The sequence below is a fragment of the Marinibacterium sp. SX1 genome, from assembly GCF_050389775.1.
Taxonomy (GTDB): domain Bacteria; phylum Pseudomonadota; class Alphaproteobacteria; order Rhodobacterales; family Rhodobacteraceae; genus Marinibacterium.
In genome coordinates, this window is sequence record NZ_CP177144.1 from 168440 (window position 1) to 224683 (window position 56244).

A 56244-nucleotide genomic window follows, 5' to 3' on the forward strand; every position below is an offset into this window, starting at 1 on the left:
TGGGCAGGCCAGGGGAAGGGCCCACCCCACACGGGAAGCGGATCGGAACCGTCCAGGCGCGGGTCCGACATCTCGGCCCATGACCGGGTGTCGGCGCGCTGGCTGGCCAGGTCGTCAAAGCCGGCCGGTTCCAGGTCGAGCCGGTCCATCACCGTGCCCATGTCACAGGCAATGGCATGTTCCTGGTCGGGTCCGGGCGCGGTTTCACCGGCAAAATGCAGGCCCACGGCGTTCTGCGAACTGTCGACCCAGCAGGCCCCGGAATCGCCAGCCGCGGACAGCTCTTCGTCATGCGGGTTGCCTTCCAGCAGCGAGACCAGCTTGAAGCCGCGGATGTCGCGATGTTCGATCTCGCCGGGCCGGACCTCGTAGTTCACCCGGTACATGCCGATGCCGTCGACCACGGCCGTGGTCACCCCGGTTGTCCGCCCCGACTTGCTCAGCACCTCGCCCAGCCGGGCCGTGCGGGTGCCGGCGATCTCGGTGAAGCTGCCCAGTTGCAGCGGCACCCAGGGCAGCGCGCCGGTCAGGAAGGCCACCGCCGCATCACCGTCGGTGTCCAGCATCCAGCGGTCCAGCCGCGCGATCTCGTCCTGGGCCGGCTGGCCGCCGTCGATGCGGCCGGGATGCAGGATGGGATCGCCGGGGTTGGCCCGCGGGCCGGCCAGCACATGCCAGTTCGACAACAGCCCGGCCCGCCCGGTCCGGCGGTCCTTGACGATGACCCCCACGGTGCCCACCTCGCCGTCCAGCCGGCTGCAGGACATGCCGCCCATCAGGAAGGGGAACCGCCCGCGGCGGCGGCTGTCGGACATGCGCGCGGCCTCGGGAATGCGATAGACGCCTTCGACCACGTCGACCGGGATGCCCAGGATCTCGCGGGGGAAGACCGCCGCCGCATCAAGCTCGGTCTCGGGCTGCTTGCGTGTCACGTGCAGCCGGATCGCCGCTTCGTCCACGGGTCGACCGGCCTTCCAGACACGGCCGATGTCGATGGCCGTCAGGTTCTGGCGATCCGCGAAGCGCCGCAGCGCTTCCTGGTAGGCTTCATTCAGCTTTTCCGGTGTCGGTACAGGCCGTTTACCCATGTCGATTTCCCCGCTCTCAGGCGATTGTCCCCGGCGCCGCCGCCGTTGCCGGCGCCTTGTTTCTTTGCCCGGGCGGGCGCCCTGCCGATGTGGCCTGGCCGGTCCCCCCGAGCTCAGGTTAACAATGGTTTACGCCGCGTTATCGCTGCGTTATCGGGGCGTAACGCTTTGTTTTAAATGAATCTTAAGGAATCTCGAATCGCACCGGTGTGATTCGTCTTTCCCAAACGGAAACGGGCGGCTCGTCAAAGCCGCCCGTTTCATCGCTCTTTGGTGCCCCCGGGGGGCCGAAACGGCCCTATTCGGCCGCCGCCGCCACGCCCGCATCGGCCAGCGTCAGGGCCACGACCTCTTCGGCAGTTTTCAGATCCGCAAAGATCGCACCCATCGACAGCAGGGTGGCGTTGTGCTCCTCGTCGGTCAGCGCGGCGTTGCCATCGGTGACGAAGACGATGTTGTAGCCCATCTGCATCGCGTCGCGGGCCGTGCTTTCGCAGCAGCAATTGGTCAGCGTCCCGGTGATGATCATCGTGTCGATGCCCCGGGCCTTCAGCGCGGCATCCATCCCGCAGGTCCCGGGGATCATCCCCGAGAACCGGGTCTTGTCGAAAACCAGGTCGTCCGGCCGCACGTCCAGCCCGGGGTACAGCGCATGCATCTCGGCCCCGGCGGCAAAGGCAGCCTCTTGCTGGGCGCGCCGTTCGGGGGACATGTAATTTCGGAAAAACACGTCCCAGGCCAGCGGCTCGGCCGGGTCATAGGTGTAGCGCAGAAAGGCATTCACCCCGCCCGACCGGCGCACGGCGTCCGAGATGGCATTGACGTTGGCAATGATCTCGCGGGCGACGGGCACCTCGATCGGCGCGCCGGGGGCGACAAAGCCGTTTTGCAAGTCAACAATGACATGGGCCGTGCGGCGCATGTCCAGCCGGTCGAACAGGCGGGCGCGGCCGTGGGACAGGATGGCCCGGTCGCGGATATACTGGGGAACGTGGACGGCATGCATGGCCGGTCTCCTTTCAGGGGGATGGCCCGGGTCGGGCGCTGCCTGAAATTCGACAACACAATATTTGTATTTTCAAGTTGATTCGTGTGAGCAGCCTTGCTGCGCGGGCTGATCGGCCCTATCCGGCGTCGCCCCGGTACAGCTGAATGACGTGAATCCGCGCATCTTCGAGATGTTCGCGGAGCTCGCGGCGCAGCCGTTCGGCATCCCGCGCGCGCAGGGCCTCGATCAGCGGGTCATGGGACCGGGCGATTTCGCGCGGATCGTCATAGACCCGACCCAGCAGCGCGATCCCCGCCCGCAATTGCAGGGCAATCTGGTCGAACATCCGCACGATGCGCATGTTGCCCCCCAGCACGCAGAGCATGCGGTGAAAGGCGTAATCCTGTTCGACCTGCTCCTTCAGCTGGCCTTCGTCGACCAGCCGTTTCATCCGCTCGACCTGGGCGGCCAGCCGGTCGAAATCGGCCTCGGTCATGCGGGCCACGGCGGCGCTGGCCGCGTGCAGTTCGAGGCATTCGCGCAGGTCGTAGATGTCGTCCAGCTCGTCGGCGTCATAGGCATGCACAAAGAACCCCCGCCGCGGGTGGGTCACGATCAGGCCCTGGCTTTCCAGCAGGCGCAGGGCCTCGCGCACCGGCGCCCGGGACGTGCCCAGCTCGCGGGCCAGCCGGGCCTCGCCGACCTTTTCGCCCGGGCGCAGCCGGCCGTCGCCGATGGCCTTGAGCACCTGGTCGGCGATCCGGCTGGCCAGATCGGTCGATTCCAGCTCGGAAAACAGCGGTCCTTCGTCATTCATCATGCGCGGGCGTGCCCCCCTCGTGACGCGGCCCTGGCCCGACACCTGACCCAGCGGAAACCCGCCGATCGGGGGCCACCGGTCAAGGCCGTCAACACAGCCGCATTTTTCATCATCACGTTCCCACATCTTCGAAACTGCGGAAAGTCTACAATGAAGATTGTCGACAGATTTCGAATCTTGCGTCACTACTTGCCTCGACAATCAGCGAACGGGGCCGCCCCCGGCCCCCGAACGGAGACTTTCATGACCCTGCAAGAGCCCATCCGCACCAGCCTGCCCCCCGAACGGGTGGAACTGGCCGCCGCCTACCGGCTGATCGCGGAATTCGGGATGGATGACAGCATCTTCACCCATATCTCGGCCAAGGCCCCGGCCGACGAAGGCGAGCATGCCTTCCTGATCAATCCCTACGGCCTGCGCTTTGACGAGGTCTCGGCCGGCAAGCTGGTCACGATCGACCTGGACGGCACCATCCTCAACGACCCCTATGGCGCGGGGATCAACAAGGCCGGGTTCACGATCCATTCGGCCGTGCATGCCGCCCGGCCCGACATCGCCTGCGTGCTGCATACCCATACCGTGGCCGGCGTGGCCGTGGCCTCGATGAAGGAAGGCCTGCTGCCGCTGAACCAATGGTCGGCGCCCTTCCACAACCGGCTGGCCTATCACGATTACGAAGGCATCGCGCTGAACCATGACGAACGCACGCGCATCGTCGAGGACCTGGGCGACAAGAAGGCCATGATCCTGCGCAACCACGGGCTGCTGACCTGCGGGTCCAGCGTGGGCGAGGCCTTTCGCATGATGATGGATCTCGACCGGGCCTGCCAGGCCCAGGTGGCGATCATGAGCTCGGGCCTGACACCCAACATCCTGTCCGACGAGCTGGCCGAATTCGTCGCGGCCCAGGAAGAAGGCTGGGCGGCCAACCACGATGCGGCCGGCAAGCCCGACACCGAATGGCAGGCCTACATGCGGCTGTGCAAGGCACGGCACCCGGATTTCGATCAATGACCGAGACCACCACGCCCGGCAGGCCGGCGCCCGACAGCGGCCCGGCGCCCAGCCCCGACCTTGCCGACACGACCGCGCCGATCCTCGTCGTGGCCCTGTCCGAGCCGTTCGACCTGGTGGCGAATTTCAAGGAAGATCAGGACCCTCGGGTCACCCTGGTGCGGCCCGACGAAGTCGAGGATCCGGGCGCCGTCACCTGCGCAATAGCGTGGCGCCCGGCAGCGGATGCTTTCGACCCGTATCCGAATATCAAGATGGTGTCGTCGATTGCCGCCGGGGTGGATAGTATCATGGATTGCCCGTCATTGCCATCGGGCGTGACGGTCACCCGCATCCGCGACGAGGAACAGGCCCGCATGATGGCCGGCTTCGCGGCCTGGCACGTGCTGCACCATCACCGGCGCATGGGCGATTACCTGGACAACCAGAAAGCCGCGCGCTGGGACCGCAGCTATCGGGCGCCGATGGCCTCGGAGGTCACCGTCGGCCTCCTGGGCTTTGGCCTGATGGGCCAGCACACGGCCCGGGCGCTGGTGGCCATGGGCTATCGCGTGCTGGCGGCCAGCCGGTCGGGCAATGCCGCGCTGGACGGGGTCGAGATCCTGTCGGGCCCGGGCGCCGTGGCCGCCGTCGCCGCCCGCGCCGACTACCTGGTCAACCTGCTGCCCCTGACCGACGAAACCCGCGACATCCTGGACGCCGCGCTGTTTGCCACGATGCCCGCGGGCGCGGTGCTGATCCAGCTGGGCCGGGGCGAGCACCTGGTCGAACCGGACCTGCTCGCCGCCCTCGACCGAGGCCATCTCGCCGCGGCCTCGCTGGATGTCTTCCGCGACGAGCCGCTGCCGGCCGACAGCCCGTTCTGGGCCCATCCCCGGGTCGTCGTCACCCCGCACAAGGCCTCTGACACCACCCGGTCGGAGATCCTGCGCCAGGTGGCCGAGAACTACGCCGCGCTGATCGCCGGCGAGACACCTCCGGGCGCGGTCGACCGCGACGCCGGATATTGAACCGAAGCAGAGAAAGCACGCCCATGACTGCCCCTACCCGCATCCTCACCAACGGCAAGATCTGGTGTGGCCTGTCCGAAGGCTTTGCCGAGGCCCTGGCCATCTCCGGCGACAAGATCCTGGCCGCAGGCACCGCGGACGAGATCGGGGCCATGGCCGGCCCCGACACCGAGATCACCGACCTTGGCGGCAAGCTGGCCACGCCCGGCCTGAACGACGCCCACCTGCACCTGCATTTCTACGGCATGAACCTGCGCCAGCTCGACCTGCGGCCCCATGCCGGGGTCACGACCGTCGAGAAGATCGTCGAAATGGTCAAGGAAGTGGCCGACAGCACCCCGCCGGGCACCTGGATCCTGGGCCGGGGCTATGACCACGACAAGATCGACGGCTTTCGCCACCCGCACAAGACCGATCTGGACTCCGTGGCGCCCGACCACCCGGTCCTGCTGACCCGGGCCTGCGGCCATACCTGCGTGGCCAACACCAAGGCGCTGGAGCTGGCCGGCATCGGCCACAACACGCCCGACCCGTTCGGCGGCAAGATCGGCCGCGACCCGGGCGAGCTGAACGGCCTTTTGTGGGAAAACGCCCGTTTCCCCGTGCAACAGGCCCAACCCTCGCCCACGGCCGACGATTGGGCCGACGCGATCGAGGCGGCCTCGACCCAGCTGCTGAGCCTGGGCATCACCTCGGTCATGGACCCGGGCATCGGCCTGTCCAACGGCGAGCCCGAGCTGCGCGCCTACCAGATGGCGCACAAGGACGGCCGGCTGAAGGTGCGCGTGGCCGGCACGCTGATGGGCGACATGGAAAAGAACATCCTCGACATCGCCTATGCCGAAGGCCTGGTGACCGGCGTGGGCGACGACATGTTCCGCATCGGCCCGGTCAAGATCTTCACCGACGGATCGGCCGGGGCCGGCACGGCCTGGATGACCCAGCCCTATTACAACGACGAAACCAACTACGGCGTGCCCTGCCTGACGCCCGAACAATGTGACGAACTGGTCATGAAGGCCCACAAGATGGGCTACCAGATGGCGCCCCATGCCATCGGCGACGCGGCCATCGGCATGATGCTGGATTCCTACGAAAAGGCCTATGCCGCGATGCCCGACCCGGATCGCCGCCACCGCATCGAACATTGCGGCTGGCACACGCCGGAACAGCTGGAACGCATGAAGGCCATGAAGGTCATCCCCGCCGGCCAGCCCTCGTTCCTGTATTTCTTCGGCGAAGGCTATTTCATGTGCCTCGGGCCCGACCGGCCGCACCATTGCTATCCGTTCAAGACCTGGCTCGAAGAAGGTCTGCATCCCTCGGCCTCGACCGATTGCCCGGTCACCGATCCCGATCCGTTCCCCTGCCTCTACGCGCTGATCGCGCGCAAGACCGACAAGGGCAACGTGCTGGGCGACGGCCAGCAGCTGAGCGTGGCCCAGGCCCTGCACATGTATACCTACGAACCGGCCTACGGCGTGCATGACGAAGAGCGCAAGGGCCGCCTGATCCCCGGCCAGCTGGCCGACGTGGCGGTCTTTGACACCGATTTCTTCGAGATGGACGCGCCCGAGCGGATTCTGGACGCCCAATGCGTCCTGACGATCCGTGGCGGTGAAACCGTGTTCGAGCGGGCAGCCTGATGCTCCACGCGGTCGTCCAACGCCTGCTTCTTTCGATCCCGGTGCTCTTCGGGGTGATGCTGTTCGGCTTCCTGCTGATGCAGATCGTCCCGGGAGACCCGGCCCTTGTCGTCGCCGGCCCGTCGGCCACGCCAGACGTCGTTGCCGCCATCCGCGAGGAAATGGGGCTCGACAGGCCGGTTCTCGTGCAGTTCTGGGGCTATCTCGAACGCATGGCACAGGGCGACCTCGGGCGGTCGATGATTTCCAACAAGGCGGTGACCGAGGAACTGGCCACCGCCCTGATCCCCACGCTTGAGCTGATGATCGGCGCCATGGTGTGGTCGGTGCCCGTGGGCATCGCCATGGGCACCCTGGCGGCCGTGATGCGCGGGTCGATCGTGGACCGGACGATCATGGCCCTGTCGGTTGCGGGGGTCTCGCTGCCGATCTTCTTCATCTCGCTGGTGCTGATCCAGTGGCTGGGCGTGACCTATCCGATCTTCACCTTCATCGGCCGGCCCGGACCCTGGTACACGGCCGAAGGCTTTCGCGGGCTGTTCCTGCCGGCCTTCTCGCTGGGCCTGATCCTGATCGGCCCGGTGGCCCGCATGACCCGGTCCTCGGTGCTCGAAGTGCTCAAGCTGGACCACGTGCGCACCGCCCGGGCCAAGGGCCTGTCGGAAACCCGGGTGATCCTGGCCCATGGCCTGCGCAACGCCCTGATCCCCGTGATCACCCTGGTCGGCCTGCAGATCGGCTACCTGCTGGGCGGGGCCGTGGTGACCGAAACGATCTTTTCCTGGCCCGGCCTCGGCCGGCTGGCCGTGGGCGCCATCCTGTCGTCGGATTTCACCGTGGCCCAGGGCACGATCATGCTCTTTGCCCTGGGGTTCATCAGCGTGAACCTCATCGTCGACATCCTCTATTCCCTGCTTGATCCGAGGGTTCGCAAGTGACCATGACCACAGCCGCCGCCCCCGCCACGCCCGACGCCGACCCGGCCGACCAGGTCACCGCCCCGGCCCGGGCCCATTGGTTCCGCCGCCTGCTGCGCGACCGGGCCGCCGCCCTGGCCCTGCTGGTCCTGGCCCTGATCATCCTCGGCGCGATCTTTGCGCCGTGGCTGGCCACCCATGATCCGGCGCTCAACAGCCGGTCGATCATGACCCCGCCGATCTGGTCGGAACGGGGCGAGGCCGCCCACCTGCTGGGCACCGACGGCCAGGGCCGCGACATCTATTCCCGCCTGCTCTACGGCGCGCGGCTGACCCTGCTGATCGGCTTCCTGGCCGTCGGGCTGGGCGGTTTCCTGGGCTCGTTCGTCGGCCTGCTCTCGGCCTTCAACGAAAAGCTCGACCCGATCGTCATGCGCACGATGGACGTGCTGCTGTCCTTCCCGGCCATCCTGCTGGGCCTGGCCCTGGTCGCCGTCATGGGCCAGGGCGTCCTGCCCGTCGTCATCGCCCTGTCGGTCTCGTCGATCCCCGATTGCGCCCGCGTCGCCCGGGGCATTGCCATCGGCGTGATGAAACAGGAATTCATCGAAGCCGGCCGGGCCGTCGGCCTGTCGAACATCCAGCTGTTCCAGCGCTACCTGGTACGCAATGCCATCTCGTCGATCATGATCTTCATCTCGCTGCGCTTCGGCCAGACCATCCTGATCGGCGCCACCCTGTCGTTCCTCGGCCTGGGCGCCCGCCCGCCGGCCGCCGAGCTGGGCATGATGGCCAGCCAGGGCCGCGAGTTCCTGCTCTTTGCCCCCCATATCGCCGTCATCCCCTCGGTGCTGATCTTCGTCATCGTGCTGTCGGCCAATGTCGCCGGCGACGCCCTGCGCGACGTGCTCGATCCGCGCCTCCAGGCCTGACATTCCAACCCACCGGATAACAACAAGACCAACAACAACGACAACAAGACCACACTCATCCAACAAGGAGCTCCCACCCAGATGACGTCCCCTCTCAAGACCCGTGCCGGGATCGGCCTGGCCGCCGCGCTGACGATGGCCCTGCCCGCCGCCGCGCAGGAAATGACGATCATTCGCCTGCTCGACAGCAACCATTACGACCCGCCGCGCACGGCCGCTCTGGCCGGCTCCGAGGTCATCTTCATGCTGGCCGACACGCTGGTCGCCCTCGACGAGGACATGAAGACCATCCACCCGCTGCTGGCCACCAGCTGGGAGGTGTCGGATGATGCCCTGACCTACACGTTCCACCTGCGCGACGACGTGTCGTTCTGCGACGGCAAGAAGATGACCGCCGACGATGTCGTCTATTCGCTCAACCGCTGGAACGACCCCGAGACCAAATCGCCGGTCCGCTGGCGCATGGGCGACGTGAAATCGATCACCGCGCCCGATGCCACCACCGTGGTCTACGAGCTGAACGCGCCCCATTCGGAACTGCTCTACCAGCTGGCCCAGAGCTTTGGCTCGGTCATCGACAAGGAAACGGTCGAAGAGCTGGGCGACGATTTCGGCGTGACCGGCTTCAACGGCACCGGGCCGTTCTGCTGGGAAAGCTGGGCGCCGCGCGACAAGATGGTCATGACCCGCCACGAGGCCTATAACTGGGGCCCGCCGATGTACGAGAACACCGGCCCGGCCCAGGTCGAAAAGATGACCTTCCAGGTCGTGCCCGAAGCCGCGACCCGCACCGTGGCCATGCTGACCGGCCAGGGCGACGTGTCGCCCTACATCCCCTACATCGGCTGGGAAAAGCTGCGCCAGGCCCCGACCGTCGAGGTCATCCGCTCGGACGAGGCGTTCTTCACCAACTACATCGGGTTCAAGATCACCCGTGACCTGGTCAACGACATCAAGGTCCGCCAGGCCATCAACCTGGCCGTCAACCAGGAAGCCATGGCCGAAGACCTGTTCTTCGGCGAGGTCGAGCCGGCGTTCTCCTACCTGTCCTCCGGCGCGCTGGATTACGACGACAGCGAAGACGACAAGCTGCTGACCTATGACCCGGAAAAGGCCGCCGCCCTGCTGGACGAGGCCGGCTGGACGCTGAATTCCGACGGTGTGCGCGAGAAGGACGGCGTCGAACTGGCACCGCTGGCCATCACCTTCACCGGCGACTGGCAGCAGGTGGTCGAAGCCGTGCAGGCCGACCTTCTGAAGGTCGGCATCAAGATGCAGATCGAACCGATGGATGCCACCGTCTACTGGGGCAAGTCGGCCACCGACGATTTCGACATGTACGTCATGGGCTATCCCTACGTGTCGTCGGGTGACGGGCTCAACCTCTACTTCCGCTCGGAAAACATCCCGACCCCGAACCGGATGAACTATTCCGACCCGGAAACCGACGAGCTGCTGCTGGCCGGCTCGCAGGCGACCACCGACGCCGACCGCGCCGCGGCCTATGCCCAGGTGCTGCACAAGGTCCAGGGCGAGGCCATCTGGCTGCCGGTCTATCACCAGCCGATGCAGATCGCCCTGTCGAGCAAGGTCAAGCCCTTCGAGGCCCACAACATCTATGGCGTGGGCACCTACAAGGGCCTGCAGCTGGGCTTCAAGTAAGCCCGCCGCATCCCAGGCCAAAAGGGGGCCGGCCCGTCCGGGGCGGCCCCTCCCCTCTCCCAAGGATCCCAGCCCATGACCACCACCGTCATCCGCAACGCCGCCTACATCATTGCCTGGGACGAAGCCGCCCAGGGCCACAGCCTGCTGCGCAACGCTGACCTGGCCTTTGACGAGACCGGCATCCTGCAGGTCGGCGGCACCTGGGACGGGCCGGTGGACGACGAGATCGACGGCACCGACCGCATGGTCAGCCCCGGGCTGGTCGACATCCATTCCCATCCCTCTTCCGAAGCCATGAACAAGGGCATGCTGGACGAGCTGGGCTCGCCGGGCCTGCGCATGTCCTCGCTCTACGAGTTCATGCCGCTCTTCCGCCCCGACGGCCAGGGCACGCCCTTTGCCGTGAAGACCGCCTATTCCGAGCTGGCGCTCTCGGGCGTGACCACCCTGGTCGACCTGTCTGTCGCCTATCCCGAATGGCTGGCGCTGGCCGAGGCCTCGGGCCTGCGCGTGGTCGTCGCGCCGATGTACCGCTCGGCCCGCTGGTTCACCAGCACCGGCCATTCCGTCGAATACGACTGGGCCGAGGATGACGGCCGTGGCGCCATGCAGGTGGCCATGGACACGATCGAGGCCGCGCTGACCCATCCCTGCGGCCGGCTGTCGGCCATGGTTGCGCCGTCCCAGATCGACACCTGTTCGCCCGAGCTGATCCGCGACAGCCATGCCGAGGCCCGGGCCCGCGGGCTGAAGATGCAGATCCACGCCGCCCAGTCGATGGTCGAGTTCAACGAGATCACCACCCGCCATGGCATGACGCCCATCCAGTGGCTCGACAGCCTGGGCGTGCTGGACGACACCACGATCATCGGCCACGGCATCTTTCTCAACGACACCCATCCCTGGACAGCCTGGCCCGGATCGCGGGATTTCGAGATCCTCAAGGCCTCGGGCACGGCCGTGGCCCATTGCCCGACGGTGTTCCAGCGCCGCGGCGTGACGATGCATACCTTCGGCAAGTACATCCGCGACGGCATCCCGATGGGCATCGGCACCGATACCTATCCCCACAACATGCTCGAAGAGATCCGCCACGCCCTGATCAATTCGCGCATCACGTCCAAGGACGTCTACGACCTGCGCACCACCGATGCCTTCGACGCCGCGACCGTCGGCGGCGCGGCGATCCTGGGCCGCGACGATATCGGCAAGCTGGCCGTCGGGGCCAAGTCGGACCTCTTCATGGCCGACCTGCGCCATCCGGCCATGCGCCCGGTCCGCGACCCGCTGGCCTCGCTGATCTATGTCGCCGCCGAACGGGCGGTCACCGACACCTTTGTCGACGGCACGGCCCTGGTGCGCGACGGCAAGCTGCTGACCTTCGATCTCGACGCCGCCCTCGACGGGCTTGAAGCCGCCCAGCGGCGGGCCGAGGTCGAATTCCAGCAGCTCGATTTCCGCGACCGCACCCATGACCAGGCCGCGCCCATCAACTATGCCAAGGCAGAGACATGACCGAAGCTCCCCTCCTCGACGTCCGCGACCTGGCCATCGAATTCAAGACCGAAGGCGGCGTGTTCCGTGCCGTCGACGGCGTCAGCTTTTCGCTCGAACGGGGCAAGACCATCGGCATCGTCGGTGAATCGGGCTGCGGCAAGTCGGTCACCTCGCTGGGCATCATGGGCCTGATCCCCACGCCCCCGGGCCGCTATGCCGGCGGCCAGGTCCTGTTCGAAGGCCGCGACCTGCTGACCATGCCCGCCGGCGAGCGCCGGGCCCTGCGCGGCGGGCGGATGGGCATGGTCTTTCAGGAGCCGATGACCTCGCTCAACCCGGTCTACACGATCGGCGCCCAGATCATCGAATGCCTGCGCGCCCATGGCATGACCAACAAGCGCGAGGCCCGCGAACGGGCCATCGAACTGCTCGACCTGGTCCGCCTGCCCTCGCCGTCGAAACGGGTCGACGATTTCCCCCACCAGCTGTCCGGCGGCCAGCGCCAGAGGGTGATGATCGCCCTGGCCCTGGCCAACAATCCCGAGCTGCTGATCGCCGACGAGCCGACCACGGCCCTGGACGTCACCATCCAGGCCCAGATCCTCGATCTCATGCGCGACCTGTCCGACCGCACCGGGGCGGCCATCATGCTGATCACCCACGACCTGGGCGTCGTGGCCGAAACCTGCGACGACGTGGTTGTCATGTATGCCGGCAAGGTCGTCGAACGGGCCCCGGCCCGCGATCTCTTCGACGGGCCGATGCATCCCTATACCCTGGGCCTGATGGCCGCCGTGCCCCGGCTGGACACGGATGCCGACCGGCTCGAAACCATCCCGGGCGCCGTTCCTCCGCCCTGGGCCATGCCAGCGGGCTGCCGATTTGCCTCGCGCTGCCCGCTGGCAACGGACCATTGCCGCAATTCCCCCCCGCCCCTGCGCGAGATCGGCGAGAACCGCCTTGTCGCCTGCTGGAAAGCCCCGATCGAGGACATCGCCGCATGACCGACGCCGCCGCCACCGCACCCCGCCCCAATGTCCTCGAAGTTGCCGGGCTGACCAAGCATTTCCCCGTCGGCGGCGGGCTGTTCGGCCGCAAGAAGGGCGTGGTCCAGGCCGTGTCCGACGTCAGCTTTGCCGTGGCCGCCGGCGAGACCCTGGCCATCGTCGGCGAATCCGGCTGTGGCAAGTCGACCACCGGCCGGGCCCTGCTGCGCCTGCTGGAACCCTCGGCCGGCTCGGTCCGGCTGGACGGCGAAGAGGTCACCGACCTGCCCCCCCACCGCCTGCAGGCCCTGCGCCGCAACATGCAGATGGTGTTCCAGGATCCCTTCGGTTCGCTCAACCCGCGCATGACCGTGCGCGAAACGCTGATGGAACCGCTGCTGCTGCATGGTGTCGCCCATGGCGACCAGGCCCGCCAGGTCACCGCCCGGCTGCTGGAAACCGTCGGGCTTGCCGCCCATCACGCCGATCGCTACCCGCATGAATTCTCGGGCGGCCAGCGCCAGCGGATCTGCATCGCCCGGGCCATTGCCACCCGGCCCCGGCTGATCGTCTGCGACGAGCCGGTCTCGGCGCTGGATGTCTCGGTCCAGGCCCAGATCGTCAACCTGCTGCAGGACCTCCAGCGCGAGTTCGGCATGGCCTATGTCTTCATCTCGCATGACCTGTCGGTCGTGCGCCACATCGCCGATCGCGTGGCCGTCATGTACCTGGGCCGCATCGTCGAGGAAGCGCCCTCGGCCACGCTCTTTGCCGATCCGCGCCATCCCTATACCCGCGCCCTGATCGAGGCCGCGCCCCGGCCCGTGCCCGGCCTGCGCACCGCCACCGAACCGCCCGAGGGCGAGGCACCCTCGGCGCTTGATCCAGGGCCGGGCTGTGCCTTTGCCCCGCGCTGTCCGCTGGCCACAGATCTCTGCCGCACCACCCGGCCCGAGCTGCAGGCCACCGGGCCGCAGGCCCGCGTGGCCTGCCACCATGCCGAGACCCGGGCCGAGATGGTCTTTCCCCCGGCACCGGCGCAATCGCCCCAGCTGACCGCCCGCCTGGCCATCATGGCCCGCGCCCGGGCCGCCCAATCCGCCGCCTGAACGTGGCCGGACACCCGTAGGATGGGTCAATGACCCATCCTACCCGGGATGCGCCCGGTCAGACGGCCAGCATATCGCCGTAGTGGATCACGTCCTGGCTGCCGTCGTCATAGACCGTGGTCAGCGACACGGCCTCGCCGCTGTCGTCATAGACCGTGGTCTGCGTCGCCCAGCCGTAATCATCACCCCCGTCGATGCGCATCTGCTCGACGAGCGCGCCATCGGCATAGGTATTGACGATCTCCATGCCGCTGTCCTGGCCCGTGTGCCGTTCGACCAGCGCGCCATCCTCGTAGGTCTCGTCCTTCCAGGCCCAGGAAAACTCATCCGCCCCGTCGACCCAGAACTTGCGCTCGGCCTGGCCATCCGCGCCATAGAAAATATCCAGCGCCCGGCCGTCGTCATATTCGGTCGAGGACACGACCAGCTGGCCGTCGTCGAACTGGTTGTACCGCGTGTCCCAGTTGAAGGCATCCGCCCCGTCCTGCCAGAACTCGGTGGCCAGCACGCCCTTGTCATAGGTTGCATCCAGCAGCTTGCCGTCGTCATAGACCACGCTCGACGTCTGCAGCTTGCCTTTCTCGTAGCCCTGCACCTTTGTCTCCCAGCTGTAGATGTCGCCATCGTCGCTGAGCACCTTGTCGGTCAGCTTGCCGTTTTCATAGCTCTGCTGGAGGTGCAGCCCGGTGTCGAAGACCTTGTCGAGATATTCGATCTGGCCGGTCTCGTCGTAATACATGTCCTTCGACACCCAGTCGAAACTGTCGCCCGCATCCAGGTCGTGTTTCTCGGTGATCACCCCGTCGGTAAAGCCCACCGAGGTCAGGCGCCCGTCGTCATAGACCGTCTCGCGCCAGATCAGCTGGCCGTTGTCGTCGTAGATGCGGGTCTTCTCGTCCCAGCTGTACTGGTCCTTGGTGTCGTACTTGGTCTTGGTCGTGGTCATGGCCTGTTGGTCCCCGTCTCACGCGCCCGCCGCTTTTACGGCCGGGCCCGCCTGTCCTGCTCGTCGCTCTGAATTCCCTCAAATTGGGGCAAATTTGGGGCAATCCCTCGGCCATCGCCCGGCGTTGCTGGCCTCAGCCGCCCCGGCGTGTCCCGCCGGCCACGCCTGGCCCGCGCCGCCGGGTCCGGGACAGAGGCGATCCGGGCCGGAACCAGGGCTGCGCCGCAGTGAGTCAAACCGAACCGAACCGAACCGAACCGAACCGAACCGAACCGAACCGAACCGAACCGAACCGAACCGAACCGAACCGAACCGAACCGAACCGAACCGAACCGAACCGGCGTGCGGGCATGCCGGCGGCGGGTCAATCCCGCCACGCCACCGCTTGAGGCCCCACCATACCCCCGGCACGGGACAAAAAAGGCCCCGCCAGGCGAGGCGGGGCCAGGTGTCGTGCCTGCGTCAGGCCGCAGACACGGGCGGTGTCTCTTGCAATCGGGAAAGGCCCGGGGACGGCTGCGGCGCGGCCGCGCGCGCCCCGGGGCCGGATGGGATCAGTCGTGCATTTCCGAACGGATCTGCTGGCGCAGCACGTCGATGGGCACCGATTTGCCCTCGCGCTTGAAGCTCCAGTAGGTCCAGCCGTTGCAGCTGGGCGCGCCTTCCAGCGCGGCGCCGACCTGGTGGATCGAGCCCTTCACGTTCTCGGACACCAGCGTGCCGTCGGCCCGGATCTTGGCGATCTTGCCACGCGGGCTGGACAGCATCTCGCCGGGCGCAAGCAGACCGCGTTCGACCAGCTGGCCGAAGGGCACGCGCGGCTCCTGGCGCTTGCTGGTCGAGACCGACAGCGATTCCCGGTCGAACCGGCGCACCTTCGACAGGCGCTTTTCGGCGACCTTTCGATAGGCCTCTTCGCGCTCGATGCCGATGAAATCCCGCCCCAGCGCCTTGGCCACGGCACCCGTCGTGCCGGTGCCGAAGAACGGGTCGAGCACCACGTCGCCCGGGTTGGTCGTGCCGACCAGCACCCGGTGCAGCAGGGCCTCGGGCTTTTGCGTCGGATGGGCCTTGTCGCCCTTGTCGTCCTTCAGCCGCTCATGGCCGTTGCAGATCGGGATAACCCAGTCCGACCGCATCTGGACGCCTTCGTTCAGCGCCTTCAGCGCCTCGTAGTTGAAGGTGTATTTCGCGCCTTCGCCCCGCGACGCCCAGATCAGCGTCTCGTGGGCATTGGTGAACCGCTTGCCGCGGAAATTCGGCATCGGGTTCGACTTGCGCCAGACCACGTCGTTGAGAATCCAGAAGCCCTGGTTCTGCAGCTCGGCGCCGAGGCGGAAGACATTGTGATAGGATCCGATGACCCACAGCGCGCCGTCCGGCTTGAGCAGCCGCTTGGCCGCGGCCAGCCAGTCGCGGGTAAAGGCATCATAGGCCGCAAAGGACGAAAACTGATCCCAATGGTCATCCACGGCATCGACCCGGCTGTTGTCCGGCCGGTGCAGCTGGTTCTTCAGCTGAAGGTTGTAGGGCGGATCCGCGAAGATCAGATCAACCGAGCCTTCCGGCAGGCTGTTCATCACCTCGATGCAATCGCCCGCAAGTACGCTGTTCAACGGCAGCGCATCCATGCGCGTCGTCCTTGTCATCATCATATTGTCTGCCTCAATCACCGGCGCATTTTTGCGCTCATTGGTTGACGACAGGATGAGTCAAAGCCGAATCACGGTCAATTTATTTATTGGAGTCAAGAGGTTACAGTTTCTCTTGATACAAGATGTTGTGGACGGGCCGGAACGAACGCCTATGATGTGGGGTCACACCAAGATCTCGGAGCGCCTCGCGATGGGCCTTTGACGGGTAACCGGCGTTGGTTTCCCAGCCATAGCCCGGATGCTGTTGCGCCAAATCCACCATCACCCTGTCGCGCCAGGTCTTGGCCACGATCGACGCGGCGGCGATCGACAGGCTGCGCGCATCTCCGCCGATGACCGGCGAGGCCGGCATGCTCAACCCCTGCGGGACCCATTTGCCATCGACCAGCACGTGATCGGGCAGGATGTGCAACCCGGCCACGGCCCGTTCCATCGCCAGCAGGCTGGCCTGCAGGATGTTCATCTCGTCGATCTCGGCCACGCTGGCCTCGGCGACCGACACCTCGGCCACCTCGCGGATCTGGGCGGCCAGCCGGGCCCGGCGTTTCTTGCTCAGGGCCTTTGAATCGTTGAGCCCTTCGGGAATGGCGGCCGGGTCCAGCACCACGGCCGCGGCCACGACCGGGCCGGCCAGCGGGCCGCGGCCGACCTCGTCGGTGCCGGCCACGCGCAGGGCGCCGGCAGCATGCAGCCGGGTCTCGAAGGTGAAATCGGGGGTCGTACGGGTCTTGCGCATGGCCGCAGAACAACCCCGGCCGGGGCCGGGGCGCAAGGGCTATTGCCCGATCATCGCAAAGAACCGGGCGGCGGACCATGCGCCCGCCGGGCCGGGGCCGGGCTCAGCGCCAGCCGGCGCGGTAGCCGCGGGCCTGCAGGCAGGACGGGGCATAGCCGGTGTAAAGCCCCTGTTGCGTGGGCACCCGCACGGCACAGACATCGGGCAGCGCCTTGACCGACACCCGCGCCTGGCTGAGGCAGTTCTGCCCGTAGAGCGTCAGCGTGTCGCCCGGGCGGGAGACATCGCGCAGGCAATGGGCCGGCAGGGTGGCCCGGCCGACAGGCGCCTTGGCCCGATGATCGTGGCGGCCGTCCTTCCAGCCGTTCTTGTGCCACTGATGGGTCTGGCCGGGGTGGGTCGGATAGGCATGGCCGGGCTGGCGGGTCACGGGCTTGACCTTGTAGGCCTGCGAGGGCGCCGGCGCGTGGCTGTCCTTGCGGCTGTTGTTGGCGATGGCCGCGATCACGCCCAGGGCCACGGCACCGGCAACAACGGCGCCCGGGTCGATGGTCTGGGCCCGGGCCGGGGCGGCCATGGCGGTCAGGGTCAGCGCGGCCGAGGTGGCCAGGGCGGTAAGGATGCGGGGCATGTCAGGTCTCCTTCCTGATCTTTCGGTTGCACCGCCGGAAGACGTGCCCGGCGGCCTGGCCCCACCCTCGGCCCGGCCAGCGACATCAGGCAATAACACCCCCCTGTTATCGGATAACCGCCCCCGAAACCCCCTGTGGTTATTGAATTTCAACGCCGCTGGCCCCAGTCTGCGGCCATGACACGCATCATGCTCACATGCCTCCTGCTGGCCGCCCTGGCCCTGCCCGGCGCGGCCGCCGCGCAGGATTGCTTTGCCGATTACAAGGCCAAGCAGGACAACCCGCTCAAGCTGCATTACGGGGTCGCTCGGATCTCGGGCCAATGCAGCAAGGGCGCGGCCCAACAACAGCTGGCCCCCCGGCTGCAATCGCAGGGCTGGACCCTGCTGAACGTCGTTTCGGTCTTTGGACCCGAAGGGCTGGACAAGAGGAAGCCCAATGCCGGCGCCTATTACCTCCGCTTCTGAACCGCGGGCGGGCGGCGCCCGGATGGGCTGGCTGACGCGCATGACCGGCGGACGGATCGTGGCCAGCGGCATCGCGGCCATCGTCGCCCTGCTGGCCATCACGGCCTCGGTCCTGCTGATCACCCTGCCCGATGCCAATGCCTTCAACGCCCGGGTCGAACGGATCTTCATGGAAAACGACGGGCTGACCAGCCCGGCCGAGATCAAGCTGCTGGAAATCCTGGCCCAGTCGGGCACGGCCTTTGCCGACACGCTGACGTCCTATCGGATGGTCATCCTGGTCCTGCTGGTCTTTGCCGCCGCGATGCTGGTGGCCGCGCTGGTCTTCCTGGTGCTGCTGGTCGCGCTGAACCGGCGGATGGAACAGATCGAACGGGCCGGCATCCGGGTCAGCTCGCTGGTGGTCAGCCGCGAGGAAAATGTCGTCTATCTCAACGACATGGAATTCAAGCTGACGGCCGCAGCGATGGAAACCCTGGCCGTGCTGGCCGAGGCCCGGATGGATGACGACGTGCTGTCGGGGGCCGAGCTGGAAGCCGTGGTGTCCGGCCGCCAGGCCACCGATTGCGAAGAGGCCGCCGGGGCCACGCGGATCAAGCGATTGCGCGACGCGCTCGGCAACCAGATGGTTGCGGCGCTGCTGGTCAAGACCATCGCCCGGCGGGGCTACATGCTGGCCATCGACAAAGATGTGATCAAGATGGTGTGAACAAAGCCGAAACACGCTCTTGAAACCGGCCGGCCAGCCCCCATCTGCACCTGACCCAACAGGACAGGGGGACTGGCCCATGAACGTGCGCGCCAACATTTCCGCCACACTTTCCGACGCCCATTACGGAATCACCGTCGAGCCCCTGAAGGGCCGGGTGAGCGCGCTGCGCAATGGCAAGGTGCTGGCAACCAGCACCCGGGCCAAGGTGATGTACGAAACCCGCCTGCCTGCCGCGATCTATTTCCCGCGCGAGGATCTCGCGCTGTGCGCCTGCGCGCCGACCGACCTGCAAAGCTTCTGCCCGTTCAAGGGCACGGCCGAATATCTCGATGCGACCGTCGGCGGCGAGACCCTGAAGAACGCGGTCTGGAGCTATGCCCATGCCCTGCCCGAGGCCGCCGAGGTCGAAGGCTACGTGGCCTTCATGCCGGGCATCGCCACCGATTTCGACCTGGGCGAAAACCGCATCCACCCGCCGTCGGGCGGGGCGCTGACCGGGCCGATCGTCGATTGGCTGCTGCGCGAGGCCGCGCTGATCGACACGGCCGAGGACCTGCTGGCCAGCCTGGCCCAGCGGTTGCAGGACAACGGCATGGCCGTGTCGCGGCTGGCCGTCCTGGTCTGGTCGCTGCATCCGATGATTGCCGGCCGGCGCTACCTGTGGTCGCGCGAGACCGGCCAGGTCGATGTCATGGCCCCCAGCTACGACATCCACACCCACCCCGAATACCTGTCCAGCCCGCTGCGCCACGTGTCCAACGGGCTGGGTGGCGTGCGCCAGAAGATCGGCGCCGAACCGGGCGCCGGCAGCTTTCCGATCATCGAGGACCTGCGCGCCATGGGCGCGACCGATTACGTGGCCATGCCCCTGCGGTTCTCGGACGGGCGGATCAACGTGCTGACCCTGACCAGCGATCATCCCGACGGGTTTTCCACCGCCGATCTCGGCCTGATCTTCGAAATTTCGGCCGTGCTCAGCCGCTATCTCGAAGTCTTCACCCTGCAGGCCACGGCGCAATCGCTGCTGGAAACCTATGTCGGCAAGCGCACCGGCGCGCGGGTGCTGGGCGGCGAGATCCGGCGCGGCGACGGCGACGAGATCGACGCGGCGATCATGTTCTGCGACCTGCGGGAAAGCTCGCTACTCGAGGAACGGCTGGGCCGGGCCGATTACATCGAGCTGCTCAACGGGTTCTTCGACACGGTGTCGGCGCGGATCGTGGCCGAGGGCGGCGAAGTGCTGAAATTCATCGGGGATGCCGTGCTGGCCGTCTTTCCGGCCGGCGATGCCCCCGACCAGGCCCGCGCCCGGGCGCTGGCCGCGGCCCGGGCCATCGTGGCCGAGCTGGACGCGCCGGGGCCGCAGGCCGGGGGCCAAAGGCTGGATTGCGCCATCGGCGTGGCGTTCGGGCGGGTGACCTATGGCAATGTCGGTTCCCAGGAACGGCTGGATTTCACGGTGATCGGACAGCCGGCCAATATCGCCGCGCGCCTGGGCGATTACGGCAAGGGCGTGAACGAGCGCATCGTCGTGACCGAAGACATCGCCGGAGCCACGCCCGATGCCCGGCCGCTGGGCCCGCTACGGCTGCACAATGTCTCGCGGCCGGTGGTCAGCTTTGCCGTCGGCAGCGGCGAGGCCCTGCCCCTGCCGCCCGTCCTGGCCCTGCCCGAGATCCCCGCCGACCAGATGCGCGGCTGATCCCCCCGCCCCGGCCGTTTCCCGCCACGCCCGCCCGGCGTGGTCTTTCGCGTTTGGGCAGGCCGGTCAGTCGAGGTCGAAGAACCAGGGGATGAAGGTCCCGAAATCCTGCATGGTGACCAGACCGGGCGTCACGTCGAACACGGCCATCCGTCCGACCTTGTCGACCGGTTTCAGCAGGGTTTCGACCCGGCTGTATTTCCGCCGGGCATGGTAATCGTCGAACAGCAGCGTCAGCGGCTGCCGGGTCAGCGCCAGCGTGGCCAGGAAACAGGCCATCCGCATGCGCCCGTCCACCAGCACCGTGTCGGGCAGCCGGTCGCCATGGGTCTCCCAGACGCGTGTCGGATACAGGTAGAAATCGCGCATCCGGCTGTTGTCGCGCGGATAGCCCCATTCGGCGATCTGGCCCAGGTTGACCCACAAGACCTCTGTCAGCTCGGCCCGCTCGGGTTCGCGGGCCAGGGCATGGGCCACGCCATCGGCATAGGTCTCGTCGGTCTCGACCGACACGACGGGCCGGCCCAGCCGGGCGGCCAGCACCGTCGACCCGCCGCTGCCATATTCAAAGATCAGGTCCGAGGCCGCGTATCTTTCGCGGATAAAGGCCGCCTCGTCGCGGGGAAAGGTCAGGTGGAATTCGATGTCGCGCAGCGACCTGTCCTGGCCCTGCATGTAATCGGCCCGCGCCGCGTCAAGCAGGTCGTCCAGCCCGGCCAGCTCGGCCAGGGCCTGCATCTCGGCGCCCGTGGCCTCCTGCCAGCGCAGGATCGACCGGTCCCGGGCCTCGTTCCGGTTCCACTTGTGGTAAAATCGCGTGTTGCGCAGGGCCCTGTCGCCCATCAGCACCGACCGGCCGCGCTGGCGGGTCTTGCGCGTGAAGGTATGGGGATCGCCGACCATGTAGCGGTTGACCTGGGCCGGGGCAGCGGGATCGACATGGCCCGGCAGAAAGGCGAACTCGGCGCCGGAACCGGCCAGCCATTGCGCCACGCCCGGGGCAAAGGGGCCGGCGCTGGCCCAGTCGCGGCTGTCCAGCCCCTGGCCATCGGGCGCCAGGATCCGCGCGGCGTCGACGGGTGCCGCATCGGGGCCGCCGGGTGCCAGCTGGCACATTTGCAGTCCGGTCGACAGGCCCGGCGCATCCGCCCCCTTGCGGAATAGCATGCGGAACTTGGTTTCATGCAGGCCGGCATCGCAGCCGGTGTAATCGTCGCTGATGTACCGCCCGCGGAAATGCGGCTGGCCGGAATCGCCGAAGATCCGCCAGTTGATCAGCATGCCCAGCCGGTCGTCACCGTCCACAAGTGCCAGCAGGTCGGCCAGCCGCCCGTCGCCCGTGCGCACGTCGAGGAATTCGTCGACGCCCAGGAACAGCGCCCAATCGCCATCGGCCAGGATCGCCGGATCGCGGGAGAGCCCGGCCACGTGGGCCTGCAGGGCCCCGGCGCCCGGGGCTTCGACACGGTGATGGGCGATGATCCCCGCCGCGCTCAGCCGGTCGAGCATCTCGGGCGTCTGGTCGCGGGCATTGCCGGTGGCGATGACGATGCGCTCAAAGCCGATCGCCCGGTGATAGGCGATCCATTCCAGGAGGAACGGCGCATCGTTCTGCATTGCCGAGAACAGGACTGCTGCCATGTGATCCCCCCATGAACTCCGTCGTGCGGCCCTTTGCGGCCCCCTCCTGGCGCCGACCTGTCGGCCCGGGCCGATCCTCTCCCCTGAATCGGTCGGGCCGGTGGCCGGCCGGCCCGGCCATCTAGGCACGGATTGCCCGGCTTTACCAAACGTCAATTTGCACCGGGCCGGGGCACGGGTGGCCGATTGGGCCGGGCAGCGCGGCGTCGCGGCACTGCAAATACAGGAAGGGCCACGCCCGGCAAGCCGGGGTGGCCCTTGTGCCGGTCGCGGAGACCGGTGGATCATGTCGCCCTATGCGGCGGGCACGGCCATGCCAAGCCGGGTGCCGTCGTTGCGCCGGCCCTCGGCCCAGGCCAGGGCCAGAACGGCGATCCCGGCGGCCGACAGGGCAGCACCGACCCAGCCCGTGGCCGCCCAGCCCGCGCCGGCCGACAGGGCCAGCCCGGCCAGGAACGGCCCCAGCGCATTGGCAAAGTTGAAGGCCGCGTGGTTCAGCGCGGCGGCCAGGGTCTGGGCCTCGCCGGCCACGTCCATCAGGCGCATCTGCAACGGGATGACCAGCCCGGCGGTGGTGCCCAGCAGAAAGATCATCACGGCCATCAGGGGCCAGTTGCCGACGATCAGCGCATAGGCCGCCGAGGTCACCATCATGCCGGCCAGCAGGACCAGCGTGCCGCCCATGCGCGACCACGAGGCCAGGCGTCCGGCAAACCAGTTGCCGATCGTCGCGCCGATGCCGAAGAGCGACAGCGACAGCGGAATGGCCCAGGCCGGAGCGCCGGCGGCGTCGATCATGGCCGCCGAGAAATAGCTGTAGACGGCAAAGACCCCGCCGAAGCCCACGGCGCCGACCAGCAGGGTCAGCCAGACCGCCCGGTTCTTCAGCGCGCCCAGCTCCTTGAGCGGCGAGGCACCCTGGGCCGGGGCGGTGGCCGGGGCAAAACGGCCCATCATGGCCACCGAGGCCAGGGCCAGAACGCCGACGATGACATACATGCTGCGCCAGCCGATGGCCTGGCCCAGGGCGCCGGCGGCGGGCACGCCGATGACATTGGCAATGGTCAGGCCCATCAGCACCTTGGCCACACCCGCTGCGCGCTGGCCCTTGGGCATCATGTCGGCCGCGGCCAGCATGGCCACGCCGAGGAAGGCGCCATGGGGCAGGCCGGCCAGGAAACGGCTGCCGATCAGGGTCGTGGCATCGGGGGCCACGGCTCCGGCCAGGTTGGCCAGGGCAAAGCCCGCGATCAGCATCATCAGGAAGGCCTTGCGCGGCAGGCGCGCACCCAGCACGGCCAGCACAGGCGCGCCGATCACCACGCCGATGGCATAGGCGCTGACGGCGTGGCCGGCCTCGTGGTCGGCAATGCCCAGGTCGGCGGCGTAATAGGGCAGAAGACCCATCGAAGCGAATTCCGACACCCCGATGGCAAAGGCACCAAGGGCGAAGGACAGGATGGCCATCTGGCCCTGGCGTGCGTCGGGCGACATCGGTCGTACTCCGTGGCTGTGTGGAAGCCACGGCGCATTCTCTGCACCGCAGCAACTCCAACGCTATGCAACCTCGGGGCCGCTGCCTATGGGGCCGCGTCGCATAGTCGCTATGCGGTGAGGTCAGGGCAGGCCGCCCGGCACGTTTGCGCAAACACGTCCGCCGACCCGGGACAGGCGGCGGGCGGGGCGGACCGAGCGGCGGAAGGCCCTGTTCCAAAGGGCGAAGCGGGTGTGGCATGGCCGGGCGCTTGGCCGGGAGGGGCCATGGTGGGCGGCGGCGGCGCGGGGACGGCGCGGCGGGCCGGGGTCTTCACATTGTCGTGGGCGGCGGGCGCAAAACGGGCCTGCGCGGGGCCACGAACCGGGCGTGAGGAAATCTCACCCGGCGGCTGAGGAAAGCTGCGGCGCGGCATTTCCCCGGTCGTGGCATCGTGGCAGGATCCGGCGAAAGGAGATCCACCATGCCCGACCAGATGACCGCCGCGACCATTCGCGCCCGGGGCCTGTCCGCGACCGACACCGCGGAGACCATCATCACAGCGATCGCGGCCCGCGAGCCCGAGGTCCGGGCCTGGGCCTGGTTCGACGCCGAGGCCCTGCGCGCCCAGGCGGCGGCGCTGGATGCCCGGCCCGAGCGCGGGCCGCTGCACGGGGTGCCGGTGGGCGTGAAGGACGTGATCAACACCCGCGACATGCCGACCCAGCACAATTCGCCGCGCTATGCGGGCAGCCGCCCGGGTGTCGACGCGGCCTGTGTCGACACCCTGCGCCAGGCCGGGGCGCTGATCGTGGGCAAGACGGTGACGACCGAATTTGCCTTTACCCAGCGCGGATCGGTCACGCGCAACCCGCTGGACCCGGCGCGCACGCCCGGCGGGTCGTCATCGGGATCGGGGGCGGCGGTGGCCGCGGGCATGGCCAGCCTGGCGCTTGGCACCCAGACCGGCGGCTCGACGATCCGCCCGGCGTCCTACAACGGGGTATGGGGTTGGAAACCGACGTGGAACGCGATCAGCCGCGAGGGGCTGAAGATGTATTCGGCCACCTGCGACACGCTGGGGCTCTATTCCCGCGACGCCGGCGATTTCGAAATCCTGGCCGATGTCTTCGGGCTGTTCGGCTTGTCCGACCTTCCGGCCGGCCTCGCCGGGCTCAGGGTGGCCTTCATGAAAACCCCGACCTGGCCCCTGTGCGAACCGTCGGTCGCGGCCACGATGGATAACGCCATTGCCCTGCTGGAGGCCGCCGGTGCGCAGGTCACCGAGGTCGCCCTGCCCGCGCCCTTCGACGGGCTGGCCGAGGCCCATGCGTCGATCCTGGATTGCGAAGGCCGCGCGGCGCTGCTGAACGAGGTGCGCACGACGCCGGACATCCACGACGAGTTCCGGGCCAAGGTCGAGAACCGCCGGGGCGAGACGCCCGACAGCCTGCGGGCAGCCTATCGACTGGCCGACGCATGCCGGGGCCAGTTCGACGACATCGCGGCGGAGTTCGACATCGTCATGACCCCCAGCGCGACGGGCGAGGCGCCGCTGGGGCTGGACAGCACCGGCGATGCCTCGATGAACTCGATGTGGACGCTGTTGCAGGTGCCGGTGGTCTCGGCCCCGGGGCTGACCGGGCCGGCGGGCATGCCGATCGGCGTGTCCTTCGTGGCCCGGCGCTACGAGGATCGCCGGGCGATCGCCGTGGCCAGGCTGGCCGGGGCGGCATTCGCCGCGGCCCGGGCCGAGGGCTAAGCGCGGGGCGGGCCGAGGGCTAAGCGCGGGGCGGGCCGAGGGGGCGGCGATCAGCCGTCCTTGCGGGCCATCAGCACCGAATGATCCTGGGTGTCGGGATCCTTGGCCATGAAACCGGTCAGGCGCATGCCGTTGTCTTCCAGGCAGCGGGCATAAGCCGCAGGCGACAGCGAGGCGTGGTAGACCCGTTCGGCCCCGACCGTCCCGCTGACCGCCCCGGCGCCGGGGCCGACGGTGGTCAGGAAACTGCCGCCCGGTTCGAGGTGGCGGGCAATGCGGGCGATGCAGGCGGTCTGTTCCTCGGGGCGCAGGTGAAAGAAGCTGTCCCAGGCGATGATCCCGCCGAACCGGTCGGGCAGGTCCAGCGCGCGCATGTCGCCCTGGCGCCAGTCGCCATCGGGCCAGCGGCCCCGGGCGATGTCGAGCATGGCCTCGGCGAAATCCACGCCGGTGACGCGGAACCCTTCCATGATGAACCAGCGCGCGATGGGGTCTCCGGTGCCGCAGCCCAGGTCCAGAACCCGGGCGCCGGGCGCGAGGCTGGCGGTGAACCGCGCCAGCCACTTGGCCTCGAACAGGGCCCGCGACCGGGCGGCATCGTATTGCGCGGCCTGGCGTTCATAGACATCGCGCGTGTCGTCGGGATCGGGGATCATCGGTGTGCCACCCTGTGCTGACCTGGCTTCGGGCGCTCCTATAGCCCGGCGGGGTCGGGTGGCGCCAGCCCCGCCGGGCTGGGCCGGGGCGGAGTGGGGGCAGACACCGGGCAGGGTCGCACAGTCAAACGGCGGATAAGACGGGGGGCGCGGGCCGGACAGGACTGGGGCGTACCGGGGGGCAGGAAGGGGCCGCAGGCCGGACAGGACCGGGGCTGAAAGTCGGGCGAGATGGGGAGATCGGTCAGGCAAAGGCCCGACAGGACCGGGCAATCGCGAGCCTGGGGCCGGAAAGGACCCGGGGGCTAGACGCAGGACAGGACCTGGCCAAATCGGGGGGCGGCAGGCGCCCCCCGGGGGATCAGCCCTGCAGCGCGGCCATGAACCGGCGCAGGTAGGGATCGAAGGTCTCGGGCACTTCCCAGAACGGCGCATGGCCGATCCCGGGCAGGCGGTGCACGGTGTCTTCCCAGAGGTTCTTGTAAGGCAGCCCGGCAATGAAATCGTTGTTGATGAACACGTCTTCCTCGCCGTTGACGATGGCCAGGGGCACCGGGCTGGCCAGGGCGATGGCCTGCTGGTCGGCCGCCTCGGGCGCCAGGATGCGTTCGAACATCAACCGCCGCGCCCGGCCGTCGGTGCGGGCCACGGCCTCCAGCAGGAAGGGCTCGAACGGGGCATTCTCGCCACAGGTCGAATGGGCATAGTCGGACACGTCCTGTTCGGTAAAGACCTCCTGCCCGGCCAGCCCCATGTGCTCGCTGGGCTTGAACCCGGCGTCCAGCGACTCGGACGTGGCGGCGAAGGGCGGCGTGCCCGAGATCATCAGCCCGGTCAGCGCCGGGCTGCGGGACATCATCTCAAGCCCGATATGGCCGCCCAGCGACCAGCCCAGGACGGCATAGGCCGGGATGTCGAGCGCCTGCATGACCTCGATCGCCGTCTCGGCATAGCCGGGCATCCAGTAGGTGCGCTCGGGGTCGGTGGCATCACCGCTCTCGCCATGGCCCGGCAGGTCGAAGGCGATGCAGCGGAAGGCCTGGCCGATGTCCCCGTCCAGCTGGTTGCGAAAGACCTGGCGGCAGGAGGAATTGCCGTGGATCATCAGCAGGACCGGGCCGTCGCCCCCGGTGTCGCTGACGGCAATGCTGGCGTGTGACGTGTCGATCCGGTGGGTGTTCATGGTGATGTCCTCATGTCTTGTGTCGCGTGGCCAGGAGACGGCCGAAAATGTCGATTGCCCCGCCGGGCGCGATGCGCAGCACCAGGATCATGGCCACGGCCACGACGATGAACCGCGCCTCTTCCAGCCCGCGAATGCCGGCCATCGCCTCGGTGGCAAAGGTCAGGGCCAGGGCGGCCAGCACCGGGCCCAGGATCGACCCGGCCCCGCCGATCAGCACCATGGACAGGATCAGCGTGGCCACGGAAAAGCCGAAGACCTCGGGCGAGGCCACGCGCAGGTAGATGGCATAGAACCCGCCGGCGATGCCCGTGAAGACGGCCGAGGCCACGAGCACCAGCATCCGTTGCCGGGCGACCGAGATGCCGCGGGCGGCGGCATAGTCGGGATTGTCGCGCACCGCCCGCAGCGACTTGCCGAAGGGCGAGCGCACCAGGGCCAGCAGGGCGATGACCGACACGGTCAGCAGGCCCAGGGCGACATAGTAATAGGCAAAGCGGAAATCGCGGATGAAGGCGTAATCTCCGATCCGCAGGTAGGGCAGCCGCACCAGCCCCTCGGCCCCGCCGGTCAAATCGCCCTGGCTCAGCACGATCTGCATGCAGAGCTGGCCGAAGGCAAAGGTGACAAGCACGACGTAGATGCCCTGCAGCCGGGCGACCGGCAGGGCGATCAGCAGGGCGGCCAGGGCGGCGGTGATGCCCCCCGCCGGGATGGCCAGCCAGGGCGACAGGTCGGTCGCGGTGGTCAGGATGGCCGCCGTGTAGACACCGATGCCGAAAAAGGCGAGATGGCCGAAGTTGAACAGCCCGCCCAGGCCCAGGCTGAGGTCCCAGTTGACCGCCACGGTGCCGTAGATGAAGGCGATGATGAAGATGTGGCGGGTGTAGCTGTCGGTCACGACGGCCGGCACCAGCGCCAGCACGACCAGCGCGGCCAGCGCGACATATCCCTGTTTGCGGGTCATGCGGTTCTCCCGAACAAGCCGTTGGGTCTGAAGACGAGGACGAGGATCAGCGCGACGAACAGCACCGAAGGCGTCCAGTAGAGCCCGAGCCAGAGCACCAGCAGGGCTTCGAGCAGGCCGATGACATAGGCCGCGCCGGCGGTGGCGCCCAGGCTGCCCAGCCCGCCAAAGATCACGACGATCATGGCATTGACCAGCGGATCGGCCCCCAGCCCGGGGGTGACGAAGCGGATCGAGCCCAGCAGAACGCCGGTCAGCCCGGCCAGGGCGGCCGACAGGCCGAAGGCCAGCGAGAAGGTGCGCGGCACGTCGATGCCGATCAGCGCGGCCGACGACCGGTTCTGGCCCACCGCGCGCAGCGACCGGCCGCTGCGGGTCTTGCCGGTGTACCACCACAGGGCCAGCAGGACGGCCGGGGCCAGCACGATGATCAGCGCCTCATGGGCCGAGACCGGCGCGCCCAGGATGCTGACCTGGCCTTCGACAACCCGGGGCAGCTGTTTCAGGCGCGGACCCCAGATGATCGAGATCCCGCGTTCCAGGATGGTCGAGGCCGCCAGCGTGGTCATCACGGTGATCAGCATCATGTTGCGATTGCCATAGAACGGGCGGACCAGCAGCAGCTCGATCAGCACGCCGGCCACGACCGCCGCACCGATGCCCCCGACGAAACCGGCCAGCAGGCCCAGCTGCAGCTGCTCGGACAGGGTCCAGGCCACGTAGGCGGCCAGGGTCATCAGCGCGCCATGGGCAAAGTTGAAGACGCCCAGCGTCGTCCAGATCAGGCTGAGCCCCGAGGCCATCAGCGCGTAGAGCGATCCGAGCAGCAGCCCGGACACCAGCGTGGGAATGAGTACGCCGTCCATCAATGCGCCTGCTCGCCGAAGTACATGTCCATGATTTCCTTGTGATCCGGCGCGTTGTCGCGGTTGATCTCGCTGGCCACCTCGCCCTGTTCGACCAGGTACAGCCGGTCGGACAGGGCAATGAGGAATTCCACGTCCTGTTCGACCACGATCAGCGGCACGCCCTTGGCCGCGATGGCCGCGATGGCCTCGCGCAATTCTCCCTTCAGCCGGGGCGACAGGCCCAGCGTCGGCTCGTCGAGGATCAGCAGCCGCGGATTGCACATCAGCGCGCAGCCGATCGACAGCATCTGGCGTTCACCGCCCGACAGGGTCCGCGCCCGTTGCCGGCGCCGTTCGGCCAGGCGCGGAAACAGGGAATGGACCTCGTCCAGCCGGGCCCGCCAGCCGTCACGGGCGCGCGGGCAGAAGGCCGCCAGTTCCAGCGTCTCTTCGACGCCCATGTCGCCGAACAGCGTGTTGCCCTGCTGGGCCTGCACCAGCCCCGCCGCGACGATGGCCGACGGCTTGGCCCCGGCGATGTCCTGACCGTCGAAGCGGATCGTGCCTTCGGTGGGCGTGAGCAGCCCGGAAATCGTGTGCAGCAGGGTGGTCTTGCCATGGCCGTTCGGCCCGAAAAGCCCGATGGCCTCGCCGGCGTCCAGGTGAATGTCGATGCCGTGCAGCACCGGCACGGTGGCATATCCGGCCCGCAGGCCGGTCACGTCGAGAAGCCGGGTCATGCCGCTGCCGCCCCCAGGTAGGCCTCGACCACGCGCTGATCGCGGATGACCTCCTGCGGGTCTCCCTGGGTCAGCACCGCGCCCTGGTTCAGCACCAGCAGGCGCTGGCTGACCGACAGCAACAGGCCGAGGACATGTTCGATGATGATGATCGTCACGCCGGCGCGGTTGACCTGCACCAGCAGTTCGTCCAGCGCGGCGATCTCGGGCCGGGTCAGGCCCGAAGCCGGTTCGTCCAGCATCAGGATCGCCGGACCGGCCACCAGGGCCGAGGCGATCATCAGTTGTTTCTTGCCATAGACCGACAGGTCGGCCGTGCGCATGTCGCGCCGGTCGGCGTCGAACTGCACCAGGTCCAGCGCCGCCTCGGCCGCGTCGCGCAGCGCCGCCCCGCGCAGGGCGCCGCCGTAATGGCCTCCCAGGGCGGCGGTCTCGCCGGCGGTCAGGTCGGGGAACTCGGCGTCCTTCTGAAAGGTGCGCGACAGCCCGGCCCGAAAGATCCGGTGCGGGCGCATGCCGTCGATGCGCTGCCCGTCAAAGGTGATCTCCCCGCCGGACGGGCCGAAGGGGATACCGGTGATGCAATTGAAAAGGGTACTCTTGCCGGACCCGTTCGGGCCCGCGACACCAAAGATCTCGCCTCGTTCGACGTCGAAACTGACATCGTTGACGGCGGTCAGGCCGCCGAAGGTCTTGGTGACGCCCCTGAGCGATAGGATCGGGTCCGGCATGGCCGTCACTCCATCCAGGGCGGTGCGACGAAGGCACCATCGGCATAGGCCGCGGGCGAGAAGAGCGCACGTTCGCCGTCCTGGATCTGGTAGAACTGCAGCGGGATGTTGTCGGGGCCCTGAACGGCCAGGTGGGTGGCCGGATCGAATTCCAGCTTGCCCGCCGCCGTGTCGGTGCTGGACGCGCCGATCCATTCGCCGATGGCCACCCGGTCGGCCGGGTCACCCACGGCGCGCAGCGCCTCGGCATAGAGCATGACCTCTTCGTAGAGCATCGGGCCATAGACCCCCGGCGTCGCCGAGAAGGCGGTTTCGTAATCGCCGACGACCTGGGCCGCACGTTCAGAGGCGCTGCCCGGCAGGGTGCCGCCCAGCATGTTGTACAGCACGCCCGAGGAATTGCCGGCGGTCAGGTCGAGGAACTCGGGCACCGACGGCGCATACTGGATGAAGACCAGGCTGTCGGTCGGCTGTTCCATGAATTGCGACATGAAGGCCGCGGCATTGCCCGGCAGGTAATCGGTGTTGATGACCACGGCCGGCGGATCCTGCCGGACCTTGGCCAGGAAACCGCGCCAGTCGCCGACCTCGCCAAAGGGCACCAGGTCATTGACCATGATCTCCCAGCCGGCGGCCTCGAAGCTTTCGACCAGGCCTTCGGCGATGGTCTTGGAATAGGGGTTGTCCGACGAGATCAGGGCCAGCGACTTGTCGTCGACGGCCACCTGGCCTTCGGCGATCAGCCCTTCGATGACCGGCAGCACGCCGGTGTTGTAGGCGTCGAAGGACGGCGAGAAGGACCAGACCGTCGGAAAGGCGTCCGGGTCTTCGGAGATGATGTCGCGGGTCTGGGCCGAGTTGGCCGAGACCAGGTAGATCATTTCCATCTCGGCCATCATCTCGATCTCGAAGTTCGAGCCCGAGGCATAGCCCGTCACGATGGCGCCCATGTCGCGGTCGCTCAGCAGGCGCTCGGCGGCGGTGGCCACGGCCGCGGCGCTCTGGTCGGCCGCATCGCCGACGACCAGTTCAAAGGTGTAATCACCGATGCCACCGGCGGCGTTGAGCTGATCGACGGCCAGCTGGGCACCGTTGACCATTTCCTGGCCATCGGCCGCGGCGGGGCCGGACACCGGGGCCAGCACGCCGATCTTGACGACCTCGGCCGCGGCCAGGCCGGGCATGGCCAGGCCGGCGACCAGGGCCGTGGAGGCAAGGAAGGTTCTGCGCTTGAGCATTGTCGTTGTTCTCCGTGTTGGGATGTTCTGTTTCTTGTGTGCGGGACCGGTCTGCGCCGGGTGTTTCCCCGGGTGTCTGGCCGGCCCGTGCCGGATGTTCGGTCTCGCGTAACCGGCCCGTTCCGGATGCTGTATGCCGGAAGCTGTTTGCCGGAAGCTGTTGGCTTGCATGGCCCCCGCCCCCGGGGCCCGGCGCGGCCTAGCGGGTGCCGCAGATGTCCAGGATGGCCGCCGCGATGACCTTGGTCGTCTTGTGCAGCGAGGCCACGTCGACAAATTCGTTGTCACCGTGGAACCCGTCGCCCGACGGCCCGTAGATGCAGGCATCGACCCCGGCCCCGGCGTAATGGGCCGCATCGGTCACCGCGTCGAAACCACGGATCTCCGGCGCCGCGCCCAGGGCCGTGTGATGGCCGACCAGCGACGTGACCAGCGGGTGATCGACCGGCGTGTCCATCGGCGGGAAATGCAGCCCGCCCAGCTCCCATTCGACCAGCGGCGGATGCGCCGCCGTCCAGGGATCGAGCGCGGCAAAGGCGGCAACGAAATCCTCGAACCCCTTGCGCACCTCGGCCGAGTTTTCGTGGGGCAGGAATTTCAGGTCCAGGTCCAGCGTCACCCGGTCCGGCGTCATCGCCGGGTTGGTGCGGATCAGCGGCAGGCCGTCCTCGCCGATGCCCACGCCGCCATGGATCACGCCGGGGTTGATCGTCGACAGGCCCGGCGGGCAGAGCGGATGGTAATTGTTGCGGCAGCGCGAGGCCTCGAATTCCTTCAGCGCGGCCAGGAAGCGGGCGGCGATCTCGATCGCGTTGACCGCTGGCACCAGCCGCCCGGGCACGTCGGGCTGGGGGAAGATGTCGTTGTAGCGCATGCCTGCATGGCCCGACCGGCCGATCAGCGTGACGCGCACCCATTCCAGCCCGCCTTCCGCCGGCACGACCTTGTCCCAGGTCGGTTCGGCGATGATCGCGTTGCGGGCCAGGTGCCCCCGGGCCACGGCATCCATCGCCCCGAACCCGCCGGCCTCTTCATCGACAACCGCATGCACCGACACCCGCCCGTCCAGGGTGATGCCCGCCGCCCGGATGGCTTCCAGCGCGGCGATGCAGGCGGCCAGCCCGGCCTTCATGTCGACCGACCCCCGGCCCCAGAGCTTGCCATCAGAGATCTCGCCGCCGAAGGGATCGACATGCCAATTGGCCTGGTTGCCCACCGGCACGGTGTCGATATGGCCGCACAGGATCAGGCTGCGCTCTTCGTTGCCGGGCAACGTGCCGACGACATTGGGCCGGCCCGGCAGGGCGTCCCAGCTTTCGGTTTCGCATCCCAGCGCCTTCAGCCGGTCGGCGACCAGGGCGGCCACCTGGGCCTCGTTGTTCAGCCCCTGCTTGGCCTCGAACTTGGGATTGACCGAGGGGATGCGCACCATCTCGCGGGTCAGGTCCAGCACCCGTTCGGGGGTGGCATCGATGTCGTCCCAGACGCTTTGCAAACCGGTCATGCCGTGGCCTCCTTCAGTTCCGCGATCAGCGCGTCGGTTGTCACCTGGCGGCAATAGCCCTTGATCGTCGCGATCGAATTGGCCTGGCGTTCCGGCGTGTAGGTCAGGCAGGCATCGGTGACCTGGGTCACCAGGTAGCCCAGGTCGCAGGCATCGCGGATCGCGCTTTCGACGCATTGGTCGGTGATCAACCCCGAGATCACCAGCTGGCGCACGCCCAGGCAGCGCAGCACATAGTCGATGTTGGTCGACACAAAGACCGAGGACGACGACTTGGGCAGCCAGATCTCGTCCTCGCCCGGGGCCAGCGCATCCAGCGGCCGGCCGTCCCAGGACCCCTTGGGCACGTTGAACCCGGTGATCTTGTAATCCAGGCTGCGGTCGCGCCCGTCCAGGGTCAGGCTTTCGATCGTCGTGTACATGACCTCGACCCCGGCCGCCCGGGCCGCCGTGCGCAGGCGCTGCATGTTGGGCAGGGTCTCGGCCTCGAACGTGTCGAAGAAGGCGCCGTAGCCGGCCGCGAAGGCTGCGTCGCTCATGTCCTTGAATTCGCCCCCGTCGCGGCGGGCCGAGAAATTCTGGACATCGATGTAGAGCAGCGCCGAGCTGGCGGGCTGCAGGGGTACGTCACGGGTCAGCATTGGGTCTCCAGTACGGTGCGGACGGCCCGGCAGAGCAGCGCGGCCATGGCGGCCTGTGTCTCGGGCGTGCGGATCAGGTCGTGGCGGATCTCGATCAGGCTGTGCGGCAGGCCCGAGGCCTCGCCATGGGCGGGCACGAACCAGTCCGAGGCATCGTCGATCTGGTAGGGCTCGTTCAGGGCCATGACCATCTCGGGCCGCTGCGCGGCGATGGCATCCAGCAGCGCCTGCGAGGTGGCCGTGTCGCCCCGGCAGAGAAAGCCGATGTGCCAGGGCCGGTCGGCCGGGTTGGTGCGCATGCGCGGGGTAAAACTGTGGATCGACAGCAGCATGCGCAGGTCGCCGGACCGGGCGGCGGTGACGGCGTCGTTGTAGGGCGCAAAGATCTCGTCCACCCGGCCCCGCCGGTCCGCGGCCGTCAGCCCGGCATTGCCCGGCACGCGCAGGCCGTCGGACACCTCGGGGATGGCATCGGGCGCCTCGGTGGGCCGGTTGCAATCGATCACCAGCCGGCTGTAGCGCTGCAGCACCGCCGCGCAGCCCAGCTCGCCGGCCATGGCCCGGGTCACCCCCGCCGCGCCGACATCCCAGCCCACGTGCAGGTCCAGCGCCTGGCGGTCCAGCCCGAGACCGTTCAGCGCCGCGGGCACCGCCTGGCCGGCATGTTCGCAGACCAGCAGCACCGGCGGCCCGCCCCGGGCCGCGATGCGCTCGACCGGGTCGGGATCGACACCGGGGTCGAGCAGCGGCGCGGTCAGGTCCTGCACGGGCGCCTCCGCGACCGGGTCCGACGTTGGGGAATGGGGCGTGTCTTCATGCTCCCAAGGTTGACTAATTTTTTTCAAAGTCAATTGATCCGTTCACTTTGACAGGTTCTGTTCGTTTGACATTCACGATTCCGGGGCCGTTGCACAAGCATTAAGCGGCCGGTTTTCCTACTGGAATCGCAGGGATTTTTCACGCATGGCGACAGTGGCGCCCGCCCCTGGCGGACGCCTGCCCCGTCGGCATGCGCAAGGCGTGTTCAGCCGGGCCTGCGCCGGCGGCGGAACAGGTCCTCGATCTCGCGGTTGCCCATCACGCCGTTGGGCAAAAGCGCCATGACACCCACGATGACCACGCCCAGCATCAGCCCCGACAGGCCCAGCATCTGGGGCAGTTTCAGCCCGGCGATCTGGGGCCCGGTTTCCAGCCAGCGGATGGTTTCCAGCCCGATCGAGATCAGCAGCGTGCCGAAGACCGCGCCGGAGACGCTGCGCAGCCCGCCGAGGATCAGCATGGCCACGGTCAGGAAGACAAAGTTGAAATAGAACGGCCGGGCCGAGATCGTGCCGAGGAAGAAGGCATAGGCAATGCCGGCCACGGCAAAGAACAGCGTGCCCAGCACCCAGGCGATCAGGCGCACGCGGAAGACATTGACGCCCATGGCCCGGGCGCCGATCTCGTCATCCGCACAGGCCCGCAACTGCACGCCATAGCGGCTTTCGCGGAACCAGCGGGCGCCGAATATGGCCAGGATGGCCAGCACGGCGATCTGTGGCAGGTCCATGACCTTGGGGATGCCAAAGAAGGCCTGGTTGCCCTTGAAGATGTCGGTGCGGTGCAGAAAGATCGAATGCACGATGACCAGGATGGCGATGCTGACGATGGTCACGCCCACGCCGGTCAGCCGGGCGATGAACAGGCCGGTCAGCAGGCCGAGCAGGCCGGTGATGCCCAGGGCGATCAGGGCCGACGGCCAGGGCGACAGGGCAAAGGCGTTCAGCCCCCAGGGCGCGTCGGGCAGGGAAATGGCCTTCATCGCCACGGGCGTCACGCAGATCGCGGCGGCATAGGCCGCGATGCCCATGAAGGCGCTGTGGGCAAAGCTGGTCAGGTTGGCATTGCCCATGAAGACCTGCAGGCCGACGACAACCAGCAGGTTGACGAAGGTGGCATAGAGGATGCGCGCCTGCCAGGTCTCGCCCCAGAGGTAATAGGCTCCCAGGATCAGCAGGATGAGCAGGCTGAGAAGCGCGCTGCCCAGAAGGCCGCGGCGTTGGCTCGGGTTCATATCTTGTCCCCCTTTTCCTTGGCCGGCGACAGGATGCCGTCGGGCCGCCACACCAGGATCAGGGCGACCAGCGAGAAGACCACCGCATGGGCCAGCCCGCCGTAATTCTGGGGCAGCAGCACCAGGACGGCCACTTCGACCGCGCCCAGCAGAAAGCCGCCCAGCACCGCGCCGGGCAGGCTGCCGAACCCGCCGATGACACAGGCGACAAAGGCCGTGAGCACCGGGTCGAAGCCCATGTGGGGCAGGACGCTGCCGCGCCGGGCCATGATGAAGATGCAGGCCAGGCCGGCCAACAGGCCCGACACGGCAAAGGCGCAGGCGATGACCCGGTTGGCCCGCAGGCCGCACAGGCGGACCATCTCGAAATCCAGCGCCGCGGCGCGCATGGCCAGGCCCAGCGTCGTGCGCCGCAGGAAGACCAGCAGCACGACGATGGCAATGGCCGTGGCCAGGGTTTCGTAGATCTGCAGCGACGAGACCTGGATCGCGCCCAGGGTCACGGTCTGGTCGAGAAAGATGAACTGCGTCGCCGGGATCGGCCGGGGCGAGCCCAGCAGCAGGAACAGGTTCTGCAGGATGATGCTGACCCCGAAGGCCGTCAGCAGGCCGGTCGTCAGGTCGGCCCGGCGCACGGTGCGAAAGGCCACCCGTTCCAGCAGGACCGACATGGCCACGCAGGCCAGCAGCACGGCAGCCATCAGGATGAAGGGGTTCTTGGTCAGCAGGGTGCCGACGATGACCATCGAATAGCCGCCGAAGGCAATGACCTCGCCATGGGCGAAATTGACCAGGCCCATGATCGAAAAGACGATGGCCAGGCCCAGGGCGATCAGGGCGTATTCGGCCCCGAAGCTCAGGGCGTTGAGGATTTGCTGGATGGCGTAGTCCATCAGGAATGCACTCCGGTGATCTGGTCCATCAGCATCGCGCCGTCGCCGTATTGCGCGGCCTCGCCCTGCGACGAGATCGTGCCGTTGTTCAGCACGTAGACGTAATCCGACAGGCCGATGGCCGCCGTGGCGTTCTGTTCGACCAGCAGGATGGTGATGCCCTGCCGGCGCAGGTCGCGGATGATGTCGAAGATCCGGGCGGTGATCTGCGGGGCCAGGCCCAGCGACGGTTCGTCCAGCAGCAGGATGCGCGGCTGCGACATCAGCGCCCGGGCGATGGCCAGCATCTGCTGTTCCCCCCCTGACAGCGTGCCGGCCGGCTGGTCACGGCGTTCGCCCAGGATCGGGAACTGCTCGAACCAGCCCAGGATTTCCTTGTTGACCCCGGCCTTGTTGGCCCGGCTGGCCGCGCCCATCACCAGGTTCTCGCGCACCGTCAGGTTCGAAAAGATCCGCCGGCCCTCGGGCGAGATGGCAATGCCCAGCCGGGTGCGGGCCTCGACGGCCAGCCGCGAGATGTCCTGGCCGGCCAGCCGGATCGAGCCGGTCGACCGGGCGGTGCCGGTGATGGCCGACAGGGTCGAGGTCTTGCCCGCCCCGTTCGGGCCGAGCAGGGCGACGCAACTGCCTTCGGCGACCGACAATCCGATGCCGTGCACGGCCTCGATCGGGCCATGGGTGACCCTGAGATCCTGAATTTCGAGCATGAGTGATGGGCTTTCTTCGAAGCGCCGCCCCGGTCCGTTGCAGGCCCGGGGCGGCGGGAGGCCGGCTTATTGCCAGCCCGGCACGTTGTCGGGGATGTCCTGCTGCAGCACGACGCGGGCGCCGTTCTCGAAGCCGATCACCGGGATCTCGCGCAGGGCATAGCTGTTGGTGTCCTGGAAGCTGATCGCCTCGACCGACATGACCGGGATGCTGTCGGCGCTGCGGATGGCCTCGCGCACGGCGACCGGATCGGTCGACCCGGCGGCCTCGACGCCATAGGCGATCATCTTGATCGTGTCGGCGCCCAGCGACGGGAACAGGCCGTTCACGTCCATGCCCATCTCGGCACATTCCTTCTGGAAGGCGTCGATGCGGCTGCCCGGAACCGCCGGGGCCAGGGTGCCAAAGAACACCTTGTCCAGCGCGGTCGGGTCTTCTTCGGCCAGGGCGTCGAGCGAGGGGTCGTCGAACCCGTCCGACCCGACCACCCAGGCATCCAGCCCGGCCGAGCGCATCTGGCGGATCAGGATGCCGATGTCGGGCATGGCCCAGGAGATGAACACCGCGTCCGGCGCGGGATCGAGCGCGCGCAGCTCGGCGATCTGGGGCGACCAGTCGGTCGTGCCCGAGGTATAGTTGAGCGTGGCCTGCAGCGTGCCGCCGTTCTCGACGATGACATCCGAGAACCATTCCGGCAGCGCCGCCGACCACGAACCGCCTTCGTCCGAGGTAAAGATCACGACGTTTTCCACGCCCTGCGACAGGGCATAATTCGCCGCGGCCGTGGCGGTGTAGGGATCGGGCGCGACATTGGTGATGAAATTGTCCACCACGCCGGAATGCATCTCGATCTGGGTGCTCTGGGCCTGGATGACCGACACGCCCTGGGCGCCGGAAATCTGGGCCACGGGGATCATCGTGTCGGAGAAGGGGATCGTGGCCAGGGCAACGATATCCTCGCCCAGGAACCGTTCGGTCAGCGAGATCGCGGTCTGGGTGTCGGCCCCGGTGTCCTGGATCAGCAGTTCGAACATGCGCCCGTCGACGCCGCCGTCCTTGTTGATCATCTCGGCCATGCAGCGCGCGCCGTCGACCTCGTTATAGGCGGCGTAATCGCCGGTCAGGGGCACCGGAAAGGCGACCTTGATCGTCTCGCCGTCCTGGGCCATCGCCGCGCCGGCAGCCAGGGCCAGCGCCCCGGCGCCGCCCAGCAGAATGCTACGTGCCAATGTGTTCGACTTCATCTGGTGTACTCCTGTCGGTGTGATGTCCTTGGCCGAGATAGGCCTTGATGACCTCTTGATTGCTGGTGATCTCGGCAGGTTCGCCGGTTGCAAGCAGCCGGCCCATGTTCATGACCGTCAGCTTCTCGCAGGCGGACATGATGAACTTCAGGTCATGTTCGATCAGCACGATCGAACAGGGATGACGCTGGCGCAGCCAGGTCAGGTTCTCGAAGAGCTGGTCGGTCTCGGCGTGGTTCATGCCCGCCGCCGGCTCGTCCAGCATCAGCACCCGCGGCCGCAGGGCCAGCGCGCGCACGATCTCAAGCCGCCGCATCTGCCCGTAGGGCAGGCTGTCGGGCGTATCGTCCAGCACCCCCGACAGGCAGAACCGCGCGATCGCGTCTTCGACCAGGTCGGGATCGGCGTCACGGCGCCCGCGCATGTGGATTTCGGCCACCTCGATATTGCGCCGGACGCTGAGGTTGCGGAACAGCCGCAGGTTCTGGAACGTCCGGGCGATGCCCAGCCGCGCCCGCTGTTCGGCCGGCAGGCGATGGACGGGCTGGCCATCCAGCTCGATCTCGCCGGCACTGATCGTCAGCAGCCCCGAGATCAGGTTCAGCATGGTCGTCTTGCCCGCGCCGTTCGGCCCGATCAGCCCGTGGATCTCGTTGTCGCCGACGGTGAAGCTGACGGAATCCACGGCCTGGACCCCGCCAAAGTTCTTGGACACCCCGCGGATCGTCAGCATCAGTAGACCTCGGCGTAGCGGGCGCATTTCGCGGGCCAGTCCAGCCCGTCGAGCTGGGCCAGCTCGCCCTCCTTGTGCGCCACGTAGACATCAACGAAATCGTCGCCGAACCATTCGCGCACGGCCTGCGACCGGCCAAAGGCCGCCAGCGCATCGCCCAGCGTCGTCGGCAACCGGCGGAAGCCGCGCGCGGCCAGGGCCGCCGGATCGAGCAACGACAGGTCTTCCTGCGCCGGGGTCGGCGGCTCGGCCTCTTCGCGCACGCCCTGCATGCCGGCAAAGACCAGCGCGGCCAGCGTCAGGTGCGGGCTGGCCGCCGCATCCGCCGCGCGGATCTCGAAATTGTACTGGCGGGCCACGCTTTCGGGATCCTGCGCCGTGACCGGGCAGATCCGGACCGAGGCCTCGCGGTCTCGGAAGCCCAGGTTGTTGTAGGCCGCGCTCCAGCGATGCGGGGTCAGCCGCAGGTAACTGATTTCGGACGGGGCCAGGATGGCCAGGATCTGGTCGAGGTATTTCAGCACGCCGCCGATGAAATGGCGGGTCAGGCGGCTCATCCCGTGCGGATCGTCCGCGTCATGGGTCAGCGGCGCATCCGCATCGTCGAGAAAGCTGAAATGCACGTGCAGCCCGTTGCCCACGCTGTCGGGATCGAGGATCGGCGCAAAGCTGGGCGCCAGCCCGTGGCGCTGCAGCACGTCATGGGTCAGCAGGCGCAGCACCGCCGCATTGTCCGCCGCCGCCAGGCCGATGGCCGGCTTCATGGTGATCTCGTACTGGCCCGGCCCGTATTCCTTCATGAAGGTGTCGGGTGCACAGCCCGCGGCCTGCAGCGCGTCGAGATAGTCCTCGGCCCAGGCCTGGCCATCGCGGAACCCCTTGAACCCAAAGGCATCTCCCGGCCGGGGCGGCTGGTCGCGCAGCTGGAATTCATGTTCGAACGCCGCCTGCACCCGGGCGCCGGTCAGCGCGTGGAACGCATCCAGCGCGCGACGCGCCAGCGAGCGCGTGCAGAAATCCCAGGGCTCGCCCTCCAGCGACCGGATGTCGCCAAGCGCGAAATCCAGCCTCTGGCCGTCCTCCAGCACAAAGCGGCTGTCCGCGTCGGGCACCAGGACCAGGTCGCCGAACGACCCGAAGGGCGAGTCGGAAATGCTGTCGAAACAGGTGATCTGCACGTTGGTCGGCGTCCAGCCCACCCCCCGGCGCGACCGTTTCTCCCAGTCGCCGGCCGGAAAGGACTTGCCCCGGACCACGCCGGACAGATCCGACGTTCCCACGAAGACGAGCCTGTTGTCGATGTCGTTGTTCCTGGTCATCATTTCATCCCTGCCGCGGGTTCGTCCCGCAGCTTGTCCCATTCGGAAATGCGTTGTTTCGTGGCCTCCCAGTCGCGTTCGGCCATGGCCACCAGCATGGCCTCGATCAGCGCGAAGGCCGGCACGTAGCTGTCCCAGATCGTGCCCGACGAGATCGGCACCGAGATCAGCTCGGTCGCGCCCTTGGCCGCCGGGCTGATCCACTTGTCGGTGATCACGATGGTCTGGGTCTTGCGCCCCCGGGCCTGGGCCGACAGCCGGGCCAGGTTGGCCTGGTAGCGGCGGAAGTCGATGATCAGCAGGATGTCGCGCGGGCGCATGCGCAGCAGGTATTCGGGCCAGAGCTCCGGGTCGGAGGGCACATGCGACACGTCGGCCCGGATCTGGCGCAGGTGGCGCACGAAGAACTCGGCGATCGAGTCGCTCATCCGCCCGCCGATCATGAAGATCCGCCGCTTGGGATCGGTCATCAGGTCGCACAGCCGTTCGAACTGGCTGGGCGTGATGCGTTCGACCATCTCGGCATTCAGCGCCTCGACGCTGCGCACATAGGCCGCAACCGAAGCCGTGCTGTCCCCGGCCAGGTCGTTACGCAGGTCGATCGGCGATTGCTGGCCTTCCTTCAGCTCCTGGACCAGCCGTTGCTGGAATTCCTGGAAGCCCGCGCAGCCGATCTTGGCCACGAAGCGCGAGATCGACGGCGCCGAGATATGGGCGCGCTTGGACAATTCCTGGATCGGTTCGAGCCCGGCAAAGGGGTAATCGGCCAGCAGCACCGAGACAAGCTGGCGCTCTGCCGGCGTGAACTGGTCGGCCATGTCTTCCAGCTTCTGACGGATCTGCATCGCCCTTCCCCGTTTGACGTGGGTGCCAAGGTAGGCATCGTGAAAATTTTTTGTCAAACCGAAAGGCGAGGATTGAATTGACTAATTGATTGCAGCCCCGACATTGAGCGCAAACCGGGCAATTGCATGGCCGGCGCGGTCAGGACGCAGGGGCGGCCCCCATGCGCCGAGCGCGCCAGCCTTCAGGCCCCTGCCATAGCGCAGGGGCCCGTTTTCATTGGGCTATCCGCCTCGGGCGCTGTGTCAGTTTTGTGCCAATCTGCCGTCAATCCGGGTCAAACCACATGCCATTACGTGCGCGCGTATCGCTTGGCGCGCATCGCACGGCGCGCAGAACGCGACCTATCGGCCAGATTTATGATTTTTCTAACGGATTACTGGTGATCCCGACAGGATTCGAACCTGTAACCTGCCCCTTAGGAGGGTGTTATGCATTGCCCATTTCTCCTTTTTCTTTCTGTAGGTTATCATTATTCGACGACTCCGTCTGTACGGACCGTGTACGAAAACGCGCCCGAATGTCGGCCTCATCGCTCTCCGGATGGGCGTAGATGCTCATCGGCAGATTGGCATCGGACCACCGGCCCGCCCGCGCCGCAGTAACAGGGTCCACGCCCTGTCGTATGACCAGCTCGGTGAAGAATCCGTGCCGTCCTGCAGCATGAGCCGAGAGGTACGGAATGCCAGCGCGGCGGCAGATCGTCTTCCAGCGGTTGTTGTAGCCGGTCGAGCTCGCATACCCGAAGACCCGCGGCGGCAAGATCGCCCCGGTCCTGCGGTTGCGGGGACGCTTGGGACGCAACTCCTGCAACTCCGCCATCATTTCCGGCGAGACGGTTATCCAGCTCTCCGGATGTCCCTTATGAGCTTTGACCCGGACCTGGCATTTCTCCGGACGCAGGTCGTCCGGGGTCAAAGAAACAGCCTGATCGATCCTAGCGGCCGTTTCGAACATGAAGCGCGCCATGGCTGCATTGTACGGATCGGCTTCCGCACAGAAGGCGTCGATCCAAGCCCGTGTTGCAGGAACCCGCTCAACACGGCTGGTCTTGCCGCGGCGCTTGTCTTGGGCGTTGCGCTCGAACTGATCGTAGCGACGCACGCGCAACAGTGGCGTTCCCTTCAGCTCGTGCGCATTGTTGATGACCGCTCGCGCCGGCGTCACGATTTCCCGCCACCAAGTATCCGTAGACGCGTTCGGGCGCAGCTTCGGACCGAGGTTCTTCAGCAGACGCCCGGTAATGGCCGCGAGGGGCAAACTGCCGATCTCATCGAGGATCGGTAGTAGTTGGCGCGCACTCCTGCTGTCAGGCTGGTAGAGTTCGGTTGCATCCGCGAAGCGAAGCGCCCGCTCCTCGCCGACGATGTGCTTGCGGATCTGCAACTCAGTTTCTTCGCTTATCCAGTCCCGCGCGCCAGCTTCCGAAGTCGATCTCGTGCTTTGTCGATATGGGCCGGCGATCGGGCGGCTGTTGTATTCGATCCAGCCTTTGACCCAGTAGACCTTGCCTCTGAGGTACGGTTCGAGCGGCACTTCCAATCCTCCGTCAGAATTTCATCGATCTGCTCGGGGGTGATGATCATGGCATTGCCGATCCGAAAGCACGCCCCCAAGCGGTTCGCCTTCTCCCGCAACGTTCGCTCAGCGATGTTGATCTGGCGGTACTCCTGCAGCCAGGAAACCCAGTCTGAAGGTGACTTGCCTGCGTCCAGAATAGCCGAACCACATCGGGCCTCCTCCGGGCGAATGGCTGCATGGTGTTCTCGATCGAAATCACTTCCCACGGGACCAGGTCCTGATAGCTTGCCCGCCTCTCCGAACCTGGGCCCCTTCAACGGATAGGATCGCCTCGACATGCTCCGCTGACAGCAGCATGACACGGCCGAGGGCGTAGTAGTGGCCGCAGGAACGAGCCTTCGCCCGCAAAACGCGCGCTGAGACCTCGGCACCCTGTGAGCGCAGACGCTCGCACCAAATCTCTGGCGTGACTGCGTTCTCAAATGTATCGTTCATCTGCGCCTCCAAACCGCTTCTCCGCTAAGATCATGGCCCGCCCAAATGGGTCAAGCAAATGAATTTATTACGTTTTCTCAGGAGACCAAAAAGCGGCAAGATCTGGCAGGTTTTCGATCTGATGAAGGAACGTTCAATGCCATTCCAGTTCAAGCCCGACCCGGACCAGGACAATTTGGTGATTCGTCCGGGCATGTCAGCGCAGCAAAAGGGCTGGATCAGGCGGAAGCAGATCGAGCGTTATCAGAGCGCGCGACACAAGGAGGCGGAAGAGGCCCGAACCTTTGAACGCTGCTACCGGCGAGGTGAAATGAGCCTCAGCCAGGGGCTTCGTAAATACCGCGGTCGTCGCGAGCTCACCCAAGATCAGTTGGCAAAAGAACTGGGCTGCTCCGTACGAGCCTATCGAGGCTACGAAAGCGGAGAGCGCGACATGCCAAGCTCCCTACTCCTGCAGATTTTGGCACGCGGAGACGTCGACATGCACGACCTGCTCAACGTTCGCCGCGATCCTGTTTGGGCTGAAACCCGCGATATAGTCATTGATCGCTACAACGAGGCCATGGCCCTTCTTTCCCAGCACGATCTCAATTTGCCCGCTGATGCTGAGGCGCCTGCTCGAGAAATCGCAGGTGAGGTAAGCGAACTTGGTGCGGTGGAGACGACGTCGGTCCCAAAGCGCGTTGAAGAAGAATGGGCCTACCTTGACCGTTGGTATCGGGAAGGTGGCTGGGGATTAGATGCCATCGGAGAAATCTTGAAAGAGCAAGAAGAGGAAGAGCGCCGTGCCGAGCGGAGGTTACGTGACGCGAGGAGAAAAAACCTCGAGTAGTCCGGAATGTTGAAGACCGTTCCCATGACAAACTTGATCCGCAAATCGGCTTCTTAGGCCTTAAGCGCTATATGACGCCAGGGCGCAAACAAGGGCGGAGAGCTGCCATTCGCTGCGCCAAGCATGAACGGCGGCGAAGCGGACATAAAGGCTTAGTGTGATCACGTTCCGCTGGTGACCACAATCAACACTAAGCGGCGTCCCATCGGAGCGACACTGCTTCACGAGCTCAGGCTCCACTGGCTTACTGTTTCAGATTAGAAAACCTCCGCTCAGCCAGACTAAAAATCCACGCGCCTCGAATGACCGACAAGGGCAGTTCGCCCCTTTATGTCTGCGCCTAATATATTAACGCCTATCCGCCCAATTATTCGTCTTCAAAATCAAAATCAAGCTGCTCACTACGGCTAACTAGTTGAATGGATAGCCGATCATTTTTTAGCTTAATTTGCGCATCCATGTTGATCGCCGGTAGCTCCACTCGGGAAAATCCATCAAAGCGTCCGAACCCAAAAAAGGTATATGGTACATCTATGCCATATGCACCCGATGATACTGGGACGACAGAGTAGGATCGGTCTTCAGATTTTTTCCCTCCAATGGAGGTCTCAAATAGAATTACGCCCTGCTCAAAACCGCCCGCCTTTTCTCGCTTTTTGTCAGCCTCTTTGGACACTTCCTCGAAAGAGAGATCAGCCCTCTTCATGAGTGAAAGTAGAACTTCCAAGGCGTCAGCCAACTCAGCTCGCTGTTCCTGAGGATTCTGGGCTCTTCTAAATTCAAGTAACTCTTCCACTAACTTACCTACAAGGAAGCTTAAAACCTGCTTGTTCGGCATTTCCTGCGTCCAGGCAGCTTCTTCGCTCTTTTTAATTTTCTCAGGTACTTTGTCGCGAATGAGCTTCCCCATCGGTGCTATTGAACGGGTTCGCTTCGCCTGCCGGGCGCTGCTTGCGATCACAGTACAGCCAGCCTTCTGCAACTGATAATATGCATGCGCTAACGTTGAGCCGCGTAAAATGATGGGGACGTCTAACTCGCGGCATGCCGCCGCAGCTTCTTCAAGGAACTGATTGTCGCGCATCAAATTCACATCAATCGGCGCAAGCTCTAATGCGACCCTCCCACGAGTGGCGACACGATCCCTAATTCCACAAAGGTCATCGCGCGACTTAATTGGAAAAGATTGCAACGCAGGGCGTTCCGGATTTGGTTGCTCATCCTCGACATGGGTCCAGTACCACGGTACGTGGAATGTGTCTCCACCGCTTGTTACGCAGCCAACGAACCACATAATGTGGACGGGCTTGCCGAGGCGGCGTGCTATTTCTAGTGATCGACCTGCGATTTCTCGTGCCTCTGAAATTGAAGCACACTGGCTCCTCGCCACTTCGTTCTTTACCCTCGACGTCTGCCAGCTTCCGTCTGGCTTCGGGAGAATGCAGTGAGATTTATACTGAGGCGTGTAAGATATGTTCTTGGTAGGGACATGAACGTCGATGATATCGTAAGGGTAATACTGTAGTGCATCTGCAAATCCCCAGTTCACATGGATCTCCACTTCAGGAGAATCCGGTCGCGCCAAAGCCCACGCGCTTGCCCTCGCTGGTATAAGCCGATGTGTAACAAAGCAAAATTCAGAACAGTCCAAGCCAAATTCCGTTTGCAAATTCATAGCTTGCTCAATGCACCAGCGAGCAGCTTCCGAAGGAGTCAAGCCTTCGCTCTTGGGGAGGTTTGTTAGCTTCTCTGACCCACGACGAATAGACGTTCGAATGATGATGTCGTCTGGACCGACGGTTTCCAAAAACTCACGAGTTAGCGACTCAACGAATTCCTCATCGCCAGCATAAATATCGTCCGGCAATAAGAAAAATAGTAACGGGATATTTCCTTCATTAACGGTCCAGAGCTCTTCCAGAACTGCAAGCTTATCCCAAGTCTTCTTTGATTCCGGCGTGGCGGGCTTTATCACCTTCCCGTTGCTGACCTCTCCTGCGTGCACCTTCGGAATGCGCACTTGAAACGGATTCACCCCAAAAAGATCTTCTGTCTCCTCATCAATTTGCACGATGAAGAAGCCGCGTGCGCCGAAGACCCACTCAAGGTTAACACGACAATGCGACTGCTGCAGGAGAACAGAGTTTACCCAAGCTGCAATAGCGCCAAAACTACGCGGATCACTGGGGCGAATATAGGGAGACAAGCCATTTAGTTCGTCGGCGGAAATATCACGCTGAGTGTTAAGGCGGCCTTCTGTTTCAGCTCCGCTTACCGATACAGAGCTGACTTGCCAATGATCACGAGTTTTAGATATACGCAGAAGGTTTCCAAATTCCCCATGGAATTGTGGGTGCACGAACTCCTGTAAGACGATCGCAACTTTTCGTTCGCCCGCATTTTCCTTTACTTTTTGGATTGCGTCGCGAAGTCGATCGTGTGTTGTTTTCGAGTTCAGATCCAGCAGCGGCACACTGAGAAATGTACCTCGCTCCCAGATCGATTCATCCAGAACACTGGATCGCACTATTACGGACTTCCCAGGGGCCAGAATTTCTAGTGCATCTTTTCCGGATATCTCGCTCAGCAAAGATTTCGGTTGTTGCAGTAAGTGTTCTATTGCTTCGCAGCTATAGAGTACAAACTGAGGTACCCAAGCCCTCGGAAGAGAGAGCAGCATTGCGCCCTTAGGCCCGTACACGGAGCTGAGGGCAGAGGCCTCCTCCCACTCAAGCCTCGCCGTTGCTTCAGACAAGAGCCGTCCTTGGATCATTTTTTCTCTAATGTCCCAAATACGGCATTAGCGATATTTGAAAGAAGCCCACTGACACCATCAGAAAAATACCCAATCAAAAAAGCCAAAGCCGGTGATGCTGCAGCAAATCTAGCAGGATCAGCCGTTTGCCCACCGACATATCCGCCATTCGCCAATGCTAGCACCGCAAGCGCATAGACACCGCCAAGGCAAGGAATTAGGAGTCGCCAGTACCTTCTGTCCTGATGCCACCTCCCCGTTGCAGCTGCGTGCACAAGCCATTTGATCGAGAAGGTAATTCCGCCAACGCAGCCGGTGAAAAATAGCGCCACAAGTCTAGCTTCCACCGAGAATACAAGTGGAGGCTCACCTATATCTGCTGAAAAATTTATCACCTGATTGCCAAGAGCCAGAAAGCCACCAGCCAAAAGGACGCAGACAAGCAATCCTCCGACCAGAATTCTTGCCTCAATCTTGATTTCGGCCCGCGCTTCGCTCGGGAATTTGGACGTCCACTCCCATGGCTTGCGGCCATCCGTGTACTCGTCTTTTGGCGTCAGACGCGGTGCCGCCTTAGTCGCCAACGAAGGAGAAACGCCATCGCTTCCAGCGATTGCAGATTGAGCCTCTTCCGAAGTATTTCGCAAATCCTGTTTCAGAGTGCTTTCCAAGCTTCAACGGTGCGACGAACGCAGGCTTCATGTGTAAATCGGCGGTAATCCCACTCTTCAGCCTTGCCTGCCAACTTGGCAACAATCTTCCGGAATAGCTGCGATGTGGGGGCCTCGCCACCTTGTGAAACATACGCGCTGGTAACGTCACCAAAAGCATAGTACTCATCACCGCCGTCGATCGAACCATAGGCTTCTTCGATGTCGCACCTTGTCCACGACACGCGAGCTGCCCGCGCTGCACTTCGAAATGCCTCAAAGCTGAAGGGGGCATCCAGAATTACATGAAGGTGTGCATAATCTGTACCGCACCCGACTACAGATCCGGGACGCCTTGGCCCATGCTCGAACCATAGGACCTGACTTGATGGCATCGCGTTAGCCACCGGCGCAATAATGCTTCGGATGTCAGTTGCTCTACGAGCGAAGAGATGCTCATGAAGATTGATACTTGGCTCTCGCGGAATGACGAGGTGCCAATGAGGAATTACTGAGCCCAGTGTCGGGGCGACCACGTAGTCTGGTGTCTGGGCGAGTACAGTGTTCCAGACCGACTGGTCGGTGGCTTCGGCCGTCAGCAGACCAGAAAAGCGGCTACCGTTGCTTTCCGAGTACCGAATAGAGTCCAGCATTGTCTCTGCTCCGTTATTTTCGATCATATATAGCAGATGAGCCATCAGCGTCCACGCCCTTAGTTAGCCATAAACTCGACGCGGAAATCAGGGCTAGGATTGAGAAAATCACCTATTTTCAGATACTTGAATGGATTTCTGCCTGTGCATCTGGCCGTTGTCACATTCGCCGCGATCGTTACAACGGCTCCTGACCGCTAAACGTTCGCACGGCCGTTGATTCAGGATGCAATCTTCCTTCACTGCTGCTTCGCTTGAAGGGCAACGTTGGGCACCTGCAGTCATCCGCGACGCGTAGTATGAAGGGCGGCTTAAGGCTGGGACCGTCCATCCGCTGCGCCTGGCACGAAGGTCGGCTTCGGGCCGGGAGTGCCGATTGACGTTTCGGCTGAGGTCCGTAGAGCAGATGGCTGCCATCTGCCAACGGAGGCCTTTCCTGCCGTTCTTTCATCCGGTCGATCACTCCGCAGTAAGTTACATGCCTGGTGCGGATGAGCGCATTTCATACGCAGTTTTCCCGTCCTGGACAGCCACGCGATCTTGGGCCAAGCTACCGGAACTTCTTAAGTTTCGGTTCCTGATTGACCTCCGCTAACGCTCTCTGCCCCATCTGTAACCAGAACGTCGCTGGTATCATTCCAGCGCCGCGGCACGTCTTGGAATGGGGCAGCCTGAGCTCGGCGGAGCAGATGCAAATGCTTGGCGCTCTTGCTGGCGCCTTGTCGAGCGGCATATCACGGCTTCGTACGTCTACCTTCCTCGGTCATTTCCATTTCGTGCTGGATGACAGGGGCCGGCTGACGACCGGTGGCGCCGACCCACTCCTGCCCCTTCTTGGTGAACACATCGACAAGGCCACATCGGTCGACTTGGCCGTCGCCTTCGCAATGGACAGTGGCGTCGCACTGCTCGAGCCTTGGCTGAGGGAGCTTCTGGCCCGCAAAGGGCGCCTGCGCATCATCGTGGGCGACTATCTCGACACGACTGACCCCGCCGCCCTACGCCGACTTCTGGATCTGGATGGCGCCGAGCTCTTCGTGTTCGAGACCCGAGGTCTGAGCTTCCACCCCAAGGCTTGGCTTTTCCGTGCGGCGGATGCCTCGGGCATGGCGGTTGTGGGCAGCTCAAACCTGTCGAAGTCCGCGCTGGAGGAGGGCGTGGAGTGGAACCTCCATTCCGAAGCCGCGACGGATCAGGTTGCGGATGCCTTCGAGGACCTACTGCGCAGGCAACAGGTTGCGCCGCTCACCGAGGAGTGGGTCGAAAGCTACGCACGCCGCCGTCGCGCGCAGCCGCTGCCTGAGTTCTCCCGTAAAATGGTCGAGGATGAGGGCCCGCCTCCGGAGCCGCACCCGATCCAAGTCGAAGCTCTGGAGGCTTTGCAGGCTACGCGTCAGACGGGGCATCGGGCCGGGCTCGTCGTTCTTGCAACCGGGCTCGGGAAGACCTGGCTGGCGGCCTTTGATACCCAGCGGGCCAATGCCGACCGTGTCTTGTTTGTCGCACATCGGGACGAGATCCTGACACAGGCCATGTCTGCTTTCCGGAAGGTGCGCCCCGAGGCCCGCATGGGCCGCTACAGCGGGACGGAGAAAGAGGCCGACGCCGATATTCTCTTTGCTTCGATCCAAACCCTTGGCCGGGCCCAGCACCTGAGGCGTTTTGCGCCGGATCGCTTCGACTACATTGTCGTCGACGAATTCCACCATGCCGCCGCGCGGACCTATCAGAACCTGATCGACCATTTCACACCCCGCTTCCTGCTTGGGCTGACCGCCACCCCGGACAGGACAGACGGTGGCGACCTGCTAGGGCTCTGCGGTGAAAACTTGGTGTACCAATGCGACCTCTTCCGCGGAATCGAGGCTGGCCGGCTGTCTCCCTTCCACTATTTCGGCGTGCCGGACGACATCGACTATGCGCAGATCCCTTGGCGGTCCGGCCAGCTCGACCCGACCGAGCTTGAGGCACAACTGGCGACCACTGCCCGCGCCGAAAACGCGCTGGAACAGTTCCGTAAACGGGCAAAGGGCCCTGCGATCGGTTTTTGCTGCTCGAAGCGGCATGCTGACTACATGGCCCAGTTCTTCCGCGACGCGGGGCTGCGGGCCGTCGCCGTCCACTCAGGCGAGGACTCGGCGCCGCGTGCCTCTTCGCTGACCCAGCTGGGCGCAGGAGAGCTGGATATCCTCTTTGCCGTCGACATGTTCAACGAAGGCGTCGACGTGCCCGAGATTGGCACCGTGCTGATGCTTCGCCCAACCGAAAGCGCGATCATCTGGCTTCAGCAGCTGGGTCGCGGGTTGCGCAAGTTCGAGGGCAAGGTGCTCCAGGTCATCGACTATATCGGGAACCACAGGTCTTTCCTGACCAAGGTGGCGACCCTGACCGGCGCCGGGGCGGGCGACCGGTCCATTACCCGCAAGCTGGACGAGTGGGAGCGTGGAGAACTGACCATGCCGCCCGGCTGCGAAGTGACTTACGAGCTTGAAACCATCGACATCCTGCGCACGCTTCTGAAACCCAAGGAAGGCGCGGCAGAGCTTGAGGCCTTTTATCTGGACTTCCGCGACAGGCAGGGCGTGCGACCAACGGCGATCGAGGTCTTCCGCAACGGCTTTGACCCGAGGGCGACTGGGCACGGCAGCTGGTTCAGCTTCGTACGTGACATGGGCGATCCGCTGCCCGAAGAAGTCTTCGCCAGCCATGCGCGATTGCTGGCGGATATTGAGCGACCGAAGCGCTACACGGCTGAAGCACTCGCAGCCATAGAGGCAATCCTTGCAGGGCAGCAACCTCGGAGCGGTACTGAAGCCCTGGGGTTCGATCCGCATTTTAGCGATGGCCGCAACGGCTGGCAGCTGACACGCCCAAGTCGCGGAGCGGCTCTGCGCGAGCTCGCGCAAGAATTGATTGCCTGGCGAAAGGCTGAAACCCCTGGCACTGAGGTTGCGGAGCCCGAAGCGCCGTTCGTTCATCGATCAAAGGGCCTGCAGCTTTGGCAGCGATACCTCGCCCCCGAAATCGCCGAAGCCTTTGGTGTCGAGTACAAGCAAAACGTCTGGCGCACCGGCATCCTACCGATCCGGGAAAAGAACGCTCTGATCTTACTCGCCAACGTCTCGACCCAAGATCTGGTCTACGAGAATGGATTCCTGGGGCCGGATCGCCTGCGTTGGTTCAGCCAGAACCGAACGACGCAAGACGGTCGCCATGGCCGGATCATCTCAGGCAAAGAAGATGAGGAAGTCCACCTCTTCGTGCGCCGTGGCAACAAGGTGAACGGCAAGGTGAACCCCTTCATCTACTGCGGGAAACCCCGTTTCCTGTCCTGGGAGGGCGAGAAGCCGATTGCTGTGACCTGGCAACTTACCGAGCCAGTGCCGATAGCGCTGCAGGCAGAGCTCGGTGTGCCTGGCCCAATCTGAGGCTTCTAGGCGCCGGCAGACCGCGGCTCGGCGTCTTTCCAATGTGAATTCACCGGAAGACTGCGCGCACGACGGCTGATCGCCTCGAATTGCACCGGACAATAGTCCCAGACATCTACCCCGACGTTCACCGCGTTCCGCGTCCCTGCCCAATTCTCATGAACGTGACCGAAGAGTTGTAGAGCGCCACGCCGGGCGTGCTCCCAGGTGATCATGGGGTAATGGCAGAGGGTCAGAGGGGGCTCCTTAGGCGCATCCTCCACTTGCGCGAGATGGCCAATACTGTCCCAAGGCAGCGAGCGCGTCGCAGCGCCATCATGGTTGCCGATGACCAGATGACGCCGCGCACCTGGCAGCTGCTGAAAGATGCCGTGTAGCCAGGCCTCATCGTCAGATCGTTTTCCCCAGGCAAAATCACCCACGATCCATAGATCGTCCTCTGGGCCGACCTTGGACCAAAGGTTCTCCAGCAGCGCGCCGTCCATATGGCTGGCGCTGCGGAATGGACGTTTGCAGAAACCGATGATCGCCTCATGCCCGAAATGCAGGTCCGCCGTGTACCAATGCGCCATCAGACCCCTCCGCCCGCCGGGCCGCGGGCGAAGATCAGGCAGGCCCGTCGCAACACGTCGTTCTCGGCGCGCAGCCGCTGGTTCTCCAGCTCAAGCTCGGCCTTCGACATCGCAGCGAGGCGCTTCCGGTTGGACAGAAGCACTGGATCAAAAGTCTGCAGCAGACCGCTGTCCTGAACCCACTCCAGTAAGGTCTTGGGGGCACAGCCGACGCGTAGCGCCACCTCAGAGACGGCAGCCCAGAGGGACGGGTGATCATCCTGGATCTCCAGTACGTCCTGGACCGCTCGTGCCCGTGTATCGGCCGGGTACGAAGGTCTTGCCGTTCTCCCCCGCACAGTTTTCGCTGTCATATCTTTTTCCACTTTCACTGCTCTGGCTCGGAGCCTCCTATCAGGGGCGTCTGCGAATGAACCCGGTCCGCTGGCGCTCCTCTGGCTCGGTCTGCTCCAACGGCCGGCGCCCGGCCTCCAAGGCGCCGTGCAAGGTCGACAACGAGGCGTTCAATTCGCTCCGCAATTCGGCGAGCGCCTTCTCTTGCTCGAGCTGCCGCTGCATGCACGCGGAGACGCTCTTCTCCAATTCTTCGACGCAGGCGAGCAACTCTTTCTCGAGCGGTGTCAGGGTCATCTGGGATCACTCCATCGTCAGACATGTGCGGTTCGTTCCTGCGCCGATCGGGCAGCTTGCGGGCGACAGTCCCGGCGGCAGGACGATCACCTGCCCCAGGCCGCCGACGCCACGGATAGTCCGGCTGCCCGTCAATTGCTCCGGGATCAGCTGGATCGGTGGCTCGGGCGGCGGCAGTGTCGCCCCCTTCGCGCCCAGAAACGCGCTGAAGGCGGCCATCAACCCGGCGAGGGCGATCCCCGACAGGATCAGGGCCACCACCCTTCCTGTCACGATCTTGCCGTGGCTCAGGCGCTGCCGCTCCAGCTCCTGCATCAGGCTCTCGATTTCGACCCTTCGCTGCGCCACCTCGTCCCTCAGGTCCCTGGTGCTCTCGCGGGACAGGTCGCGAAGGCTCTCCAAATCGTCCGAGATTGTACGCGCGGCGCTTTGCGCAGTCTTCCGCAACACGTCGTTCGAGCTCTTCAACTGGGATTGCAGCGAGTCGAGCTGAGCCTCCAGTATCTTCTCCATGTTCTGTCGGATGCGGGGGCTGAGCTGCATCTGCGGTCCAGTCGTCATAGAAGTACCTTCCTCTCAAACGCCATTTGTTCTTTGGCTGGTCAGGGTCGGCGACGGTCACGAAATCGTCTCCCGCTCTTGGGATGGCGAAGCCGACGCTCTTGAGCGCTTCGAGCAGCGTGTCCCGGTCATGGATCGCGCCCAGACCGACCTGCTCCTTCACCCACTCGTGGACCGCTTCTCGTGTCTGCGCCCGTTCTGGCGCTTCTGTGATGGTCTTCACGTCGCGTGCCCGCGCCGGGTCCATGGGATCGGCCCAGCCATGCCGGCGGTTGTGCAAATCCATGAAAGCCAGGAACGACTGCTCGTGACCTGGTGGCGCGATGTTGAGGGACTTTCCCGTCCGCAGCTCCATCCGCGGCATGAGGAAGTGCAACTCCACGCGACCTGCGTGCAGATGGCGCACCCACAACATCTGATAGCTGTCATGGGCCAGGCCCGGGCAAGCGAAGGCCTCGAACGCCTCCATCATTTGGCGCTGCTGCGCTTCTGTCGGGGCATCCTCGGCGGCAAAGCTCAACACCCCGGACTTGTATCGCCAGCGATGCGGCACCGCGTCTACGAGGTCGATCATGCGCTCTGGGTGCCCCTTCAGAACCTCGGGAGCGATCGAGCGGCGCACACGCTTGATCCTGCCAGCCGCGTCGCGCTTGGGCTGGCGGTACTGGTCGTAGTCTACCACCACCTCCTCGATAAGGTACTTCACCGCAGGAGCGGCCTCGCCCTGACCATGGTCGAAGAACTTGACCATCATCGCCAGCTCCAATGCCGGTGCGCCAGCTTGCCCAGCTTCCGATCGATGGCGACCAGCAGGCTCAGGATCGCCAGGCGGTCCAGATAGCTGCCATCTGCCTCGGCCGCCCGCAGAACGCGCGTGACCTCATCCATGTCGGCCTCGAGGCGAGCGACGGCCCGCATCAAGTCCGGCGGCGCCATGGGGATGTTGGTGCGGTGGCCGGACGTCACCATCCCCAGGGCCTCTCTCAGCAGCTCCGCTAGAGGCCGGCGGGCCTGACGCGCGATGTCATCCAATGCGTCCTTCTCCAACTGGGACACCCGGAAGGTGATCGATCGGGACAACTGCTCGGCATACTTGGCTCCTGAAACTGCCGGGGGGTTCGAAGGGGGCGCAGCCCCCTCGCCTGTTCCCGCGTCGCAAGACGTGGGTGAACTTGATTTCCGTCCCGTGACCATCACTCGGCCCCCTCTGACATTTCGCGGAAGACCTGCACCGTTGCCTCTGGGAGCCGCCGCTGGCGGCTGCGAAGCGGTGGTTCGCCTGCCGTGTGGGAGGCGATCTCACCACCACTCCGCGGCGCATGACCTGAAGCGTCGGGCATGGTGGCGCGGTCGTGCAATTGGCGCCGCAAGCCTTGGAGCTCTCCGACCAAACCGTGAAGTGCGGAACCACGCGCAGCGGTGTTGCGCGCCAGGCCCAGGAACGCGCGGCGCAGGTCATCGACATGGTGCGCACAGCCGTTCCTCTCTGCGTTTCGATCTGCGACGAGAAGACAGATGGCCGCCTTCTCCGGACCGAGGCAGTCGACCTGCCGCTGCCAAAGACCAGCCGGGATGCCCCGCACCTGCGCCCAATCCTTTGCCGCGGCGGGGATCGTGCGCCAATCGGGCGGCGCACCCGGGGGCGCGTACTGACGAACCGCATCTTCAAAGCCTGGGCTGGCGAGAATGCAGAACTGCGCCGGGGTCAGCCGGGGTTCGGGCTGACCGGTGCTACTTCTTTTTGAGTTTGTTTTTCTACCTTCCCTGGGTGCGACATCCGCGTCGCACCGGTCGGACATTTCCACTGCCACAGACGCGTCGGCGAATGTCTCGATCAACGCTTCCAGCGCGTCGGCGATCTCCTTCAGCCGCGCATAGCGCCAGATGCGGGAGGGGCGCCGAGATGGCAGGATCACTTCCGCGGCCTCTTCGGCGGAAGCGTCCCCGGAGGTTCGGACCCGCTCCAACAGCTTGGGGATATGAAGGCGCAGACGCTTGGCTTCTTCCTTCTCGAAGCAAACCTTCCGCGCGGCGGCCTCGATCTCGCCGGCCCGATCCACGAGCGGGGCGAGGTTGATACCGAAAGCGTACCGGATGACGTTTTCCGATCTGACGCCGTAGCGCCGACACCGCGCTGCGCTGGATTTCACGATGAAGCCCAGCTCCGCCAGCCGGGCCTCGGCCCGGGCAATCTGGCGCGGGTCCGCCTCCAGCTGCGATGCGGTTTCCGAGACCGAGGGCCACAAGGCGCAAATCCTGCCTGCGGCATAGTCCTGATCCTGTGTCCGGGAGATCGCGAAGCGCAGGTACTTGAGCATCGTATCAGTCAGGCCGAAATGCTTCGCCGCCTTGACCAGAAGGCCGTAGAGGTCCCATCGGGTCATCCCGTCCGGCAGACCGCGGTGCGTCAACACATGCGTCATGCGAACCTCCCATCGGGGAGGTCG

General features: G+C 65.5%; 51 protein-coding genes (1 of these 51 running past the window's edge). 15 read left to right on the forward strand and 36 right to left on the reverse strand.

Annotated features, from left to right (window positions below; translation table 11 throughout):
• The 3 genes from ACK3BB_RS00770 to ACK3BB_RS00780 all read right to left on the reverse strand — a co-directional run.
• Positions 1-1088: the 5' portion of a hypothetical protein gene (locus ACK3BB_RS00770; protein ID WP_428926824.1), read on the reverse strand. Its footprint begins 427 nt before the window's first position; only the first 1088 of its 1515 coding nucleotides appear in the window; it begins with the start codon at positions 1086-1088; the stop codon falls past the left edge of the window.
• A gap of 298 nt (positions 1089-1386) precedes the next feature.
• Entirely contained in the window at positions 1387-2094 is a 708-nt protein-coding gene (locus tag ACK3BB_RS00775) for a cysteine hydrolase family protein (protein ID WP_428926825.1), read from the reverse strand.
• 118 nt (positions 2095-2212) lie between these two features.
• Positions 2213-2896 carry a GntR family transcriptional regulator gene (locus tag ACK3BB_RS00780; protein ID WP_428926826.1) on the reverse strand — a complete coding sequence of 228 codons (684 nt, stop codon included), beginning with the start codon at positions 2894-2896 and terminating at the stop codon, positions 2213-2215.
• Between the two features lie 243 nt (positions 2897-3139).
• Here ACK3BB_RS00780 and ACK3BB_RS00785 point away from each other — a divergent pair, with 243 nt between their 5' ends.
• The 9 genes from ACK3BB_RS00785 (at position 3140) to ACK3BB_RS00825 (ending at position 13672) form a co-directional block, all read left to right on the forward strand.
• Entirely contained in the window at positions 3140-3910 is a 771-nt protein-coding gene (locus ACK3BB_RS00785; protein ID WP_428926827.1) for a class II aldolase/adducin family protein, read from the forward strand.
• Complete coding sequence (locus ACK3BB_RS00790) at positions 3907-4920, forward strand: 2-hydroxyacid dehydrogenase (RefSeq protein WP_428926828.1); 1014 nt, start codon at positions 3907-3909, stop codon at positions 4918-4920. Before ACK3BB_RS00785 ends, ACK3BB_RS00790 begins: the two co-directional genes overlap by 4 nt.
• 23 nt (positions 4921-4943) lie before the next feature.
• Positions 4944-6566, forward strand: coding sequence for an amidohydrolase (locus ACK3BB_RS00795; protein WP_428926829.1), 1623 nt, complete (start codon positions 4944-4946; stop codon positions 6564-6566).
• Positions 6566-7504 carry an ABC transporter permease gene (locus tag ACK3BB_RS00800; RefSeq protein ID WP_428926830.1) on the forward strand — a complete coding sequence of 313 codons (939 nt, stop codon included), beginning with the start codon at positions 6566-6568 and terminating at the stop codon, positions 7502-7504. The genes ACK3BB_RS00795 and ACK3BB_RS00800 overlap by 1 nt, the downstream gene beginning before the upstream one ends.
• Positions 7505-7506: 2 nt before the next feature.
• Positions 7507-8415, forward strand: coding sequence for an ABC transporter permease (locus ACK3BB_RS00805; protein WP_428928795.1), 909 nt, complete (start codon positions 7507-7509; stop codon positions 8413-8415).
• 81 nt (positions 8416-8496) lie between these two features.
• On the forward strand, positions 8497-10077 hold the full coding sequence (locus tag ACK3BB_RS00810; RefSeq protein WP_428926831.1) for an ABC transporter substrate-binding protein: 1581 nt from the start codon (positions 8497-8499) through the stop codon (positions 10075-10077).
• 75 nt (positions 10078-10152) lie between these two features.
• Positions 10153-11595: an amidohydrolase family protein gene (locus tag ACK3BB_RS00815; protein ID WP_428926832.1), complete on the forward strand. Its 1443-nt coding sequence runs from the start codon at positions 10153-10155 to the stop codon at positions 11593-11595.
• Positions 11592-12581: an ABC transporter ATP-binding protein gene (locus ACK3BB_RS00820; RefSeq protein WP_428926833.1), complete on the forward strand. Its 990-nt coding sequence runs from the start codon at positions 11592-11594 to the stop codon at positions 12579-12581. The genes ACK3BB_RS00815 and ACK3BB_RS00820 overlap by 4 nt, the downstream gene beginning before the upstream one ends.
• Entirely contained in the window at positions 12578-13672 is a 1095-nt protein-coding gene (locus ACK3BB_RS00825; RefSeq protein ID WP_428926834.1) for an ABC transporter ATP-binding protein, read from the forward strand. Before ACK3BB_RS00820 ends, ACK3BB_RS00825 begins: the two co-directional genes overlap by 4 nt.
• 58 nt (positions 13673-13730) lie before the next feature.
• Here the strand turns inward: ACK3BB_RS00825 and ACK3BB_RS00830 are convergent, their stop codons facing one another.
• From ACK3BB_RS00830 to ACK3BB_RS00845, 4 genes are all read right to left on the reverse strand, one after another.
• Positions 13731-14618, reverse strand: coding sequence for a hypothetical protein (locus ACK3BB_RS00830; RefSeq protein ID WP_428926835.1), 888 nt, complete (start codon positions 14616-14618; stop codon positions 13731-13733).
• Between the two features lie 554 nt (positions 14619-15172).
• The gene (locus tag ACK3BB_RS00835) at positions 15173-16267 is read right to left on the reverse strand and encodes a site-specific DNA-methyltransferase (RefSeq protein ID WP_428928796.1); all 1095 of its coding nucleotides are present in this window, start codon (positions 16265-16267) and stop codon (positions 15173-15175) included.
• 106 nt (positions 16268-16373) lie between these two features.
• Positions 16374-17009 (reverse strand): ribonuclease HII, encoded by a 636-nt coding sequence (locus ACK3BB_RS00840; RefSeq protein ID WP_428926836.1) that lies wholly within the window; start codon positions 17007-17009, stop codon positions 16374-16376.
• A 103-nt stretch (positions 17010-17112) separates the two neighbouring features.
• A complete protein-coding gene (locus ACK3BB_RS00845; protein ID WP_428926837.1) occupies positions 17113-17640 on the reverse strand; it encodes a hypothetical protein in 528 nt (175 codons plus the stop codon).
• Positions 17641-17829: 189 nt separating this feature from the next.
• Here ACK3BB_RS00845 and ACK3BB_RS00850 point away from each other — a divergent pair, with 189 nt between their 5' ends.
• The 3 genes from ACK3BB_RS00850 (at position 17830) to ACK3BB_RS00860 (ending at position 20522) form a co-directional block, all read left to right on the forward strand.
• Entirely contained in the window at positions 17830-18108 is a 279-nt protein-coding gene (locus ACK3BB_RS00850) for a hypothetical protein (protein WP_428926838.1), read from the forward strand.
• A complete protein-coding gene (locus ACK3BB_RS00855; protein WP_428926839.1) occupies positions 18080-18817 on the forward strand; it encodes a winged helix-turn-helix domain-containing protein in 738 nt (245 codons plus the stop codon). The genes ACK3BB_RS00850 and ACK3BB_RS00855 overlap by 29 nt, the downstream gene beginning before the upstream one ends.
• Positions 18818-18896: 79 nt before the next feature.
• On the forward strand, positions 18897-20522 hold the full coding sequence (locus ACK3BB_RS00860; RefSeq protein WP_428926840.1) for a DUF427 domain-containing protein: 1626 nt from the start codon (positions 18897-18899) through the stop codon (positions 20520-20522).
• A 66-nt stretch (positions 20523-20588) separates the two neighbouring features.
• Here ACK3BB_RS00860 and ACK3BB_RS00865 read toward each other — a convergent pair whose 3' ends face one another.
• Both ACK3BB_RS00865 and ACK3BB_RS00870 read right to left on the reverse strand, forming a co-directional pair.
• Positions 20589-22163, reverse strand: a complete 1575-nt coding sequence (locus ACK3BB_RS00865; RefSeq protein ID WP_428926841.1) for a glycosyltransferase family 2 protein — start codon at positions 22161-22163, stop codon at positions 20589-20591.
• A gap of 294 nt (positions 22164-22457) precedes the next feature.
• The gene (locus ACK3BB_RS00870) at positions 22458-23657 is read right to left on the reverse strand and encodes an MFS transporter (protein ID WP_428926842.1); all 1200 of its coding nucleotides are present in this window, start codon (positions 23655-23657) and stop codon (positions 22458-22460) included.
• Positions 23658-24121: 464 nt separating this feature from the next.
• Between ACK3BB_RS00870 and ACK3BB_RS00875 the strand changes: the two genes are divergently transcribed.
• Positions 24122-25399 carry an amidase gene (locus tag ACK3BB_RS00875; protein WP_428926843.1) on the forward strand — a complete coding sequence of 426 codons (1278 nt, stop codon included), beginning with the start codon at positions 24122-24124 and terminating at the stop codon, positions 25397-25399.
• A 50-nt stretch (positions 25400-25449) separates the two neighbouring features.
• Here ACK3BB_RS00875 and ACK3BB_RS00880 read toward each other — a convergent pair whose 3' ends face one another.
• From ACK3BB_RS00880 to ACK3BB_RS00965, 18 genes are all read right to left on the reverse strand, one after another.
• Positions 25450-26055, reverse strand: coding sequence for a class I SAM-dependent DNA methyltransferase (locus ACK3BB_RS00880; protein WP_428926844.1), 606 nt, complete (start codon positions 26053-26055; stop codon positions 25450-25452).
• 361 nt (positions 26056-26416) lie between these two features.
• Positions 26417-27238: an alpha/beta fold hydrolase gene (locus ACK3BB_RS00885; protein WP_428926845.1), complete on the reverse strand. Its 822-nt coding sequence runs from the start codon at positions 27236-27238 to the stop codon at positions 26417-26419.
• 10 nt (positions 27239-27248) lie between these two features.
• Positions 27249-28205 carry a branched-chain amino acid ABC transporter permease gene (locus ACK3BB_RS00890; protein ID WP_428926846.1) on the reverse strand — a complete coding sequence of 319 codons (957 nt, stop codon included), beginning with the start codon at positions 28203-28205 and terminating at the stop codon, positions 27249-27251.
• On the reverse strand, positions 28202-29071 hold the full coding sequence (locus tag ACK3BB_RS00895; protein WP_428926847.1) for a branched-chain amino acid ABC transporter permease: 870 nt from the start codon (positions 29069-29071) through the stop codon (positions 28202-28204). Before ACK3BB_RS00895 ends, ACK3BB_RS00890 begins: the two co-directional genes overlap by 4 nt.
• Complete coding sequence (locus ACK3BB_RS00900) at positions 29071-29793, reverse strand: ABC transporter ATP-binding protein (protein WP_428926848.1); 723 nt, start codon at positions 29791-29793, stop codon at positions 29071-29073. The genes ACK3BB_RS00895 and ACK3BB_RS00900 overlap by 1 nt, the downstream gene beginning before the upstream one ends.
• On the reverse strand, positions 29790-30524 hold the full coding sequence (locus ACK3BB_RS00905) for an ABC transporter ATP-binding protein (RefSeq protein WP_428926849.1): 735 nt from the start codon (positions 30522-30524) through the stop codon (positions 29790-29792). The genes ACK3BB_RS00900 and ACK3BB_RS00905 overlap by 4 nt, the downstream gene beginning before the upstream one ends.
• A 5-nt stretch (positions 30525-30529) precedes the next feature.
• Entirely contained in the window at positions 30530-31762 is a 1233-nt protein-coding gene (locus ACK3BB_RS00910) for an ABC transporter substrate-binding protein (protein ID WP_428926850.1), read from the reverse strand.
• 199 nt (positions 31763-31961) lie between these two features.
• On the reverse strand, positions 31962-33266 hold the full coding sequence (locus ACK3BB_RS00915) for a M20 family metallopeptidase (protein ID WP_428926851.1): 1305 nt from the start codon (positions 33264-33266) through the stop codon (positions 31962-31964).
• A complete protein-coding gene (locus ACK3BB_RS00920; RefSeq protein WP_428926852.1) occupies positions 33263-33907 on the reverse strand; it encodes an isochorismatase family cysteine hydrolase in 645 nt (214 codons plus the stop codon). Before ACK3BB_RS00920 ends, ACK3BB_RS00915 begins: the two co-directional genes overlap by 4 nt.
• Positions 33901-34674 (reverse strand): N-formylglutamate amidohydrolase, encoded by a 774-nt coding sequence (locus tag ACK3BB_RS00925; protein ID WP_428926853.1) that lies wholly within the window; start codon positions 34672-34674, stop codon positions 33901-33903. The genes ACK3BB_RS00920 and ACK3BB_RS00925 overlap by 7 nt, the downstream gene beginning before the upstream one ends.
• A gap of 257 nt (positions 34675-34931) precedes the next feature.
• Complete coding sequence (locus ACK3BB_RS00930; RefSeq protein ID WP_428926854.1) at positions 34932-35960, reverse strand: branched-chain amino acid ABC transporter permease; 1029 nt, start codon at positions 35958-35960, stop codon at positions 34932-34934.
• Positions 35957-36853, reverse strand: coding sequence for a branched-chain amino acid ABC transporter permease (locus ACK3BB_RS00935; RefSeq protein WP_428926855.1), 897 nt, complete (start codon positions 36851-36853; stop codon positions 35957-35959). The genes ACK3BB_RS00930 and ACK3BB_RS00935 overlap by 4 nt, the downstream gene beginning before the upstream one ends.
• On the reverse strand, positions 36853-37560 hold the full coding sequence (locus ACK3BB_RS00940; protein ID WP_428926856.1) for an ABC transporter ATP-binding protein: 708 nt from the start codon (positions 37558-37560) through the stop codon (positions 36853-36855). Before ACK3BB_RS00940 ends, ACK3BB_RS00935 begins: the two co-directional genes overlap by 1 nt.
• A gap of 66 nt (positions 37561-37626) precedes the next feature.
• A complete protein-coding gene (locus tag ACK3BB_RS00945) occupies positions 37627-38790 on the reverse strand; it encodes an ABC transporter substrate-binding protein (protein ID WP_428926857.1) in 1164 nt (387 codons plus the stop codon).
• Positions 38780-39538, reverse strand: a complete 759-nt coding sequence (locus tag ACK3BB_RS00950; RefSeq protein ID WP_428926858.1) for an ABC transporter ATP-binding protein — start codon at positions 39536-39538, stop codon at positions 38780-38782. Before ACK3BB_RS00950 ends, ACK3BB_RS00945 begins: the two co-directional genes overlap by 11 nt.
• Positions 39538-40857: a glutamine synthetase family protein gene (locus ACK3BB_RS00955; RefSeq protein WP_428926859.1), complete on the reverse strand. Its 1320-nt coding sequence runs from the start codon at positions 40855-40857 to the stop codon at positions 39538-39540. The genes ACK3BB_RS00950 and ACK3BB_RS00955 overlap by 1 nt, the downstream gene beginning before the upstream one ends.
• Entirely contained in the window at positions 40857-41702 is an 846-nt protein-coding gene (locus ACK3BB_RS00960; RefSeq protein WP_428926860.1) for a MurR/RpiR family transcriptional regulator, read from the reverse strand. The genes ACK3BB_RS00955 and ACK3BB_RS00960 overlap by 1 nt, the downstream gene beginning before the upstream one ends.
• Positions 41703-42129: 427 nt before the next feature.
• A complete protein-coding gene (locus ACK3BB_RS00965; RefSeq protein ID WP_428928797.1) occupies positions 42130-43236 on the reverse strand; it encodes a tyrosine-type recombinase/integrase in 1107 nt (368 codons plus the stop codon).
• 538 nt (positions 43237-43774) lie between these two features.
• On the opposite strand from ACK3BB_RS00965, the gene ACK3BB_RS00970 reads away from it, so the two are divergent.
• Positions 43775-44548: a helix-turn-helix domain-containing protein gene (locus ACK3BB_RS00970; protein ID WP_428926861.1), complete on the forward strand. Its 774-nt coding sequence runs from the start codon at positions 43775-43777 to the stop codon at positions 44546-44548.
• Positions 44549-44915: 367 nt separating this feature from the next.
• On the opposite strand, the gene ACK3BB_RS00975 is transcribed toward ACK3BB_RS00970, so the two are convergent.
• The 3 genes from ACK3BB_RS00975 to ACK3BB_RS00985 all read right to left on the reverse strand — a co-directional run bounded on the left by ACK3BB_RS00975 (position 44916) and on the right by ACK3BB_RS00985 (position 48651).
• Positions 44916-47228 carry a hypothetical protein gene (locus ACK3BB_RS00975; RefSeq protein ID WP_428926862.1) on the reverse strand — a complete coding sequence of 771 codons (2313 nt, stop codon included), beginning with the start codon at positions 47226-47228 and terminating at the stop codon, positions 44916-44918.
• Positions 47229-47317: 89 nt separating this feature from the next.
• Positions 47318-47974, reverse strand: coding sequence for a hypothetical protein (locus tag ACK3BB_RS00980; RefSeq protein WP_428926863.1), 657 nt, complete (start codon positions 47972-47974; stop codon positions 47318-47320).
• The gene (locus ACK3BB_RS00985; protein ID WP_428926864.1) at positions 47959-48651 is read right to left on the reverse strand and encodes a hypothetical protein; all 693 of its coding nucleotides are present in this window, start codon (positions 48649-48651) and stop codon (positions 47959-47961) included. The genes ACK3BB_RS00980 and ACK3BB_RS00985 overlap by 16 nt, the downstream gene beginning before the upstream one ends.
• A gap of 650 nt (positions 48652-49301) precedes the next feature.
• Between ACK3BB_RS00985 and ACK3BB_RS00990 the strand changes: the two genes are divergently transcribed.
• On the forward strand, positions 49302-52034 hold the full coding sequence (locus ACK3BB_RS00990) for a DUF3427 domain-containing protein (RefSeq protein ID WP_428926865.1): 2733 nt from the start codon (positions 49302-49304) through the stop codon (positions 52032-52034).
• Positions 52035-52039: 5 nt separating this feature from the next.
• Here the strand turns inward: ACK3BB_RS00990 and ACK3BB_RS00995 are convergent, their stop codons facing one another.
• The 6 genes from ACK3BB_RS00995 to ACK3BB_RS01020 form a co-directional block, all read right to left on the reverse strand.
• Positions 52040-52606: a hypothetical protein gene (locus ACK3BB_RS00995; RefSeq protein WP_222474996.1), complete on the reverse strand. Its 567-nt coding sequence runs from the start codon at positions 52604-52606 to the stop codon at positions 52040-52042.
• On the reverse strand, positions 52606-52977 hold the full coding sequence (locus tag ACK3BB_RS01000; protein ID WP_428926866.1) for a transposase: 372 nt from the start codon (positions 52975-52977) through the stop codon (positions 52606-52608). Before ACK3BB_RS01000 ends, ACK3BB_RS00995 begins: the two co-directional genes overlap by 1 nt.
• A gap of 22 nt (positions 52978-52999) precedes the next feature.
• Entirely contained in the window at positions 53000-53236 is a 237-nt protein-coding gene (locus tag ACK3BB_RS01005) for a hypothetical protein (protein ID WP_428926867.1), read from the reverse strand.
• Between the two features lie 6 nt (positions 53237-53242).
• Positions 53243-53749: a hypothetical protein gene (locus ACK3BB_RS01010; protein WP_428926868.1), complete on the reverse strand. Its 507-nt coding sequence runs from the start codon at positions 53747-53749 to the stop codon at positions 53243-53245.
• Between the two features lie 798 nt (positions 53750-54547).
• Positions 54548-54829, reverse strand: a complete 282-nt coding sequence (locus ACK3BB_RS01015; RefSeq protein ID WP_428926869.1) for a hypothetical protein — start codon at positions 54827-54829, stop codon at positions 54548-54550.
• 161 nt (positions 54830-54990) lie between these two features.
• On the reverse strand, positions 54991-56220 hold the full coding sequence (locus ACK3BB_RS01020; RefSeq protein WP_428926870.1) for a helix-turn-helix domain-containing protein: 1230 nt from the start codon (positions 56218-56220) through the stop codon (positions 54991-54993).
• Positions 56221-56244 lie beyond the last annotated feature (24 nt).

Coding starts and splice junctions, on each gene's coding strand:
- ACK3BB_RS00860 (WP_428926840.1), top strand. CDS start 18,897: ATGAACGTGCGCGCCAACATTTCCGCCACACTTTCCGACGCCCATTAC.
- ACK3BB_RS00775 (WP_428926825.1), bottom strand. CDS start 2,094: ATGCATGCCGTCCACGTTCCCCAGTATATCCGCGACCGGGCCATCCTG.
- ACK3BB_RS00930 (WP_428926854.1), bottom strand. CDS start 35,960: ATGAACCCGAGCCAACGCCGCGGCCTTCTGGGCAGCGCGCTTCTCAGC.
- ACK3BB_RS00830 (WP_428926835.1), bottom strand. CDS start 14,618: ATGACCACGACCAAGACCAAGTACGACACCAAGGACCAGTACAGCTGG.
- ACK3BB_RS00935 (WP_428926855.1), bottom strand. CDS start 36,853: ATGGACTACGCCATCCAGCAAATCCTCAACGCCCTGAGCTTCGGGGCC.
- ACK3BB_RS00835 (WP_428928796.1), bottom strand. CDS start 16,267: ATGACAAGGACGACGCGCATGGATGCGCTGCCGTTGAACAGCGTACTT.
- ACK3BB_RS00950 (WP_428926858.1), bottom strand. CDS start 39,538: ATGCTGACGATCCGCGGGGTGTCCAAGAACTTTGGCGGGGTCCAGGCC.
- ACK3BB_RS00795 (WP_428926829.1), top strand. CDS start 4,944: ATGACTGCCCCTACCCGCATCCTCACCAACGGCAAGATCTGGTGTGGC.
- ACK3BB_RS01010 (WP_428926868.1), bottom strand. CDS start 53,749: ATGGAGAAGATACTGGAGGCTCAGCTCGACTCGCTGCAATCCCAGTTG.
- ACK3BB_RS00895 (WP_428926847.1), bottom strand. CDS start 29,071: ATGGACGGCGTACTCATTCCCACGCTGGTGTCCGGGCTGCTGCTCGGA.
- ACK3BB_RS00875 (WP_428926843.1), top strand. CDS start 24,122: ATGCCCGACCAGATGACCGCCGCGACCATTCGCGCCCGGGGCCTGTCC.
- ACK3BB_RS00855 (WP_428926839.1), top strand. CDS start 18,080: ATGCCGGCGCCTATTACCTCCGCTTCTGAACCGCGGGCGGGCGGCGCC.
- ACK3BB_RS00845 (WP_428926837.1), bottom strand. CDS start 17,640: ATGCCCCGCATCCTTACCGCCCTGGCCACCTCGGCCGCGCTGACCCTG.
- ACK3BB_RS00995 (WP_222474996.1), bottom strand. CDS start 52,606: ATGGCGCATTGGTACACGGCGGACCTGCATTTCGGGCATGAGGCGATC.
- ACK3BB_RS00915 (WP_428926851.1), bottom strand. CDS start 33,266: ATGACCGGTTTGCAAAGCGTCTGGGACGACATCGATGCCACCCCCGAA.
- ACK3BB_RS00890 (WP_428926846.1), bottom strand. CDS start 28,205: ATGACCCGCAAACAGGGATATGTCGCGCTGGCCGCGCTGGTCGTGCTG.
- ACK3BB_RS00865 (WP_428926841.1), bottom strand. CDS start 22,163: ATGGCAGCAGTCCTGTTCTCGGCAATGCAGAACGATGCGCCGTTCCTC.
- ACK3BB_RS00805 (WP_428928795.1), top strand. CDS start 7,507: ATGACCACAGCCGCCGCCCCCGCCACGCCCGACGCCGACCCGGCCGAC.
- ACK3BB_RS00905 (WP_428926849.1), bottom strand. CDS start 30,524: ATGCCGGACCCGATCCTATCGCTCAGGGGCGTCACCAAGACCTTCGGC.
- ACK3BB_RS00820 (WP_428926833.1), top strand. CDS start 11,592: ATGACCGAAGCTCCCCTCCTCGACGTCCGCGACCTGGCCATCGAATTC.
- ACK3BB_RS00985 (WP_428926864.1), bottom strand. CDS start 48,651: ATGGCTCATCTGCTATATATGATCGAAAATAACGGAGCAGAGACAATG.
- ACK3BB_RS00940 (WP_428926856.1), bottom strand. CDS start 37,560: ATGCTCGAAATTCAGGATCTCAGGGTCACCCATGGCCCGATCGAGGCC.
- ACK3BB_RS00825 (WP_428926834.1), top strand. CDS start 12,578: ATGACCGACGCCGCCGCCACCGCACCCCGCCCCAATGTCCTCGAAGTT.
- ACK3BB_RS00785 (WP_428926827.1), top strand. CDS start 3,140: ATGACCCTGCAAGAGCCCATCCGCACCAGCCTGCCCCCCGAACGGGTG.
- ACK3BB_RS00880 (WP_428926844.1), bottom strand. CDS start 26,055: ATGATCCCCGATCCCGACGACACGCGCGATGTCTATGAACGCCAGGCC.
- ACK3BB_RS00920 (WP_428926852.1), bottom strand. CDS start 33,907: ATGCTGACCCGTGACGTACCCCTGCAGCCCGCCAGCTCGGCGCTGCTC.
- ACK3BB_RS00990 (WP_428926865.1), top strand. CDS start 49,302: ATGCTTGGCGCTCTTGCTGGCGCCTTGTCGAGCGGCATATCACGGCTT.
- ACK3BB_RS00960 (WP_428926860.1), bottom strand. CDS start 41,702: ATGCAGATCCGTCAGAAGCTGGAAGACATGGCCGACCAGTTCACGCCG.
- ACK3BB_RS00840 (WP_428926836.1), bottom strand. CDS start 17,009: ATGCGCAAGACCCGTACGACCCCCGATTTCACCTTCGAGACCCGGCTG.
- ACK3BB_RS00955 (WP_428926859.1), bottom strand. CDS start 40,857: ATGACCAGGAACAACGACATCGACAACAGGCTCGTCTTCGTGGGAACG.
- ACK3BB_RS00910 (WP_428926850.1), bottom strand. CDS start 31,762: ATGCTCAAGCGCAGAACCTTCCTTGCCTCCACGGCCCTGGTCGCCGGC.
- ACK3BB_RS00885 (WP_428926845.1), bottom strand. CDS start 27,238: ATGAACACCCACCGGATCGACACGTCACACGCCAGCATTGCCGTCAGC.
- ACK3BB_RS00870 (WP_428926842.1), bottom strand. CDS start 23,657: ATGTCGCCCGACGCACGCCAGGGCCAGATGGCCATCCTGTCCTTCGCC.
- ACK3BB_RS00780 (WP_428926826.1), bottom strand. CDS start 2,896: ATGATGAATGACGAAGGACCGCTGTTTTCCGAGCTGGAATCGACCGAT.
- ACK3BB_RS00815 (WP_428926832.1), top strand. CDS start 10,153: ATGACCACCACCGTCATCCGCAACGCCGCCTACATCATTGCCTGGGAC.
- ACK3BB_RS00800 (WP_428926830.1), top strand. CDS start 6,566: ATGCTCCACGCGGTCGTCCAACGCCTGCTTCTTTCGATCCCGGTGCTC.
- ACK3BB_RS00900 (WP_428926848.1), bottom strand. CDS start 29,793: ATGACCCGGCTTCTCGACGTGACCGGCCTGCGGGCCGGATATGCCACC.
- ACK3BB_RS00970 (WP_428926861.1), top strand. CDS start 43,775: ATGAATTTATTACGTTTTCTCAGGAGACCAAAAAGCGGCAAGATCTGG.
- ACK3BB_RS00810 (WP_428926831.1), top strand. CDS start 8,497: ATGACGTCCCCTCTCAAGACCCGTGCCGGGATCGGCCTGGCCGCCGCG.
- ACK3BB_RS01005 (WP_428926867.1), bottom strand. CDS start 53,236: ATGACCCTGACACCGCTCGAGAAAGAGTTGCTCGCCTGCGTCGAAGAA.
- ACK3BB_RS00975 (WP_428926862.1), bottom strand. CDS start 47,228: ATGCTGCTCTCTCTTCCGAGGGCTTGGGTACCTCAGTTTGTACTCTAT.
- ACK3BB_RS00790 (WP_428926828.1), top strand. CDS start 3,907: ATGACCGAGACCACCACGCCCGGCAGGCCGGCGCCCGACAGCGGCCCG.
- ACK3BB_RS00850 (WP_428926838.1), top strand. CDS start 17,830: ATGCTCACATGCCTCCTGCTGGCCGCCCTGGCCCTGCCCGGCGCGGCC.
- ACK3BB_RS01020 (WP_428926870.1), bottom strand. CDS start 56,220: ATGACGCATGTGTTGACGCACCGCGGTCTGCCGGACGGGATGACCCGA.